Here is a 57,671-nt window from a genome sequence, read left to right as displayed (position 1 = left end):
TTTATGGTTTTTTAACACTTTTGTTAAAGTTTTATTAAAATTTTATTTACCTTAGTGTTTATAAACTATAAAAATATGGTTGCATTTAAGCCGAAAAAAGGTAGGTTATTAATTGCTGAACCAGCAATTTTAAATGATAGCTCTTTTAAAAGAACTATTGTATTACTTACTGAACATAATGAAAAAAGCTCTGTGGGTTTTATTTTAAACAGACCTTTAGACTATGTACTTAGCGATTTAGTTTCTGAAATAGACTGTGACTTTACAGTGTACCAAGGTGGACCTGTAGAACAGGATAATTTATATTTTATCCACAAAGCTCCACATTTACTACCTAACAGTATTGAGGTCGCAAACGGTATTTATTGGGGAGGAAATTTTGACCTGTTAAAAGAGTTATTAAATAATAAACAATTAAAATCTACTGATATTCGTTTCTTTTTAGGTTATTCTGGTTGGGGAGCAAACCAATTGGAAGAGGAACTATTAATGAACTCTTGGTTTATAGCAGAGAATGACTATGAAAATATTTTAACTGCGAACGATAGAGACTTTTGGAAAAACAAGTTACTACAAAGAGGAGGCAAATATAAAATTTGGGCTAACGCTCCTAGCGACATTCAAATGAACTAACCTTAGCTAGTTACTATCGCTAGTTTTAAGCTACTTTTAATTTTATTAGTTATCACTGTTGAAAACTCTTTTTTACGATAATTGGTAACTGGCTGAATTCCTACAATAGCATTGGTTATAAAAACCTCGTCTGCTTTTTGAATTTCAAAAGGAGAAATAGTTGTTTCATCTATTGTGTATTCTCCGTGTTTCTCAATAATTTCAATTACTTTTTTTCTAATAATTCCTTTGATACAGCCTTCAGTTAAGGCAGGAGTTTTTATTGTGTTTCCTTTTACTACAAAGATGTTTCCATTAATAGTTTCAACGACTCCCTTACGCTCATTTAGTAAAATACAGTTATCTAAATCGTTTTCTTCTGCAAAAACGGCTGCTAATGTATTTAACATTCTATTTGTTGTTTTTATTGTTGAAAGCAATCCTGAATAGTTATAAAAATCTTTAAAAACATCCATTCTATAAGTCTCTTTCTCTACATTTTCTATTGGAGTTCCTTCAATAATATAATCTATTTCATTTGTAACGGGTGCATATAAGCCACCATCTTTTCTAAAAACAGTTAATCGTACCCTATAAGTAGAAAATTCAGGTAATTGTTTTGTTACTTTAAGGATTTCTTCTTGTAAAAACTCAAGGGTAAACCTCATAGGTATCTTCATACGAAGCATTCTCATTGATGCCATTAATCTAAAGTAGTGATCTTCTACAAAAACAACTTTACCATTTAATACTTTAATTGTTTCAAAAATAGCATCGCCATACTTAAAAGCCCTATTCTTTGTTGAAATTTGCACTTCGTTATCAGAAACCAAAGTTCCATTAAAGTTTACCATTTCCTAAAATTTTAATTGCAAACTTACAATTTAGGTAAATATTAGCCATAAAAAACTCGACAAAATTGCCGAGTTTTTTTAAATACTTATTAATTATAATATGTTAAGCTCCTATTGTATGTTTTAACTCTTCTATTTGGTTTTGCCAAAGCATTTTTGCTTCCTCTACATCATCTTCATCATCTGCAAAATCTGTAACAATTACAGCAACATCTTTTGTTAATGGGTCTACTTGAATTCTGAATTCAAAATAACTATCATCACCCTCACTTTCAGTCCATTTAAACTTAATACGTTCATCTGCTTTTTTTGTTATTATTTTTGCTTCTTCTTCAGAATCATCCCAAATAAAGGTAATCAGTTTTCCTCGTGAATTAACTCTATCTGCAAACCACTCTTCTAATCCTGCTGGTGTTGCGAAGTATTGATATAACATACTTGGAGATGCATGAATAGGAAACTCTAATTCAAATTTAACTTTGCTCATTTATTTTTTTGTTTGAGTGCCAATATAGATAATTATTTTTTAAAAAAAAATTTAAATGTTTGTTGCTTAAAACCAAAAAGTAATTATATTTGCACCCGCAATCAGGCGAGGTAGCTCAGTTGGTTAGAGCGCAGGATTCATAACCCTGAGGTCGGCAGTTCAAATCTGCTCCTCGCTACAAAACCCAAATCTTTTGATTTGGGTTTTTTTGTATTTATACTTTACTGTACATTTTAAAATGAACACCTACCTTTTGCACCTTAAACTTCTCACCTATAATTACGAAATCTAAATTTTCATAAAACCCTACTGCTTCTTCTCTTGCATTACACCACAGAACGTCTATGCTTTTAGTTTTTAAAATGCTTTTTGCCTCTTCTAGTAGTAACTTTCCTACCCCCATACCTCTAACTTCTGGCAAAGTAGCCATTCCTCTTAATTGATATTGCAATCCTTTAATAGCTTCTGTTTTATTTTGAATAAAAGAAGCTACACCTACCAACTTAGTTTTGTAAAAAGCTCCTAAATGAAATGTACTTCCATACTCATCTTCTTTAAACTTATAAGGTAAATCTATATTATTACGCAAAACCGTTAATCTAATATTATAAGTTTCTTGAGCTGATATATTTTTTATTTTTATCATCTAAAATTTCTTTAATCCAAAAATACAGAATGAATATAAAATTTAACCTCATTAGTAAAGAAGATATTCTTATTATCCTTCCTCTTTTACATAAAGTTAACACCACAACACCACATGATATTTTAAAAAACAGAGTGATAGAAATGGTAGCATACCCTAACTACGAATGTATAGGTGTTTATGACAACAACAAGCTTATAGGTATTTGCGGGCTTTGGTATAGTACTAGGCACTATATTGGTAAAAGTGTAGAGCCAGATCATGTAGTTATACATGAAACTTATAGAGGTAAAAGTGTTGGTAAACAGCTTTTCAAGTGGATATACAATTACACTAAATCTAAAGGGTGCGAGGCAGTTGAATTAAACACGTACACTGCTAATAGGAAGTCTCATAAATTTTATTACAACGAAGGTTTTGAAATCTATGGTTTCCATTTTTTAAAAGTTTTACGAGATGATAAAAACTTTTATTAAAGCTACAAAAATTACAATTTCTTATTTTTTAAAAGTATTATTCTTTTTATTCTATTATTCATTAAATTCTAAATATCTTTGTAATACTTAAGAGACGTCTTAAGTTCTTTTTCATAGCAATTTTCCCACTCAATATTTTGAGTGGGTTCTTTTTTATAATTTATACTACAATTTTATTTTTCTCTATTTTTAATAATTTTGCTCACATGTATAAAGTTTTCATAGATACATTATTCTTAATATTCTCTTTCTTTTTTATCAGAAAAGGTTCAAGTTTTCTTATAAATAGATCAAGAAACTTCCATAAAAAATATAAAACAACTCTAGCTGATAAAGACAAATTATTTAATTTTTTCCAATTCTTTTTCTATATCCTTTCATGGGGCACTATTATTTTAATCTTTATTATTTGGGTCAAGTTTCTTTATTCTTAATAATCTATAAATTTTAAACACAGTATAATCGATATTCTATTTATTACTTATTAACCCTCAACATGAACTATCTTTTATTTTAAAAGATAGTTCACTTAAAAGTTTGAGTATAAAAACAAAAAGAGGCTACATGTAGCCTCTTTTTGTCAAAAAAAAATGAAATATATTATGCTGTTGCAGCTAACTTAATTCTAGATTTGTATTCTGTAGGAGTGCAATTGTATTTTTGTTTAAATATCTTACAAAAGTAACTTCTACTAGAAAATCCTACAGAATAAACTATTTGTGATATGTTTAAATCACTATTTTTTATTAATTCTTCTGATTTTTTTACTCTTTCTGTCCTTATAAAATCATTCACAGTTGTATTATGCATTAATTTAAATCCTTCTTGAAGCTTTGAGGAAGTTACTCCTGTTTTTTTACATAAATCTTCTATAGTAGTTGCTCTTTCTGGATAATTTTTTATGTACGTAGAAATTTCTTTTATCTCTTGCATTTCTCTTAACGTTAAACTCCCTGTAGGTTGTTTAGAATTCTTCAAATCTCTTTTGTACTGTTGTATTTCTAGAGCTAAAACCATATGTACTATACCTTCAATTAGTAAACTACGCATTACCCCATCTTCTTTTATCTTCGTTACTTGCTCTATTTTTTCTGCTATTTTTAAATTATGAGAACTAATAAAAACATTATTTTCTTTTTTATTTTTCACAAAAGTTTCAAACAACTCTTGATGAACTGTATTTTTTTTAACTGAAGCTGTTAATTCGTAAGCTGTTATAAGAGTAACAATTACATTTGTTTCTTTTTTAAAGTAAATGGTATTTTTAGACGATGTTATGTTTGACATAAAACCTATCTGAAACGGCTCTAATGTTGTTTTTTTGTTTTTCTTAGTAAACTGATGCGCTATTTTACCTTTACTACAATAAGCTATATTTACTGCTTTACTAATATTTGTATTTATATTTAGGGCTATATCTTCATTAAAAGTAACATTAAACTCTAAATATGAAATGTTATTTTTTAGTAAAACACCTCTCACTTCACCATAACCAATTTCATTATCAAAGGTTAAGCAATGCTCTTTGAAACATTTTTTATATGAAGCTGATAATTGCTCTTTTAATTGACCAAACGTTTTTACTATTGAACTGCTATTTATGTGAAGTGTTTTCATGTCTACTCTTTTTAGGTTAATAAATTAGTTTTTCTTTATTCTAACATTTTTTCTTTTTTGGTGTTTTTGCTTGTGAAGCTAAGTTTTGTAAATATTCTGTTTTAGCTACTATCTTACCTACTTTAGCATTTAACCCTTGCTTATCATATACTCTAGTCTTCATTATATTTCGTTATTAATTACATTACAAAAATGCAACCAATACACGCATTCTTCGTTACATAATTTTTGCTTTGTTTTATATAATTTTTAGAAACAATTAAAACACGTGTAATTATTGATGTTTAGATTGTTTTTAACAAAAAAAGATCTCTATGTAGAGATCTTTTTTTATCATTATTTATAATTTATTATCGTTTACAGTTTGCACTCCACGACTTCCCATCTTTGGCCATCTTTATATTTAAAGAACTTTCATCTATTACAATAAGACTAGCCTCATCCCAATCTAACTCAAACTTATTTTCACCTTTTTCTATTTCTAAACCACTAATTGATGGTATGTCGTCAGAAAAAATAAAATTGTATGTATCTCCTGTTTTAGCTACTGTAACACTTCCATTTTCTGCCGAAATTGAGTTTTCTCCATTATCATAAGAAACACTTCCTTCATATGTACCTACAAATAAATCATTATCTTTTGGATCATCACTTTCACTACATGCTGTAACTGTTAATAAAACTACTCCTAAAATGCTTAATAATTTGATTAAATTCTTCATGTTTTTCTTGTTTTTAAATTATACTACAAAGATGCAGTGTATCTAAAAACCGTGTGTTATATAATTTTTACTTTGTGTTATATAATCTTTAGAATTCATTAAAAACTTAAACTATGCTGGTAAATATATTGTAAACACAGCACCACTACCCTTTATTCCTGTAGCTTGAATATACCCTTGATGTTTTAATACAATTTTTTTACAAATAGCTAATCCTATACCTGTTCCAGAATATTCATGCTTTAGATGTAAACGTTGGAACATTTCAAAGATTTTATCTCTCATATTATTGTCAAAACCTATACCATTATCTATTACTTTAATTAAATAATATGCTTGATGATTTTTTACGAAAGGCTCATCAATATCAATAGCTTCAATTTTTTTAGAAGTTATGGTTACTTTTAGATCCTTTTCTTTATTACGATACTTAATTGCATTAGATATTAAATTGTTAAATAACTGATTTAACTGAAACTCTATCCCTTTTACAGCAGGCAATTCTGTATACTCTAAAACAGCATTAGCTTCTTCTATAGTTAATGACAAGTCATCTATTACATCTTGTAGTACATTATTTAAATTTACTAATGACAAATCGTCTTCTTTTCTATTTATTCTAGAAAAAGACAATAAATTATTTATTAATGTACGCATTCTTAAACTAGCGCTATTAGCCCTTTCAATATACTGTTTGTTTTTTTCTGATAACTCATCATCATTTGTGAGCCTTGACAGGTACATTTGTACTTTTCTTAATGGTTCTTGTAAATCATGACTTGCAATACGATTAAAAGATTCTAACTCTACGTTTTGATGTACTAATTCAGTATTTTTTTGTTGCAACTGCAATTCTGTTTCTACCTGTTTAGTTACATCTTGAATTATCCCAATCATCGTTATTTTATTGTCATGTTCATTAAATGCACCGTTTGTATACAAATGTTTTATTACATTTTCTTTCGTTATTACTCTAAAAATAAATTCAACCGCCTGCTCTTTTTGATAAGCTTCGTTTATATTCTTATCATAAAGCTCTAAATCATCTGGATGTACAAACTCCCTAAACTTTACAGAAGAAGAAGCGAACTCTTGTGGTTTATATCCTAAAATCCTATAAACATTATCTGACAAAATAGTATGGTCTACTTTCATAAACCATATATAACTCCCCATCTCAGCTATTTTCTCTGCTTCTTTTAATAAATCGTTACTTAATTTTAATTCATGATTTAATTTAGATAAGTCTTTCTCATATTTTCTTGATTTTGATATATCTGATATAATCACTTTTATATCATCTTGAGAAGGGAAAAAACGTCTTAAATATGTTATTTTTTCTTCATCTACATCAATTTCAGAAACTTCTTCTATTGATTTCTGTAAGGAAAAGGAATCTATTAATTTTTGTAATTCTCCTGATACTTTTAACTCAGGATAAACTTCAGTAACCAGCCTACCCAACAGTTCTTTACTATTGTAACCATATATTTCTTTCGCACTACTTGCATATTCAATTTTAAAGTCTATTACCTCTTTATTATTATCATAAACAGGAGTATAAACTCTAACTATATCAGTAGAAGCATTTAAAATACTTTTTAAAAGTGAGTTTGTTTTAAAGTACAACTTACGACTCACAAACAATCTATATAAAGAAAATAATAATAAAAGCAATGCAAAAGCAGACGATATAACCATCATTCTAATAACTGATTCATTCTTCTCTTCACGATAAGTTACTAGTTTAGAAATATCTTCTTTCTGTTGTTCTAAAATATGTTTTTTTATAGAGTCTATTTTATGTAAAGAAGAGTTTATTCCTAAAATTTTCTTCTTTTTTATACTATTTCTTAAAGAACTAAAGGTAGTATCTAACTCTACTAAATTACCAAATAGTTTATTTTGTTCTTCCGCTATTTTATTAATACGCTCTAACTGTTTAGGCTTATTTCTAAAATCAAATAACAAACCTTGAATACTTATATATATATCGTTATTTATAGTATACCATTTATCTGGGTCTAATTTTCTTCTTAAAATAGCCGCTTCTAAATGCTCGGTTTGCATTAATTTATATTTTTTTGAAAGCTCCTCTAGCTTTATATATTCATCATAATTAATTTTTGAAGAGTCTGTAGCATTTTGAAAGTCTTGAAAAAAAACATAAGACACTATAAAGACTACAAGTAACTTACCTATAGCTATAGATGAAGTAACAACATAAGCTTTATTTGATTGAGTAAAACTATTTTCAAACATAGCTAAATTCTTAATAAAAAGTTATCTTTATTTAAATTTGAAGTTTGGTACTGCCAATTAATTTGCAGTACTTTTTTTATAACTTTCTTTAATTCTTTAAAAGATGTAGGTTTGTTTATGTATATATTAGCTCCATTAACAAACGCCTCTTCAATATCTTCTTCTGAAGAAGATGTTGAGTATATAGCTACTATTATACTTTGTAATTTTGGAGTTTTACGAATATCTATTAAGCATTCCATACCATTTTTAATAGGCATATTCAAGTCTAAAAAAATTAAATTTGGAAGCTCTTTACAATCATTACACAAATAACTCATTAAATCTTGTCCATGGTTAAATGTTTTTAGCTCTGAGGCAATATTTATCTCCTCAATAGCATCTTCAAAAAACATACGATCATCTATATCATCGTCTGTTAAAATAATTTTTAATTTATCTTTAGCCATAATTAACTAATACCTGATTATTGGTTACGTTTTTCCACTATACGTTTAAAAGTAGAAGTGGTAAGTCCAGTTACTTTTTTAAACTGCCCTGACAAATGAGCGACACTACTATAGTTTAATCTATAGGCTATTTCAGTTAATGTTAAATTACTATTTAACAATAATTCTTTAACTACATCTACTTTTCTTAAAATTATGTAGTTTTCTATTGAGGTGTGGTTTGATTCAGAAAACAAGTTAGATAAATAAGCATACGAATAATTTAACTTATCAGACAAATAATCAGAAGCATTCACCCTTGCTGCTGCTTCATCTTTCAACATCTCATCAATAATTATTTTTATTCGCTGAACAACATCTAACTTTTCATCGTTAGTAATATCTATTTTAAAAGGAGCTAATAATTCTTTTATTTTTTCTTTTTCATTTAAAGAAAGTTCCTTTTCAAAAACTACTTCTTGAGAGCTTGTTACATAAAAGGGCAAGCTTAACTCTTTTAAATGATACGTTAAAAAAGATTTTAAAGCTGTGTTAGCATCAAATTTTAAATAAATTTTCATGTCAATTTACATTATTAAATACTACTCTTCCCTCCAAACAATCAAAAGTAGTTTTTTTTAAACTTTTACAAAGCCTCTTAAATGATTATTTTACTTTTATTTTTTAATGTAAAGTTAAAATGAACTTAAAAAACAATTTAAATTAATAAAGTATCTACTAAAAAACACTTAACATAATATTATATAAGCTCTTTTTTTTTCTTTTTGAGTTAAAAAAAAACTATACTTTCCTCAACTTTGTACATAATTATTTTATAAAGATTAGACAGATGAAAAAAAATGATTTAGTAGATAAAAATGCTATTGAAAGAATTCAGTCTATCCTAATAAACACCCCAACATGCATGTTAATTAGTTCGTTAAGTAAACCAAACCCTTCGGTTTGCCCTATGACTGTTAAAACAATTGACAATGATGGAGCTTTGTGGTTTTTATCAGATAAAGAATCTGAACACTATAAAAACATTGAAAAAGATAATGACTTACTCTTAACTTTTACTAATAACACAGACAAACAATATTTATCAATCAGAGGTAAGGGCATTCATTACGAATCAAAAGGAATTATAGATAAGTTACTCTCACAACAAGACTTAAAAAATAATAACCTTCACACCATTACTATCCTTAAAGTTATTATAAACAATGCATACTACTGGGATATAAATTTGAAAAAATCTGTAACCATTTAAAAAGTTTTTATAATTATCACAAATAAAAAAAGCAGTTCGTTGTGAACTGCTTTTTTAGGATGGATTATTTGTAAAATGTATATTAACTATTTAATTCATCAGCTAATTTATCAAAAGCATTCTCTACATCATCATAAGCTTTCTCAAACCCTTTTTTCACATCATCCCAAGTATCTTCAGAACTATTCTTTAATTTTTCCATGCTTGCTTTGAGTTTTGTTCTTTTATTTTTTAAAGAAGCTAACAATTCTTGACGCTCTTTCTTTACACTTTCACTTGCATCATTATAACTATCACTTACATTTTTCTCTAATTTATCAATCTCAGCATCTAATTTATCTATTCCTTTGTTAATTGATTTTGTTACCTCACTTTTCTTTTCAAAAGTATAATCACCTAGGTCAGAAAAACTCTCTTCAATTTCATCTATTCCTTCTTCTACGCTCGCTTCCACTTCATCCATTTTTTCTTTTACCTGTTCTTTTTTTTCTTTTTTGTTTTCACAAGAAACCATTACAACTGCTGTTAATAATGTTGCTAAAATTAATTTTGATATTTTCATAATTATTCAGTTTAAATTTATACCTACTCTCTTAAAGGGTTTTCGGCTTACTCCCTAAAATTATTTTCTAATTATCTAACACATTCATCATATCAGTTTTTTCTTTAATTCTCAAAGCTTTATCTGCATTAACAACAATAGGAACCTGTAACAAACTAGGTTTGCTATTTATTAATTTCAACCAGTCTGTCTCATCAAAGCTCGTTACATCTCCTACATTCTCAGCATTTGAGTGCTTAGGTGAAAACAACTCTCCTAATGTTACATTTAACATAGCAGCTATTTCTAACCATATTGTATCTGAAATTTTTTCTTTACAAATATTTATAATCTGTAGCTTTTTATCTACGGCAGAAGCATAAGCTAACATTTCTTTACTAAAACTGGATTCACAGGAGTAAATAAATAATAATTGCCTTTTATGTTTTGCTAACACAGTCATTAATTTAGTTTATTAATTTATTACAAAATTAGTTTCATATGGTTTTATAAATTAACTTAAATAGATTAATATTTAACTCATATAAGTTAATCTTGTTCTTTTTGATTCTATACTTTTGAATGTAACTTTAATACTCATACACTATGAATAACAATTCTAAACATGAAATAAATAAAATTGAATATTATAAAAACAAAGGATACACTGCTAGTTATCATCTTATTAATAATAAATTAATTGACGTAGATACTAAAAAAGAATATACCGTTAAAGACGTTACTATTGATGAAGAGTATAGGTATGAAGGTTATTCTAACCCTGCTGATTTAAGTATTCTTTATATATTAACAATGCACGACGGAACAAAAGGCACTATTTTAGCTGCTTATGGCCCAAGTGCTAATATTGAATTAACTTCTTTTTTAAATAAGTGTTCTTCTAAAAAAAATACTTAACTCATTATCTGACACTTATAAAAAGTGTGCTTTTTTTTCATTTTTTTTTACAAAAAAGTCTTTGTAAATAACAAAAGCAGTATTATATTTGCAACCGCTTTACTGCGGGAGTAGCTCAGTTGGTAGAGCGTCAGCCTTCCAAGCTGAATGTCGCCAGTTCGAACCTGGTCTCCCGCTCAAATTTTTACATAATTGTAAGAAATTACAAAAAGTCTTTACCGCGGGAGTAGCTCAGTTGGTAGAGCGTCAGCCTTCCAAGCTGAATGTCGCCAGTTCGAACCTGGTCTCCCGCTCAAATTCTACATAATTGTAAGAAATTACAAAAGTCTTTACCGCGGGAGTAGCTCAGTTGGTAGAGCGTCAGCCTTCCAAGCTGAATGTCGCCAGTTCGAACCTGGTCTCCCGCTCAAAAAAAACCGAAACTAATGTTTCGGTTTTTTTTATTTATTTAGCTTATCTCCAAATAAAAACAATCCTAGAATAATTACTCCCATAATACCAACCATTATTGTATGATTTGTTATCACACCTGGTCGCAACACTAATGTTATCAAATATCCACCAATAGCACCTCCTAAATGAGCGGAATGACCGATATTACCTACTTGTTTTTTCATTCCGTAAATAGAATACAATAAATATCCTACACCAAAAACATATCCTGGAATTGGTATTGGTATTGGCAACATAACCAACTCCATACTTGGATATAACATTATAGAAGAAAATATTACTCCAGACACAGCTCCTGATGCACCAACCGCACTATAATAAGGCATTTTTTTATGTTGATACAACGAATACATACTTCCCGATATTAAACTTACAAAATAGATTAAAATAAAATTGAATGTACCAAAACTTGAGTCAACTACTTTTCCAAATAAATACAAAGCATACATATTAAATCCTAAATGCAACCAATCTACATGCAAAAAACCTGAAGTTAACATTCGTATTTTCTCTCCCCCTAATATTCTTTGAACTTGAAATTTATAACGATCAAAAAAAGCTGCATCACTAAATCCTTTTAAAGATACCAACACATTAGCTACAATTAGTATAATAATAATTTGACTCATAATTTATATTTATCCACAAACATAAACAAAAGTTAACAAAACAAATCATTCAGTAATTAATACGATATTTGTCAAAAATATCATTTAATGAAACTATTCTTATTTATTATTGTTTATCCACTAATATGGATGCTATCAATTTTACCCATGAGATTATTATATATAATTTCTGACTTTTTCCGTCTTATTATATTCAACCTTATTGGATACCGTAAAAAAGTGGTTGTAGAAAATCTAAAAAAAGCTTTTCCAGATAAAAGCGACAAGGAAATAAAAAACATTGCAAGAAAGTTTTACAAACACTTTGTCGATTTAATTTTTGAAAGCATTAAGTCTTTTACCATTAGTAAAAAAGAAATACATAAACGCTACAAATACAAAAACCCTGAACTAGTAAACAAACTAACTAAAGAAGGTAAAAGCATTGCTTTAGTAGGAGCACATCAAGCTAACTGGGAATGGTCTTTTGGACTTCCTTTAGTTTTGGACGGAGAAGTTTTTGGTGCCTATACAAGGCTTGCCAACAAATACTTTGAAAAAGCTGTAAAAACTTCAAGAACTAAATTCGGAATTATTGGTTTAAAAACTTCTGAAACTGTCAAAGGAATTCACAAAAATTACAAAAATAACACACAAGGAATATACATATTATTAAGCGATCAATCTCCTCAAATACACAAAACTCATTATTGGGCTAAATTCTTAGGTATTAAGGTTCCAGTACATACTGGAGCTGAAATACTTTCAAAAAAATATAACTTTGCTGTAGTCAACTATGTTGCAAAAAAAGTTAAGAGAGGTTATTTTGAAGTTGAATTTGAACTGATAACAGAAAATCCAAAAGATTTCGAAAACTATCAAATAACAGACAAGTATTTAGAAATTACCGAAAAAAATATCAAAGCACAACCAGAGTTTTATTTATGGACACACAAACGCTTTAAACATAAAGACAAATACGCGCAATGGCTAGAAAACAGAAAAGCTTCTCAATAAACTGAGAGGCTTTTTTATTCAACACTAATTTTAAAAGTAAATTTAAAACACAAAAAAACCTTCTCAAATTGAGAAGGTTTTTGGGTGAAAGACCGGGTTCGAACCGGCGACCTCCGGAACCACAATCCGGCGCTCTAACCAGCTGAGCTACAATCACCATGTAACTTGCGGGTGCAAATATACATTCTTTTTACATTGTGGCAAAACTTTTTTTTAAATTAATTTACTTAAATTTTCTACTGCCACGTAACGTTCTGATGTAAAGCCTTCTGCAAAATCAACTCCTATTAATCTACCCAAATCTCTTGCCCTATACTCTATACTATCGGTAAAGTTTTTACTAGTTATAGGCGTTTCTGGCTCATTACTTTTCGGATCAAAAAACTGTGATGAATACGCCATAACTGAACTTATTTTTTTGTCCATAAAACCAGTAACATCTACCACAAAGTCAGGTTCAATATTTTTCCATTGTATATAGTGATAAACTTGTTTCGGTCTCCATTTTTCTTGTTGAGCTCCATCTAACTCAGTTACTATTTTAAGCAAACCACTTAAAAAACAAGCATCAGACACTAACTGACTTCCTTTAGAATGATCAATATGGCGATCATCAATAGCATTACACAACACTATTTCTGGTTGATACTTACGTATCATTTTTATAACCTCTAGTTGATGTTCTTTATCATTTTTAAAAAAACCATCTGCAAAACCTAGGTTTTCTCGTATTGATACTCCTAAAATATCAGCGGCTATTGATGCTTCTTTATCACGCAATTCGGCAGAACCTCTTGTTCCTAACTCTCCACGAGTTAAATCAACTATCCCAACTTTTTTTCCTTCTGAAATTTCTTTAGTTAAGGTCGCTGCACATCCTAATTCAACATCGTCAGGGTGCGCTCCAAAAGCTAATATATCTAGTTTCATTTATTGTATTGTTTTATATAGTACTTCCTTTAAAATAATTATAGCTAATTTACTAAATGAAGTTTACACTTTAACTGTTTTCCATTTTCCTTTTTTAAACATCCAAATACCAACAACAGCTATTAAAATTTCTGCTAAAGTTATTGCTAAAAAGACTCCTATAGGACCAAAATCTAACGTAATAGCCATTATGTATGCAAACGGTAATTGAAATAACCAGAAGCACACAAAGTTGATATAGGTTGGTGTTTTGGTATCTCCTGAACCATTAAAAGATTGAATTACAACCATTCCATAAGCATATGCTATGTATCCAGCTGCCATAATTTGCAAACACAAAGCTCCATTTTCAACAACTTCAGTCTTTTCAGAAAACCATCCTAAAAAAGTTGGAGCAAAGAATATATAAATCAATGAGACTGCTCCCATAAAAATTGCACAATATTTACTCGTTATCCAAACAGACTTCTCTGCTCTCTCAGGTTGTTCTGCTCCTAAATTTTGACCTACCAATGTTGCTGCTGCATTACTCATTCCCCAAGCAGGCATCAAGGTAAACATCATTATTCGAATGGCAATTGTATATCCTGCTAGCACTTCACTACCAAATTCGGACATAATTCGCATTAAAAATACCCAACTTGAAGTTCCGATAATAAACTGCCCTATTCCTCCTAATGATACTTTTATTAAGTTTATCATTACAGAAACTCTAACCACTAAATCTTTAAACGCTATTTTTATTTTACCTGCTCCAAAAAACAATACTCCTAATTGCGCTATAACTGCCGTCCCTCTTCCAATCGTTGTTGCAATAGCCGCTCCCTCTACTCCATATGCAGGTATTGGACCTAACCCAAAAATAAAAATAGGGTCAAGTATAATATTTAATCCGTTTGATAAAATCAACGTCCACATTGCAATGGATGCATTTCCCGCTCCTCTAAAAACAGCATTGATTAAAAACAATAACATTACTGTTATGTTTCCACCCAATAATACACGAGTATATCCGTAACCTTCAGCAATTAAATCAGGCTCGCCTCCCATAAGTGCTAATATTTCCTTCGGATATACAATTCCAACAATACTAATAAGGATAGAAATAAAAACTCCTAAAAATATAACTTGCACTGCTGTTTGATTTACTCCTTCTAAATCCTTCTCCCCTGTTCTTCTAGCGACTAAAGCTGTTGCTGCCATACTTAACCCTATGGCTACAGCATACACTAACGTAAGTACAGACTCTGTTAACCCTACAGTAGCTACAGCATTTACGCTTACTCTAGATACATAAATAATATCTACCAAGGCAAAAATAGATTCCATCAGCATTTCCAAAATCATCGGAATTGCTAATACAAAAATTGCTTTACCAATACTTCCTGTCGTAAAATCTTGCTGTCTTCCTAAAACAGCATCTTTAAAAAGTGAGAATATAGTTTGTTTTGATGTTTGATTGTTTTCAGTCATTATAAAGTTTTATAAATACATAAAATTGTCTTAAAAGAAATAAGACATAACTATTTGTTGCTCAAGCAACACAACTATTTGAGGTGACTTATACAATCATAATGGTACAAATATGCGAAAATAATTTTAATTAATTTCAATATCTTCGTGCTATGATTAAGGTTGCCATTATAGGAGGCGGTAATGTAGCTACACATTTAGCCAATGCTTTTAGTAAAACAAACGAAGTATCGTTAGTACAAATGTATGCTCGAAGTATAGAGCAAATAGAGCATTTAAAAGAAGTTACTCCTATTACAAATAGTATAGAACTTTTAACAGAAGCCGATGTGTATATCATTGCGGTTTCTGATGATGCTATTGATGATGTTTCTCGTAAAATTGAACAAAAAAACGGCTTAGTTGTACACACTTCTGGTAGTGTAGCTATGCAATCGTTACAAAACAGTGGACGCAAGGGTATTTTTTATCTATTACAAAGCTTTTCTAAAGACAAAGATGTAAACTTTGATGAAATTCCTTTTTGTTTAGAAGCTGAAAACGAAGAAGATTTGCAGTTATTAGAGACCCTTGCTAAATCTATTGGAAAAAAGGTATATCGAATCAACTCGGAGCAACGTAAACGATTACATGTTGCTGCCGTTTTTGTAAACAATTTCACTAATCACATGTATAAAATTGGCGCTGATATTTGCAACGAATATCAAGTTCCTTTTGAAGTATTACTACCTCTAATTCGGGAAACAGCTCAAAAAATAACCGAATTGAGTCCTAAGGCAGCACAAACAGGTCCTGCCAAAAGAAATGACCAAAAAACTATTCAAAACCATTTAGCATTATTAAATGCTGAACAACAAGAAATTTATAAACTTATTACAAAATCAATCCAACAAAATGGAAAAGAGTTATAAAGAATACTTACCTCAAATAGATACCTTTATTTTTGATGTAGACGGAGTATTAACTAACGGAATCGTAACCGTTTTTCCTGACGGACAGCTTGTACGTCAAATGAATATTAAAGATGGATACGCCTTAAAAGCAGCTGTAAAAGCTGGTTATAAGGTTTGTATTATCTCTGGTGGAAAAAACGAAGGAGTGCGTACACGTTTAGAAGGCTTAGGTATTACCGATATTTATTTAGGAGCTCATGATAAGATTCAACAGTTTAATGAATTGGTTAAAAAATACAAACTAAACCCAGAAAATATAGTATACATGGGAGATGACATCCCTGATTACCCTGTAATGAAACTCGTTGGTATGCCCTCTTGCCCTAACGATGCTGCTCGTGAAATACAACAAATTTCAAGATACATTTCTGATAAAACTGGAGGTAATGGTTGTGCTAGAGATATTATAGAACAAGTATTACGTGTACAAGGAAAATGGGATAGTAACTTTGATGCACAATACGATTAATTAATTGGAATACTTTTTGAGAATTAAAATACTATTAAAACTTTTAAATTATGAAAAAAATATTTTTTGCTTTATTATTTACATCCGTTAGCTTATCGATGAGCGCACAAACTATTTTCGGAAAATGGGAAAATCGTGACGAAGAAACCAATAAAGTTGACTCTGTAATAGAAGTATATAAAAAAGATGGAAAGGCTTACGCCAAAATTATTGAGATCACAGACAAAAATCGTCAAGAAGCTGTTTGTGATAAGTGTAGTGGAAAGCGTAAAAACAATCCTATTTTAGGAATGAATATTTTAACAGGTCTAAAAAAAGATGGTGATGAATGGAGTGGTGGAAAAATTTTAGATCCTAAAAACGGAAAAGAATATAAATGTTATATTAAACTTGAAAACGACAACAAGTTAAAGATTAGAGGCTACATAGGTTTTGCTGCCTTTGGTAGAACCGCTTACTGGTACCGAAAAAACTAAGTCTTAAAAACATTCAAAAGCATCATTTTTTTATGATGCTTTTTTTATAAAAAAATAAAAGACTTTAGTGTCTTTTATAAAGAAAACTAATATCTTTGTAACATATTATTTTATATGTTTTCAAAATCTTGTGAATACGGTTTAAGAGCAACTATTTTTGTTGCAGAACAATCTAGCTTAGATAATAAAGTTGGTGTAAAAACTATTGCTGCCGCTATTGATTCTCCTGAAGCTTTCACAGGGAAAATATTACAAATTTTAACAAAAAATAATATCATTGATTCTATTAAAGGTCCTTATGGCGGATTTGTAATTAATAAAGCTGACCTTAAAAAAATTCGCTTAAGCGATGTGGTTCGTGTATTAGATGGTGATAGTATTTATACGGGTTGCGGATTGGGTTTAAAACAATGCGACGATAGCTCTCCCTGCCCTCTTCACTTTAAATTTGTAGAGATTAGAGATAACTTGAGAAAAATGTTAGAAGGAAACACCCTACATGATGTATTATATACCAACGACAAGAAAAATACTTTTTGGCTAAAACGAGAATAAAAAAATTTAGAATAATAAAAGATAAAAAGGTCTTTTTATAATTTATAAACATTAAATAAAAACAAAATGAAGATAAATAACAACACAACAATAGCAGACATAGTTGCAAATAACTATAAAACAGCTACAATTTTTAAACTATACGGAATTGATTTTTGCTGCAACGGTAACAGAACTATTCAAGAGGTTGCTAAAAAAAAGAACATTGCTCCTGATATATTAATCAATAAACTAACTCGCATTGATAAAGGTTCTAAATCTACTAACGATTATCAAAGCTGGTCCTTAGATTTTTTGTGTGATTATATCTACCAAAATCACCATACCTATGTGGAAAAACAAATTCCTGAAATTTTAGAATATTTAACCAAACTAGCTAAAGTACATGGTAACAACCATCCTGAGCTACACGAGGTTTTGCAACTCTTTAAAGAAAGTGCAGGAGAACTTACTACCCATATGAAAAAAGAGGAACTTATTTTATTTCCTTTTATAAAAAAGTTAGTTGAAGCGAGTAACTCAAATACTCCCTTTTCTCCTCCTCCATTTGGTACGGTAGAAAATCCTATAAATATGATGCATACTGAACATGATAATGAAGGTAGTAGATTTAGAACAATTGCAAAACTTACCAATAATTACACTCCCCCTGAAGACGCTTGTAACACTTACAAAGTTGCTTTAGCAATGCTACAAGAGTTTGAAGAAGACTTACACAAACACATTCATTTAGAAAACAATATTCTATTTAAAAAAGCAATCAAATTAGAAAATCAATTAAATTAAATAACTAATAATGAGAAAAATTTGGACTGGATTTATTGCAGTAGTGGTATTATCATTTATTGCATTAATATGGGTAGGTACAGAAATTTATCAAACCCAACCCCCTATACCTGAAACAGTAAAAGTTAACGGAAGTAATGAAACTATATACACTAAAAAAGACATACAAGATGGACAAAATGTTTGGGAATCTATTGGAGGTATGGAAGTCGGATCTATTTGGGGTCATGGGAGTTATGTAGCTCCAGACTGGACAGCTGATTGGATTCACAAAGAAGCTGTTTACTTATTAAACTACTGGGCTAAAAAAGACTTTAATACCAACTATGATGCTTTAGATGAAGAAAACAAAGCTGCTTTAAAAGCTCGTTTGGTAAAAGATATTAGAACCAACACCTTTAATGAAAAAGACCAATCAATAACAATTTCTAAAGAGCGAAAAGAAGCCATTGAAGCAAACGCTGCGTATTATGCAAGCATTTTTTCAGAAGGTCATGAACAATATGCCATTCCAGAAGGAGCATTAACAGATACTGATAAACTAGCTAAGCTTAATGCCTTTTTATTCTGGACTTCTTGGGCTGCCAGTACAGAAAGACCCAATCAAGACTATACCTATACTTCTAACTGGCCTCATGAACCGTTAATTAACAATACAATTACTCCCGATTCACAACTCTGGTCAGGGTTCTCAATAATTTTATTGTTACTATTTATTGGAGTGTTGACCTATTACTACATTCGAAATCATGAAAAAGGAGAAGTAGTAACAAACCCAAACAACGATCCTTTATTAGACTTAAAGTTAGTCAGCTCTCAAAAAGCAGTATTAAAATACTTTTTAGTCATCTCACTTCTTATTGTATTACAAGTTGTATTGGGTATTGTTACTGTGCACTATACGGTAGAGGGTCAAGCTTTCTTTGGTTTTAATTTATCAGAATATCTTCCGTATTCTATCTCTAGAACCTGGCATACACAACTTGCTGTATTTTGGATTGCCGCTACATGGTTAGCAACAGGATTATTCTTAGCTCCAATTATTAGTGGTAAAGAAATGAAGTACCAAGTTTTCGGAATCAATTTCTTGTTTATCGCCTTGTTAATTATTGTTTTGGGTTCTATGTTGGGAGAATGGTTAGGTGTGCACCAATTTTTGGATTTAACTACTAACTTCTTCTTTGGTCACCAAGGATATGAATACATGGATTTAGGTAGATTCTGGCAAATATTCTTAGGTATTGGTTTAATATTATGGGTAGTTATGGTTGGTAGACACGTACTGTATGGTATCCGTAAAAAAGACGACTCAAAACATTTACTTTCTATCCTATTAATAGCTGTAGCTGCTATTGGTATGTTCTTTTTCTCAGGATTAATGTATGGAGAAAACAGTTCTCTCCCTGTAATTAATTATTGGAGATGGTGGCTCGTACATCTATGGGTAGAAGGATTCTTTGAGGTATTTGCTACGGTGATTATTGCCTATATTTTCTCTCGTATGAAAATTATTTCTACCAAAACAGCAGGAAAAACAGCGATAGCCTCAGCTACCATTTTCTTAGCAGGTGGTATCATTGGTACCTTACATCACTTATATTATTCAGGAACTCCAGTACAAGCCATTGCCTTAGGAGCTACGTTTAGTGCTTTAGAAGTGGTTCCATTAACCTTAATGGGCTTTGAAATTAGAGAAAACTGGAATTTATTGAAAAAGAATGCTTGGATTCAACGTTACAAATGGCCTATCTTTTTCTTTATTGCTGTTGCCTTTTGGAACATGGTAGGTGCTGGTGTTTTCGGGTTCTTAATCAACCCTCCTATTGCTCTATATTACATTCAAGGATTAAACACAACTGCTGTACACGCACATACCGCACTATTTGGAGTATATGGAATGTTAGGTATGGGCTTTATTTTAATCTGCCTACGCTTGTATTCAAACATTGCTTGGAACGAAAAGCTCGTAAAAAATGCATTTTGGTTTTTAAATGGTGGGTTAGTTTTAATGGTTGTGTTAAGCTTACTACCTGTTGGTATAATTCAAGCTTACACTTCTATTACCAAAGGATATTCTTTTGCCAGAGATCCTGAATTATTATACAATCCAACAGTACAAACTTTAAAATGGATGCGAATGATAGGAGATATTGTATTCTCTTTAGGTATTGTATGTTTCTGCTGGTTTGTGGTAAGAACAACGATTAATGCAATAAAACAAAAATCGTAACCCCTCCTTATTTTTATAAAAAGTCTGTTTAGACCACATCTATACAGACTTTTTTTTATTATCCTATTTTTAGCGAGGTCATACTTAAAGAACCCGCTAATAGTTTATCATTAAAAAGCTGAATTTCTTCATTTTTTTGTTGCAATCCTAAACTATAAATTAACGGTAAATAATGATCTGGTGTTGGTATTGCAAGCTGAAAAGCTTTTGACTGTTTTGTATAATCAATCAAAGGTTGATAATTTCCTTCTAATAAATATGTGTTAACCGTTTCTCTTGCTTCAATAGCCCAATCATATCCGTAATTATCCTTATCAAAATTTTTCCAGTCAACCATTCGTAAATTATGAACAATGTTTCCACTACCAATAATCAATACACCTTTCTGTCTTAACGATGTTAGCTGTTTGGCTAATTCAAAATGATAGTTAGCATTTTTGGTATAATCAATACTCAATTGAATTACGGGTATATCAGCCTTCGGAAATAAATGTTTTAATACGGTCCAAGCACCATGGTCTAACCCCCAATGCTCATCTAATTCTACAAAATTAGGATGTAACAATTGTTTGGTTTCTTTTGCTAGTTCAGGACTTCCGATTGCTGGATATTGCTGTTCAAATAACTCTTGAGGAAAACCACTAAAATCATGAATTGTTTTAGGCTTTTCCATTGCTGTTACTTTTGTTCCTTTGGTAAACCAATGTGCCGAAACACAAATGATTGCCTTTGGCTTTGGAAGTGTTTTTGAAACATGTTGAAAACCTCTCGTAAACTCGTTTTCTTCAATCGCGTTCATAGGGCTACCATGTCCTAAAAACAATACTGGCATTGTTTGAGAAACAGGTAAACTATCTGATAACTTTTTTAAACCTCTTAATGTTCCCATACTCAAATTTACTGATGCTAACCCTAATAACTGTAAAAACGTCGTTCGTTTCATAAGGGATTCTTGTTTAACTCTATTTAAAAAACATACCCCAAACATTGGTTTGAGGTATACATACAATCTTAGCTGGGTTTTAAAAAACCAAATCAACTACCAAATCAAACTCGTCGTAAATTGCTTTATCTTTTAAATCATCAAAAAAGCTTGTAGAACCGTATTTTACATCATACTTTGCTCTATCTACTTTTAACGATGCTGTTACCTTTCCTCCATATACAGAAATTTGAAAAGTAACAGGATTTGTTTTATTCTTAATTGTTAGGTCAGCTGTTACTTCGTACGAATTCTTTCCTTTAGCTTTTACCTTAGTAAAAACTAATTTTGCTGTTGGATGATTATTCACACCAAAAAAATCGTCTGATTTTAAATGCCCTTCTAATTTCTTTTGGTACTCTCCAGATAAATCTGTCACAGCTATAGAAGTCATATCTATTGTAAACTCCCCTCCTACTAACTTCTCTTTTTCAAAGTTTAATACTCCTGATTGTAAACTAACCGTTCCTTCGTGAGAACCTGTTACTTTATAACCTTTCCATACCACTTTACTTTCTTTGGTATTTACTTTTTTTACTTCTTTTATAATGGTAGTAAACGATAGTGTTGCAAATGCAATGAATACGAACACTAAAGGATTTTTTAAATTTTTCATTGTTTATGGTTTTTATAATTATAAGATTAAATCTGCGTATTGTTTAGAATTTACTTTTATATCTTCAAACTTCGGATTGTCATTAGCTCCGTAAAACACGTGTAATGGCAACATTTCTAATCCGCAATACTGAAACGAAACAGTCACTGATTTTAATAACTCTTCTAAAGACACAAAATTGTTATAGGTTTCTTCAGTACCTCCTGTAGATACTGATAAACGGATTTTTTTTCCTTTTAACTTATCTCCTTCAGGTCCAAAAGCCCAACCATACGTTAATACCTCATCCATCCACTTTTTAAATAAAAATGGCGTGTTGAACCAATGCAACGGAAATTGAATAATAATACTATCATAATTCAATAATAACTCTTGCTCTTTTGCTACATCAATATTTAAATCTGGATACTCTTTATATAATTGATGAATGGATACTTTATCCTCATGCTGTTGTAGCTCATCTATCCAAGTTTTGTTAACTCTTGACTCCTCAATATTTGGGTGTGTTACAATTACTAAGTGTTTCATTCTTTTATGTTTACTTATTTTTATATCACAAAAGTATGTATATTTGCTATACAAAAGTAACTACTATACTTTAGTATACCAGTATACAAAAGTATACCAAACCCAAAAAAACATGGAAGCAGTTGTTCAAATGGAAGAGCTAAAAAGATGCTCTGTTCAATATGTATTAGCATTAAGAGACACTTTAAATGTAATAAGCGGAAAGTGGAAACTATCTATCATTGGTAGCTTGTTATATGGTAAAATGCGCTTTAAAGAATTGCAACGAAATATTGGAAAAATTTCTCCAAGGATGTTATCTAAAGAATTGAAAGATTTGGAAGCTAACGGAATTATTAAGCGTACTATTTACGATACCACTCCTGTTACGGTTGAATATGAATTAACAGAATCTGGAATGCGATTACATACTGCTTTAGATGTGATGGTTAAATGGGGAATTGAGCATAGAGAATTAACTTTAAAGTAAGTTGACACTTCTTTATTATTCCACCCAACATTACATAACGTCATTACGAACGAAATGCTGCAAAGTGACGTAATCTCATGAATAAGAGCAACTCATAACTTTGAGACCTCTCACATCTGTTCGAGGTGATAATAATCAACAAACAGATTGCTTCGTCATACCTCCTCGCAATAACGATAGTTTAAAAACAGGTTACTTCCTCCCTACTCTTTATTATTACAATAAAAAACACTTCGGAAATCCACATTTTTTTCTGCATATATCACCTTTTAAATCATTATTCCAACAAGTAATTTTGCATATATAAAATCATGAATTATGGAAGAAGTAGTTTTTAAAGCCTTATTAACTGATACTAAATTTAATAGAATAGATAATTTTATTCAAGAAGTAATTAACACTAACAAAAATAACGGAGCTACCTACGAGTCAGTAAGAGAGTCTATTATAAAATTGGTTTTATACCGATTTATTAAAATAGACACTAACGCTTCTAACGACTGTATTCTACGAGAGAATAATTTTTATCAAGCTCGTGAACTTGGTAGTGTGAGTTCCTGGTTAGAAAAAAGACGTACTTACGAGTATTCTTAATAAAGTTACTTACACACACTAAAGTCAAATTGGATAACAACCTAATCCAGTAAATCAAAAACGGTCATTTCGAACGGATACTGAGCGAAGTCGAAGTGGAAAGTGACGTAATGCATTGAATTTGAGTTAATCACAAACATACACTTTCATTTTGTCTTGATACAAAACGAAACAAAAAATCAAGACTTATTTTTCCTTTTTTGAATTCTACGTTGTATTCCGTATTCGAATCCAGACCGTAAACTCTTTGGATTCTCTTATACTCCATAACCTTGAATTCTAGCAAAATAAAAATAGGTCGGTTTTTACTCATAAGCCTTCTTTACTTTACAATGACAATAATAAAACGTCATTACGAACGGACACTAAGCGAAGTCGAAGTGGAAAGTGACGTAATCTCTTGAATGGTAGTTACTCATAACTTTAAGACCTCTCAACTTACTTCGTAAGCTATCTTCGTTTAAAATATATTTTGAACTCGATAATGTTCGAGGTGACGGTACCCGAGAAAAAGATTGCTTCGTCCTTCACTCCTCACAATGACGGTTATAAAATGTCCTTAGAAAACAAACCGAAAATTACACCACAAGAAACGTCAAAAATGAAAAGCTGTTTGAGCGACAGCGAGTTCTTTTCATTTAGTTTCGAGGATGATAATTTTCGAGTGAAGGTTTCGAAAGACTAGATTTTTTGGTTCTTTTTCATCAATGGAAAAAGAATAACAATAAGAAAAAATACAAGTAACTCACAACCTTAAGATTTCTCAGTCGTAACCTCCTTCGAAATGACCGTTATCAAGAAACTCCCCTCCTTTTGTTATTGCTTGTAAAAAACTCTTACGTCTTCTGCTTGTAATTTTAATAAGTCGTCTTTCACTCTAACTCTTATTAAATGCATTCCTTTTGAAAGGTTTTCAGATATTTTAAGCCTCCATAGGTGTTTACTTTTTGTAGTTGGTTTGGGCATTTTAGATAGTTTTTGTCCTTTATACCTTCCTAATTCTTGAAGTAAATAAAATCTTTTTAACTCTGGTGCTACTCCTTGATAATACTCCATAGATTGCCATGTTGTACCATCAAAAGAAACCTCAACTTTTGTAGATTCTCCTCCTGCAAACACATTCGCATATACATAAGGTTCATTTAAAATGTTCATTTCTGTATCCCATTCTTTGTTCTCTGGAACCCAAATATACATTTGCTTTTCTATAGGTGCTCCTGAAACCTTATAACTAAGATGATAATCTTTATCTTCTGTTTCTAAGAACCAATATCCTTTTGGGGTACCATCATACATCATCGCAAATGGAACTCCATGAATATCGTGCGCTCCTTGCCACCAAGCACCACAAACCGCTCCTCCTACTAACTGATGAACTGCTGGTTTCTGATTTCTTTGAAAGTAGCTATGGTATTGTGTATGTGTATGCCCCGCAGCAATCAATACTTTGTCAAAAGGATTCATTAATGATATGAATTCTTCCTTATTACTTGTATACTCCAAAGGGATATGCGTAAAAACTTTTATCGAGTTATACTTGGTTGCAAACTTCTTAGTAATGTGAGACACAAATGTTAATTGATCTTCATCAAACTTACCTATATACTCACGATTATTTATTGGGAAATTGTTGTTGAGCACCAAAAACAGGTTGTTTCCGTATTCAAAAGCATAGTACGAAGGTCCAAACGAAGCTTCGAAAGTTTTGTCTCTATTAGAAAGTTCTTGTTCTCCAAAGTTTAAATCGTGATTCCCTATTACATAAAACACAGGTACTCCAACCAACCCTAATGATTCTGATAGAGGTTTAAATATGTTAAGATTATCAAACGAAAGATCTCCTAATGGAATTATTAAGTCTGGTTTGTTTTTTACTAATTCTTCTGTTACCAACTTATTAACATGATGAATATCATCAATTACATCTGATTGAGGATCTCCTAACAACGCTATTTTCACCTTGTCTTTTTCCTTATTAATATATAACGGAAAATCAAATGATTTTTTATTGGTTAACTCTTGAAATAGATAGTAAAACTTCAAATTATTTTGTGGGGTACGTGGTGAAACGTACCCCTTTGGTTTGATAATAAATAGTGGATTATTCTCTAAAGTCTTTATTTTATAAATCCCTTTAGTATTTGTTGCTACAACATCTTTTCCATTGCTTACAAGTATCCCTTTAAGGGCTTTATCTCCACTGTCATAAATTCCATTTTGATTCTTATCATGATAAATTCTTCCTGAAACTTTAGGCAATTGTCCTAAAGCTACTTGTACTATAAGTACTAATAAACCGAAAAAAAATCTTGATCTATTCATTAGTTTTTACCTTTAAGATTTCTAGAACCTTCCCTAAAAGATCGCTATTTTCATAAACCCCTTGTAATTTATCTGATTGTGGACCGTATGCAAACAAAGGCACCATTGCTCCTGTATGATCGTGAGTTGTAAAGTCTCCTTCAATCATATGGTTTTCTACATTTCCTTGTGGAATAGAAAACCCTGAAGTTTCATGATCTGCTGTAACAATTACTAAGGTATTTTTATTAGCATCTGCAAATTTTATCGCTTCAGTTACCGCCTTGTCAAAATCAATTCCTTCTGCTATAATTCCATGGGTATCGTTAAAATGTCCATAACTATCTATTTGAGCTCCTTCTACCATTAATAAAAATGGTTCTTTTTTCGACTTTAAAAAAGACAAACTACGTTGAGTTGCCTTTGCTAAAAAATTACCTCTTCCTTGCTTGATTCCTGGCATACCTCCTTCTGCTGTAAAAACTCCTACTTTTTCTTCATCGTTAGCAATTTCTTCAATAGTATTTTTAATACTGAAGGGCATCGTTTGTTTATTTAAGAAGTGTTTTGCTCCACCACCTATAAACAATGAAATCTCACTTTTTTCAAGATCTCTTGCTATTTGTTGCATATGTGATCTATCTTTTTGATGTGCATAAAAAGCCGAAGGTGTTGCTCCTGTAATTTCATCAGTAGTAATTAAGCCAATATTATAATTGTGTTCTACTAATAACTCACTGATGTTTTTTACAGGTTTGCCATCTGGTCCTACACCAATTGCTCTATTGTATGTTTTGGTTCCTGTTGCTATAGCTGTACCTCCTGCAGCAGAATCTGTTGTAAAATCGTCTGAAGATTGTGTTTTTAAAAACCCAACACTTCTTAATTGAGTTAATGTTAAATTTCCACCATTTGCTAAAGCTGCTGCTGAAATTTGAGATACTCCATTTCCATCACCAATTAATAAGATGATATTTTCTACTTTTTTGTTTTTTTGATCGTAGGCGAATGTAGGTTTGTAAACTTCTGATTTTTCTTTATTAAAACTTACTCTTTTTGATAAGCTTTTTAGGTATTTAGTAGCTTCAAAAGGTTGATCGGTATTTATGAAATCAACTTTTAAATCTGTAAAAACTTTCCAAGCTGACTCTGAATCTGGCGCTCCCCAAAAACGAAAAGGCTTGTTTAAATTGTGTGCTGTTTCAATTACTTTTTTTACTCTTTTAAGATCATCTGCAACCATTCTTCCTTTTCCGTTCCATACAGAATAGTTTTTATAATCAACACTAATTAACCCAACCTTATTCCAAGCTTCTTGGTTTAAAATCTTAGTTAATTTTTGATGGTCGAATTGTATATAATCCGGATAGTCTACATAATCTTTGACCTGTGGTTTTCCACCTGAAATAACAAACTGTATATTTTCATTTTTAGTTAAATCAGGATACTTCTTTAATATTTTTACTAAATGATTTAACGTACTGTAAGGTTCTGATTTTACATCTATTAACAACTGTATTTTGTGTGTAAGTTGAAGATCATTCTTTAAAGCAGTTCTTAAAGGATCTAAATAAAGCGACTCTATAGTGTGTTTGCTGATAATCTCAGCTGTTTCGTGTGCTACAAATAGGGTATTATCTTTGAATATTACATCTATTTCTAAAGAATGAACTCCCGCTGCATAGGCTTTCCAAAAAGGAACAGATTGTTTATAATCGTTGTGAGAATGTACTTTATAAGTAGGGTTTGAGGTTTGTGCTTGTATAGCTCCTACCCCTAGTATTAGGTATAAAAATATCTTTTGAATAAATTTCATTTTATGCATTTATAAAAAAGATGCCGCCTCAACGACATCTTTTCGTTAAACTTAAATTAAACTAAAAAAATGACTAAAATTACCATCCTATGTTTTGCTTGATTCCTGAAGAGATAATTGCTTCATTAGGAATTGGCCATACATGCATATAACTAGGGTCAAAATTTCTTGCTTGCCACACTTGTTCAACAGTGTAGTCTGAATCTGGGTTTGATCTATCTGTGTGAATTCTACCATATAAAGGTTTACTATATACTTCAGCAGCATCTCCCCAACGTACTAAATCGTAGTGTCTGTTAGCAAACTCACCAGCAAACTCAACTCGTCTTTCGTGCTTTATATCTTCTAATGTAGCATTGGTAACTGAAGCTAATCCTGCTCTTTCTCTTACGCTGTTTAAATCAGCATCTCCGTTTCCTCCTTGTTGTATTAATGCTTCCGACTTCATTAATAAAATCTCTGCATAACGCAGTATTGGAGTATTATATAGTGTTGTTGGTGAGTTACCGTTGGAATTTATATAAGCTCCTACAGGATTTTCAAATGTATACTCATACATGTATTTGTTGAACTGAAACCCTGATAGTGAGTTTTCTGATTGGTATCTTTTTGTTTCTCCAAAAAATTCAAACTCGTCTCCAAATTTTAAGATGGTTACTTCTCTTCTTGCATCGTTAGGTTCAAATTCGTTATACAAGCTTTCTGTTGGTGTATAATATCCCCAACCGTTATATTGCCCCCAGCCTTTATTTTCTAACATTACACCTGGTAAAATACTTCCGCCTTCAACACCTGAATTAGCAGACCAAATATATTCACTCGTCCAGTTATTAAGATGACTGTGTAACAACCTGAAATCTTTTTTAGGGTTATCTGTATCAATAAGTGCTCTACCCGATCCTGAATTTGTTACTGCATCACAATAAGTTACCACATCAGCATATTTAGAACTGTCGTATTGTGCCCAATACAAATAGGTTTTTGCAATGTAAGCTAAGGCTGCATCTTTATGTGCGCGTCCGTAATCACCTTCTCCCATTTCTGTAAAAAGAGGCAATAAGTTTGCCGCTTTTTTTAGGTCTTCAACAACAAATTCATAATTTTCTATGACGCTTTGTGGTCGTTTATAACTTCCTGCTTCATTGTTCATATTATCTTCGGTAACAATAGGGATACCTCCATTTTTATCATTATCTCCATAGGTATGTGCTAACCAGAAATAATGAAACCCTCTCATAAAGTAAGCTTCGCCTAACAAACGATTTTTAGTTGACTGACTAATATTCATTTGCGAAACATTTAAAATAACATCGTTCGCTCTCCTTATTATCTTATAACTTTGAGGATACATCCAAGAGGTATAACCTTCATCTCCAGTTATATTAAAATTTTTCACATTATCTGCTGTAGCATTTAGTCGTCCTGTTACCATATCGTCTGATGCATTGATATACCAAAAGAACCCTCTTCCAAACATATCATCATCTTTCATATAATAATATAAACTGTTTACTGCTTCCAGAGCATCTTGCTCTGTTTTCCAAAAGTTTTCATATGAAGTACTTCCTAATGGATCTAGATTTGTAAAATCATCTGAACAGGAAACAAATCCTACTTGAATACTTACGATGTATGCAATTAGTTTTATATATGTATTTTTCATCTTCTTATTTTTTATTTTGTTATAATGACAATGATATTCCTGCAGAGATAGTTCTTGCTGAAGGATATCTACCTACATCTAATCCCTTACCTCCTACTTCAGGATCCATTCCACTATAGTTTGTGATTGTAAACAGATTTTCTCCTGAAACATAGATTCTTAATGATGATTGACTTAATACAGAACTCATTTTACTTGTTGGTACTGTATAACCAAGTGTTACGTTTTTAAGTCGTAAGTAAGAAGCGTCTTCTAAATACCAACTAGATGTAGTTCCATAAGTTTGATTATTATCTTGTGTTGATAATCTTGGAATATTTGTGTTTGTATTTTCAGGAGTCCAAGCGTTTAATACACCATTATCTAAATTATATCCTTGTTGAGAAGCATTGAAAGCTGTAAACTTATATGCATTAAATACTTTAACACCTCCTACTCCTTGGAAATTCATATTTAAATCAAATCCTTTATAATCTAAATTTAATCCTAAGTTATAGGTTACTTCTGGTAAATAACTATCCATAAAAACACGGTCGTTATTATCTATTTTACCATCGTTGTTAGTGTCTTGAAACTTAAAATCTCCCGGTACTGCGTTGGGCTGTATTAATTGCCCATCTTTACTATGTGCATTGATTTCTTCTTGTGATTGGAAAATTCCTAAGTAAGGCACTAAGTAAGTTGAGTATAATTCTTTTCCTACTACAGATCTGTATGGGTATAATGTGCTTCTAACATTATCTGAGTGTGCTATATAATCAATTCCACTACTGTTATACCCATTAAGGTTCTTTAATTCATTATCAAGAAAACTAGCGTTTGCACTAATACTATAATTTAAGTCTCCTACATAATCTTTATACGAAACTGCAAATTCATATCCTGTGTTTTTAACTTCTCCTCCATTTACATCAGCAGCCGACGTTCCTTGGTGAATATCTTCTAGTCCAGGAATAATCATTCCTTTTGTGGTTTTCTCAAAATAATCAGCAACAATAGAAAGTCGGTTGTTGAATAAATTCATATCAATTCCAAAGTCTAAAGATTCTGAAATTTCCCATTTAAGGTTAGGGTTTGATTGTCTTCCTACATACGTACCTTTATCGTCTAAAGAACCATCTGCTCCTAAAATAACATTTGTGGTGTTTAAAGGAACATCAAAAGAGTAATACCCTACAGAGTTTATATTTCCTATTTGTCCCCAAGATGCTCTTACTTTTAAATTATTAATAGCTTCAATATTAAAGAAATCTTCTCCTGATATTTTCCATGCTGCTGAAGCTGATGGAAAATAATCTGCCTGATTTTCTTTAGCTAAACGTGAGGTTTCATCTCTACGAATACTTCCTGATAAGAAATACTTACCTTTATAGTTATATAGCACCCTTCCTATCGCAGAAGTTAAAGCATCCTCGTACACATCTGTCTCTGGAGTTCTAATTACTGATGCATTAGACATGAATTGATTGAAAGGTTCTTCACTACTAAATCCTTCTCCTTGCTGGAAATAGTATTCGTAATCGGTAAACTGTGACGAGTAAACAGCGGTAAGATCTAAATTATGATTTCCAAAACTCTTTTTATAGCTTAATTGATTATCCCATACCCAACGCTTGTTATCAGAATAGCTCTGATATAAATAGTTGTTTAAGTTCGTTCTACCTAACTCAGGAATTCTAGGAGAGAATTTTTTATATTTTGTATCTGTAGTACTATAACTATAACTCGTTTTAAACTTTAATCCGTCCGTAATATCATAGTTAAGATATACATTCGCGTTTAAGTAATTAACAGGATTACTAATATCTGGACGTAACAACAAGGCTACAGGATTATATACGTCTCCGTAAGCTCCTGCATAATTTGATAAATTTTCTGGTACTACTCCACTAAAATTTCCGTTTGCATCACGTATTGGTGCTGATGACGGCATGTATAATGCATTTACAATACTACCTGAGTAAGAACTTGTTGAGTTTGTACCTACTGCTTCACTTCTTGAATAATACACATTTTCACCTATAGTAATATTATCTGTAAGGTGTATGTCTGTTTTTACTCTAAAAGAAAAACGTTCTGAATAGGTATTTAGTAATAATCCTTCTTTTTTATGATAACCAAAAGAGGTCATATAATTCATCTTATCAGTAGCACCACTTATATTCATATTGGTATTGTACATAGCTCCTGATCTAAAAATAGCATCCATCCAGTTAGTACGTGTTACTTGACCCCATGGATTTTGTTCTGCATCGTGAGCAGACTGTCTTGGAGCACCTGCATTATCTGCCGCCATATTGTATACATCTGCTTGTTGCTTTGCATTTAAAGGCGTAGGTAATTTAGCTGCTGATTGCACACCGCTATAAAAGTCAAAACTAATTCTTGGTTTTCCTTTTTTCCCTTTTTTAGTTTCAATTACAATAACACCAGAAGCTGCTTGTGCTCCGTATATTGCAGCAGCTGCTGCATCTTTTAAAATAGATACCGATGCGATGTCATTAGGATTAATTGCTGGCCCGTAATACGGTACACCATCTACAACTGTAAGAGGTTCTTCATTCGCAAAAGAACCGTACCCTCTAATTACTACTTTACCGTCTTCAGATGGATCTCCTCCTTGTTGTAAAACAGTTACACCAGATACACTTCCTTGTAAAAAATCATTTAACGTAGATACTGGCCTACTAGACATAGATTCTATGTTTTCTACTGTTGAAATTGCTGAAGTAAGATCTCCTTTTTTTGCACTACCATAACCAATTAGTACTACCTCATCTAAAACGCTCGACTCTTCATTAAGTGCTATTGAAAACTCTTGGCTTCCCGAAAAAGGAAGTTCTAGTGTTTGAAACCCTATAAAAGAAACTACTAAGGTTCCTTGATCTTTATTTACACTTAGCGTAAACTTACCATCAAAATCGGTAGCTGCTCCATTCTTACTTTGCTCTTTAATAAGAACAGTTGCTCCGGGAATGGGTTCTCCGTCTGTTTTAGACACAACGGTACCTTTTAAAATAGTTTGTGCTACCGTTCCGGAGACTACCCCGAAACATAATAACAATATAAATAAATAGTGTTTTTTCATTTGATAATTTAGGTTTTGATTCTGAGACGAATCTATTTCAAGATGCTTTTTAAAGAGGGTCAAATGGTTTCAAAAAGGAGTACTTATATTTCAAAAAGCCTCATAAAAACACCTTAATTCTTACACTTTTGTTTCAGTAACCTTCTGCTAACATTAACCTAATCTGAAGCTAACTTTTATACTACTACTTTTTGTTCTTTGTAAGCTTTAGGACTCATATTAAAATGCTTTTTAAATTGCCTGCTAAAGTATTTTGGATTGGCAAAACCACACTCAAAACTAATTTCTGAAATGTTTAAAACATTTTTACCTAATAAGTGTTGTGCTTTTTGAAGTCTTAGGCTAATTAGCACTTCTGAAGGAGATTGTTTGAGTATTTCTTTAAAAACACGGTAGCATTTTACTTTAGATATTTCTAATTTTTCTTGAAGACTTTCAATATTAAAAGTATGATCGTGCAAGCATTCATGCATATAAGTAAGTGCCTTTTTTACTAGTTTTTCGTTTGGTGATAGTAATTGCTCGTCTTTATGATTCTCAATCCAACCGATGTGACTTTCTGTTTCAAATAGTTTTTTTCTGCTGCTTAGTAAGTTGGTTAGCTTTGCTTGCAAAAAAGTTTTACTTACTGGAAGCTGAATGGTAACATCTATTCCTAATTTAGTAACTTCTTCCATTTGAAAGTATCCAATTTCTTCTGATAGGTATAATATAGGACAGTTAGATAGTTTTATATTTTCTTTACGGTTTTCTAAGAACTGTACTACTTTATTTGTAAGTTTTACATCATAAAAAACTATAGTATCTACATTGAGACTTGAAAGTGCTGAAAATAATTTATCTACATTGTTTTCAAATATTAAATGATAAGTTTCTTCTCCCAATAATGATTGTAATATCCCATAGTTCATTTCACTAGTCAATACCAACACTTTGTGCTTGCCTTGTGGGAGCTCATTTATCATCCCTATATGATTCCACTGTATCATTGAGGCTTTTTCTGAGGTTGTTTTGTGAAAGGGTACTTCTACTTTTATTGAAATAATTCCTTCTTCAGAATTATTTATATCCAACTTTCCATTTAATTCTAATAGTAAATCTTTCGCTGCTTTAAAATAAGGACTATAGCGTTGTAAACTTTTTATATTATTAACTAAAATACCACTATCAGAATTTACTTTTAGTATTAGTTTGTTTTCTTTTTCGATATAGGTTATTTGTATGTTACTACCTTGATTACTATACTTTATAAAGTCATTGAAAATATATTTATAAAAAAGTTTAAAACGAAGTAAATCAATAGTTATCCACTTGTCTTCTACTTGGGTTTGATAGTTAAGATTTATTCCTGATTGTAGTAATTTTCGTTCTAAATTTTGAGTTAAATGATGTAAGAATGTATTGATTTTTATTACCGATTTTTCTGTAGTGTTTATTCGGTTTACTTGTTCTAAAAAATCCCACTCCGTTAATACATCTATCATGGTTTTCGCTTGACTAACTAATTTTGTTTGTATTTCATTTGGAATGTTATTTTGCTGACTATATTGTAGCATTTGCATTAATGGCTTTTTAAACTCTGCCAATACAAACGTTTTAAATTTATCTATTTCAAAATCTTCGTTTTTTAATTTGTGATGTAAAGCCAGTACTTCTTCTTTTTGTTTGATAATTTTTCGGTTTTGATCTTCGAGCTTTACATTAGCTTTTATTAAGTCTTTCTTCTGCTTATTAATTATAGCTGTTCGTTCATTAATTTTTTGTTTAAGTTTTTCTTGGTAAATTTTATCTTTACGAACTTTATACCCTAAACCTAAAATGAGTATAATTACCCCTCCTGATGCTAAACTCCATGCAAACCAAGAGGTTTTATAAAAGGGTGGGGCTATTACTATTTTTATAGAAAATATATTTGTTTTAGAAGCACTTAAACTATTTTTCACTTCTAAAACATATTCTCCAGGTGGTATTTTCTTATATAAAATAGGGGTTGTTCTATACACTCTCCAATCTTTATCAAAGCCTTTCAACTTATATAAAATTAAATTTTCATGATTTTTTCGGTAGGATACAGGAGTTATACCTAGGCTGATATTATTTTCTGAAAATGTTTTTTCTACTACACTATTATTATTTTCTACCCCATCTATTTCTACAACTAATTGAGGGAGATTCTTATTAAACTCTATTAATTCAGGAGCGAAGTAATTAACTCCATTAATACCACCAAAATACAACACCCCCTTGTTATCTTTATAATAAGCTCCTTCTGAAAACTCTGGAGCTTGCCATCCTTCTTCTGGATGTAAGACATTTACTTTATAGTTTTTTCTATTTATTGAAGCAAGACCTTTAGTTGTACTCACCCATATGTGTTTTCCTTTAAGAATTACACTGTAAACCATATGGCTTGGTAAGTTTTCTTTCTCTGAAATAGTTTTTACTACTCCTTTTTTACGATCAAAAACTGTTACTCCCCCCAAAGTTGCTATCCAATACAACCCTGTTTCTTCATCTTTATCAATACTATATGCACTATTACCTGTTAAACCATTTTCTGTAGTAAGGTGATGTTTTTCTCCATTATTCCTATTAAATAGGATCATTCCATTATTTTCTGTTGCTAAAGCCAGTTCTTCACCATTAACAAAAACGTCTCGAATATGATATGCTTTTAAAAACTCGCTTCCTTCAACATTTTCAAACTTATTTTTTTTTGTGTTGAACACTGCAATTCCTCCCCAACAAGCAAACCAAATTCTACCATCATTAGTTTCTGTCATTGCATAAATCCTATTTGCTGGTAGTAAAGGATTCTCTTTTGCTGCGTAATAAGACACTTTTGTTTTATTTATGTGAATTAGTCCTGCATAAGTACCAACCCAAATAGAACCGTCTGTAGCTGTATATAAACTACGTATTCTTTCCCAATCTTTATTTTCTTTTGCTTTCTCTAATCGTTTTTTAATAAAACATTTGTCTGATTTACTATAGTTATATAATCCTTTGGTATAATAACCTAACCAAAGATTATTATCGTTGTCCATTGTTATAGCTCTTACAGTTTCATTAGGCAAATGCCTATATTCTACAGGATGGGGAGCAATAGTGTTTATATGTTCAGACCCAACGTAAGCCATACTTAATCCTCCATCTTTATGACCTAACCAGATGTTACCAAAGCTGTCTTCATAAATTTTTTCAATTTCATTTCCTGTAAAACTGTAAGGGTTATATAAATCGTAGGTATAGTGCTCTATTTTTGTTTCGTGAATATCTACCTGATTATTTCTTATTACATAAAGCCCACTTTTTCTTGTTGCATACCATATATTTCCTTTTCTGTCTTGATAAGATTCATTAATAATTACTTCAGGAAACTTGTTAAGTAATAATTGATCATTAATTAGTTGTTTGTTTGTTTTTACTTGTGTTTCGTTTACCTTCAGGAAACTCATTCCATCAAACTCTAAATATTGTCCGCTTTTAGTTTCTACTACAAGGTTATTTTTCTTTGATAGCTTTAGGTTTACAGGCGTTTCAGAAAAATAAAAGTTTTGGAAGGCTGATTGATTTACGAATCTACTTACGGTATTATTATCTGTTAAACACCAAATTGTTTTAAATCCATCTATTTGCAGACTATAAATTACATTTCCTGCAAGAGAAGTTGAGTCGTTATTTATATGTTTAAAAACTTTAAAATCTTTACCATCATAACGATTAAGTCCATCCCAAGTGGCAATCCATAGTCGTCCTTTAACATCACTTATAATATCATTTACTGAGTTATTGGAGAGTCCATCTTTTGTAGTTAATGTTTTAAATTTTAACGATTGACTAAGACTTGTAGTAACAATTAAAAAAAAGAAAAAAAACAACCTCATACCAAACAATTTCATCTTTTATAACCGACAAAACTACTTTAGAGAAAACACAGATTAACCATAGCAAAATTAAGTTTTGATTACCTAAATGTTAATATTCCAACCTTCCATATAACTAAGGTTTATTAACTAATTATAAATTATATTAATACTAAATTTTAGCCCTTTTTTATATAAATATAAAAAAGGGAAAGCCTTACTTATTTTACGGTTTTTAAAAAGTTTAAAGAGTACTAATATCCTATTTTTAAGAAATTTAAAACAACTAATTATGTTACAACACATTTCAACCTTAGGATTGACATTAACAAAAAAAGAACAAAAACTTGTTCTAGGTGGTGCATTACCAACATGTAGAGTGTGCTTTGATTATTGTAAATCTCAAAACTTTCAGACTAAAGAAGAGTTTAGTGCTTGTTTTTATGATTGCAAACAAGAGCTTTGTTAAATTTTAAAAGCGGACTTTCGTCCGCTTTTCTTTTATCTACATCTTTTTAAAATACTTTTCTTATAAGTTTTTTATGTACTCGTAAGGTAGTACTAAATTTGATAATTGTATTAGTGGTAACTGAGCTTCGGTTACTTCAGAGAATACTGACAAGTCAAATGAAAAATAGGCTTCTATTGTTGTTGGTTTTTTATCTTCATACCATTTTTCTAGTGCTTTTGCTAACTGACATACAAAAGGTGTATCAAAAGTAATTTCTTCTGAACATCCCTCAGTCGGTATTGTATAGTCTTCTGGAATTTTAAAAGAAAAAGGTGTGTATAATAACACTGGTAATTGAACTGGTGGTAAATCACTTTTAGCTGTTTCTTGTAAATAGTAATTCCAATAACTTGTTACCTTAATTGTTTGTTGATGTAATTGATCGTACGTAAAGAATGTTTTAAAGAATGTTGCCAAATGTTCTGACAAAGACATACTGCTTCCATTCTCATCTAAGATTTTAGCTATATTAATTTTAGTATTATTACTTAACAACGGTATTAGTTTATTAGAAAATCTAATTAAAGGAGTTCTGTAAATAAACTTAGGATTTGTAGGGTTGTCTTCCACCAATCCTTCATTTCTAATTACTGCAATTCCTGCCCATGTATTTTGGAACTGTAATACATTTAGTCCGTTTACCTCAACTGTTCTATTTGGTATTTCAAAAGAACAAGGATATCCTAAATACTCCTTTACCTTGGCTTTAGGGTCTTTTACGTACCAATACGAATTTTCAATTGGTGCTCCAGATTCATCCGTTGCTTGTACTCTTGTATAATTATTTATGTTAATTAATGGAGCACTAGGAATCTCCGCCAGCTTAAATTCATTCATAAACAACTGCTTGTCTATTTCAGACATATCTTGAGGAAGCACTATACTTAATACCAAACGCTTACACTCTTCACCTCCTTGGCAATCACAAGTAGTAGTAAAATGTGGATCTTCTTTTTGTTGTATGATAAAATTATAAGCACTTGTAGTTTCTGTATCCCCCACTTGAGAAGCTTTATAAAGCATTGCTTTTTTATTATGTTCATCCCAAGCTAATGATAAATTATTAGTTAACTGCACCATAGCTTGCATTGCATAAAATGCTTTGTCAAGATTTGGATCAGTCTCATCAGATGTAGGAGATATTAGGGTTAAATATTTAGTCATATCATTTAATACTGATGACCATACATTTACCATTTGAGCCATATCGTTGAATAAATTTCGTGTACTACTACGTTTAGCTTGTAGGTTATTATACTGACTATCAAAAGTATTAAACCTAACATCAGAATAAATTTGGTCTTGTGCTGCTTGATCTTCAGAATAAGTGTACGTGAAATTCCATTCTGAAGCTTTCTCTAGAACTTCTTTCGTTGTATCACCTACTACTGACACTGCTTTACCTTCTTGAGTTGTTAACGTTGGTGGTTTTGGATAATTACGAAGAACTATAGGAATATCTACAGTACCTAAAGACTGCTGTAATGGAGATTTATCAAAATCAGGTTCTACTGTTTCAGCTAAATTAACAGGCACTATAAATGTTAACCATTTTGATGCTTGATATCCTTTTACATCTGGCACATCTGTAATATCAAATTCAACATGAGTAATTTGATAATCCATTCCTAGAGGCACTGTCGTAAACTCTTTTGTGTTTTTAGTAGAAAAGATAAAAGATATATCAGATGTTTTTTCTCCATCTTCGTAATCTAACTGTATTTTGGCATTAGAAATTGAATACAGTTTACTATCTCCTTCTGTATTATTAATAATACTTGGTGTACCGTACAAACGAGGAGCTATCTGATTTTGACCTTCTCTTGCTATTCCTGATTCGGCAGTAACTTCCATTTGTACCACTGCATTAACAGAATAAGTATTTCCTAACTGAATAAGTAGTTGTTGTTTAAACTTTTCTTGAGCATTTAATTTTCTTGTTTCATTTACTTCTGGTGCTGTAAGAATTGGCTCTACCTTAGTTGAAATAGTTTCTGCCAGTAATGATTTAGCTTTGGTTATGGCTTCAAGGTAAGATGTAGCATCACTATTTAAAGATTTTAAAAACTCTTTTTCTTCTTCAGATTTTAATTCGTCTACCAAAAATGCTGGCACTGCATATTCTGAACTTAAGAAAAGGTCAATTGCATCTAAACATTGTTTTCCCCAAATATCCATATCTACATCCGTAAAGTTCTTTACTGTACCTTTTTCACAATCTAGCCCTTTACCTGTTACATAAGAACATATTGGAACATCCTTTTTAGATACTAAGCTAGTGGAAATTGGTAAAGGCGCATAAAAAGATGCATTTAATAAACTATAAGTATAGATCTGTATCTTATATGTGGTAAACTCTTCTTGGGTAAGAACTCCTTGTAACGCTTCATCAAAACTAGCTTTACTCATATATATAGTTCCTACTAACGGAGTAATCTTATCTACTACAGAACTAGGAACTCCTAGATTTGATAGTTTAGAAATTGAATCGTTTGTAAGTTCATAAGAACCTGCTGGCTCAACATTCCAATAAATACCATTGCCTGGTTTTAGTCCCATTCTTACAATGTAAATAGCTTCATTTTTCTGACTTCCAACCAACTCTTTATCTATACCTGTAGCTATTTTAAGTACGTATTCATTTTCTTGATAGAATGTTTTTTCAAAATTGACCGCAAATTTTGTTAATGAATGATTTTGAACTTTCTCACCTGTACTATTTTCTTGTTCAAGATTAGGAACATAAGTATTTGGCTGAACAACTGTATTGGTTGAAGTAACCGATGAACTATCTTTAAAATCGTTGTTAACAAAAGAAAGATCTCTTTCCATACGTAATGCTACTGTTAACTCAAAAATAGAAGCTGTTTCCAAGTTTTCTATTGCAACTGGTTGTTTTATTGAACTCATTGTTGGAGCTGTAGGAACCGATTGACAGTAAGCAATAGCATATAAATAAGCGTAAATTTCTTTTACAAAATTATTGATTGGTGCTAAGTCTACATCAGTTTCAATTCCTGGTAGCAATGAAGTGCTTAATGAAAGTGTAACCGTATTTTGATCTTCTACATAAGGATTAAATTGATTAATTTGATAGTATATGTTGGTATATACAGCTAAATCGTGTAATGCATTTTTTTGATACTCTGGTGCATCTGGATTATTAGGGTCAGATACGCAAGGTTTACCATCTGTATTTAGGTATCGTGTAACATCAAAAGAGAAATTTAATAACAATTCTCGGTCTGTATCATTTTCTAAGGTTACATCATAAGTGATAAACAAACTTGGCCATTGCGAGAACCCTTTTAATTCATCAAGGTATCCCACTTGCACTGGTGGATTATTAAGAGGTGATTTTGTATTCAACTCTGGATTACTAAACGGTGTTACCGTTTCATTACCGTAATAATCAACCCAATCAAAATGTATTTGTAATGTGTTACCTATACCTCTATATGGATTGTCTTCTTTTTGAGGGAATCCTACCGGGTAAGAATTATTAGGGTTATCAACCGCATACTGTGCTATAGGAATTACTTGATTATAAGTCCAAAGTGAATTAGTATTCTCCTCGTTTTGATCTTTATCATTCGATGGACCTGAAGGTAAGCCTACAATACTTTTGTTAAAATATCTGTTAGCAACTACTTGGTAGCTTAATAAATTGTATAAGTTATTCAAATAGGTTTCTGCATATCCAGCATCACTTGGATTATCTGGAGGAGTTCCCGGATTTGTTCTACTTAACTCAAAACCTGCTGTACCTTGTTGTATTGATGATACTTTATGAACTACCTGATCAACTATAGCAAATGTTGTATTGACATTAAAAACAGCTGCATCTTTAATTATAAAAGATAATGTATCAACATCAATAAAATAATAATTAGCAATGCTCTGCATCGTATTACCTGGTGTACCTTCTCCTGTTGTTATTTTATAAGTAACTGTAGGTATTTCTACCAATTGCCACACAGGTAAACTATCCCAATTGTCAATACTTGGATTAAGGCTCTTAACATCATCTGGATTTACATTAAAATATTCTGCTATGGCTGTTAAGTTATTAGACGGTGTATCTGATGAAAGACCAACCTCATATTGCAATCCGTCCAATACAATTGGTTTTGCTGAGGTATTAAGTTTCACATCTGTTTCATTAAGGTTAGCGAGCTCGCTAATTAATATATTGTATTGATATGAAATGCTTTGTAGCGTTTCATTTGCTGAAGTCGTTGTATAGCTTAAATCTTTTTGGGCTTTAGATTCTGCATAAACGATAGAAGACGATGTATCAATTTTGTCTCCCGTTATAGCACAGTTCATAAAATCTTTAAGAATATTATTATATGAATTGCTATAAGTAACCAATAATGATATTGTTCCATTTCCTGAACTATCAAAAATAGTATCAGGGAAACCAGTATTTCCTTCAATTTCGTTGTATAATAAATAGTATCCTCCAGATCTTGTAATACTACACTCCCATAACAGTTTTACAAAATCGTATAATGAATTTAAAACTCCATTAGGCTTTTCAGCTTCTTCTATTTCAAGACTTTTTTGTAATGATTTTAATTGTACTGGATTTGTTTCTGTTGATAAATTAGATTGAACTATAAATGTTTTCATATTTAGATTTCCAACAGAAAGTAATCCATCACTTCCTTCATACAACCACTGTATATCCTCAATTACTCCTTGATTATTAGAAGAAGAATTAGGGTCTAAAACTCTTAATAATCTTTCTAAAACCTGTGTTCCTGATTCATTCGCTCCTATTAACTCATAAGTAAATGCACTTGTACCCGGAGCAGTATCGTCAGCCTGCTTTTTAATGTCTATTTCTAAAAGTGTAGACCATCCATAATACTCAGAGTTTTTATAATCCATTGCTCCAGTTGTGGCATTATACGTTCCTATTTGAATATCCATAGCTGAGCCAGCTCTTTTAGGTATGGCTATCTGTTGTAAAAGACCTGATGGAAAATTCCAAATTAGTGGAGATATTTCAGTTTGTCCTCCTAAACTACCATAAGGAAGGTTTACCTCTCCTGAGGTACTCCATTGCGTAACTGTTTGAAATGTATATTGAACAGGAATTAAACTATAAGGCTTCATAGCTGCCAGGTTTAAAATATCTGGCTCAATACCTGTTTGTTGAGCATAAGTAACCACAGTAGCTATTTGTGATATGTCTTCTGGGGTTAACTGTATTGGTAGTGTCGCTTTTTTAGGATCTCCTGAAGGAACTTCTCCGTTAAATTGCAACCAATTTAATGTAGTGTTGATTAAATTAATCGTAAACCCTTCTTTAACGTCACTTGGTATTTCAAATTGTTGTCCTGTTAATCTATATAATGCACAATCATCACCTGTACATGGAGAGTTTGCATTGAGTGTTAAACCTGGTAAGGTAGTTGGCAACCTCATTCCATGAAGTTGATATCTCGACACCATACCTGATAACTGTGTATATGATTGTTTTGCTTTGAAATAATCTAATATACTTTGTACATCTAAGCATCTTAATTCTGGTATGTTTGCTGTACTGTAATTATCAGAATCATAAAATAAATTATTGATTTGTTGGTTATGATAACTTGTTCCTAAAACCTCAGAGGTTGTGTTATACTTTTGAGCTATTTTACCTAAGGTTTCTGCATCATCTGGATTACTAAAAGTAGCAGTTGTATGAACGAAAGGTTGAATTAATAATACCCCTAATGGTTGTACTTGCAATGATTGAACTTCTGCATCATCAGCAAGATTATTTACTGTTACTGTATTATCAGGAGTACTTAGTTTTTTTGCTATACCTGTTAAAGTATCTCCAGGTACAATTTCATAAGTAATATTATCATAAACAAATGAATTACCTGATATAAATAGTCCTGGAACAGATTGGTTTTGTAGTAATAAGTCTGAAACTGAAATATTATTAAATATAGTACTAGCTATATTAGTAAAGGTATCTTCACTTTTTGCTGTATAATTTGCAGCAGCAATAATCAAGTTTGCTTCCGTAGTTAAAAGTGTATTTTTCTGAAAGCTTGAATCATTCGCTAAATCTGCTACGGTAGTTTGCAATCCTGTAGCTACCTCGTTAATAGTATCAGTTGCTTTTACCGTATAAGTCTTGGCATCATACATAATTTCTTGAACCTGTAATAATCCTGGGATAGCTGCATTTTGTGTAATCAGTAATGCTGTTTCTAGGGCGTATTTAGCTCCGATAGAAACAAAATTGTCACCATCAAGAATAGTGTACATTACTCCAGTAATTTGAATATCAATTCCACCATGTAAAGGATGAGATTGATTGGCCTTAGAAAGGTTACTTACCTCAACAGCATTGGTTGTTCCATCAGAAGTGCTTATACTATTAGCCCAGTTTGCCATGGCATTTAGACTGTTACCTTTAGATAATGGATATGTGTAATTTTTTAATGCATCTTCTGCGTACCCTATAAGTTGTTTTCCTATAAGTACAAAGTAGTCTTCAAATACAAATGTTGATAAAGAATGTTCTACTGAGGTGCTTTTTTTCAGGGCTGCGTTCGTGTTTTCTTCAGATACTTTTACAGCTAATTCATTAAACCACTTTTTAACTTCAGATAAATACGCATCTGTTGCCATATTATATGTGCTAAAATCAACATCAACTCCTGCATCTGGAACAGATAATTCTAAATCGAAAAACATTGGGAATACGGCTGCTGTTTCAGGTTTTGAACTTTCTGTAACGTTTTGAATGTTCACTGCTTCAAATGTATCTTCAAGGAATGATAATAGTTTATTTGTAGGAATTGGTAATGGCGTATCTTCATTTGACAACAGAGCTAGTAATAACTGTAAATCGGCCGCAGAAACTGCTAATTCGTCTGCCGTAGCTCTCGTACTTTCTGTAGCTGTTTCATCTGCATAGTTTTGTATTAACCATCTAAAAAAGTCTTGACTTAAATATTCAAACGATGAAGTAACTGTACTATCTGGGTTTTCTGCATCAGGAGCATCAATCCAAAGTGAAGTGACATACTGAGCTGTTTGACTCTTTAAATCCCCATTTTCTGATCCAGCAACAGTTAAATGTGGAATAAAATAGATATTTAGTGTAGGTGACTTCTCTTCTGTACTTACCATTAATTTAGAGCTGTAATGCATGTCTTTGATCGGTAACTCCGATAATTGGCTTGATTTTGCTGCATATACCAAAGCTCTGTCATCAACAGAATCTGAAAGTTGTCTGTTCCATGGAGCCATACTTGTTTGATCTGTACCAATGGTAAGATCTGTTCGTATTTCTGCCTTGAAGCTAAAGTTAATTTTAATAGAGAATAATCCTAAATTTATTTTTGCTGAAACTTGTACATCTACTGAAGCTACAATAGCCAGAGGCATTTTGTTATAAGCTTCTAAAGTTGCTTGTGCATATACTTTTACTGTTATATTTACAGATGCCGAAATAATTCCAAAATCTAAAGAACCATATAATTTACCAATTAACCCAAGAGTTCCTTGTAACCAATAGTAATAAGAAGTTTCGACTTCTGTCTTATTATTCTCTTGAAGAGTTCCTTGATATGGATGATATGTAGCAATTACCCCTTCTAAAATACCAAAAATTGTAATGCTAAATCCAGCTTTTAATACTCCGTAATTAATACTATAACCAACACCTACCTGTAAACCTATTCCAAAAACAATTACTGGATTAAAATTACCATAATTAGTTTGTGGTACTTTTTTGGTAGTAGCACTGCTCAGTTTTCCGAAGTAAAAACCTCCTGATCCCATTGCTGGAATTCCTGGTGGTACAATAGCCTGTAAGGTAAAAGATCTTGAAAAGTCAAGTTTATACGGAAATCCTATATCTACCATAAAATCACCATTGGTATAAATGGCTAATGCAATAGAAGGAAGTGTAATATTAACTGCTCCGAACTGCAAATATCTCAAGGCGTCTGGTAGTGTAAGTGCTATTTGGTATACTCCTACTCCATCTGAGATTTTTTTATACATAATCTCAAAATCTAAGCCTGCAAAAATTTTAGCTTTATCACCTGCCATGGCAATTCGTAAACCATATAAGTTAGGGTCATTGAATACGGCTTGCATTTCTAATGTCCAAACTGGTTTTTCTTTGGTACCAACATTAAGGATTCCAAAATCGGTACCTATTAACCAATTGGAGTTTTCATTAAATGAAAGTAACGAATTTCCTGAACCAGGACCAATAGGTACTTTGCCTTTTTCTGGAGTTTCAAATGCTTTTTCCATAGCATCTGTAACTTCTTTTATTGATTGGTATTGAGCTGCATTATTTAGCTCAACATGTTGCCCCATAGCTAATAAACGTAGCTCAAAATATTGCGTTCCTTGTCCAGGAACCTCTGGCATATTTTTTACATCTTGTCCTTTTTCTTTATTAAAGACATTACTGTCGTTAACAGCTGGTACTACTGAACTACCATCAAATGCTATTTGAACACCTTGTGCATTTTTTGTTAGCTTAATACCATTGATTGTTATGAATATTAAATCAAGACTTTTTGGTAATTTATAATCTACTACTACCTCCTTAGTATCTAAATTATAAGTAACCTTAAATCCATCTAAACTTATTTTATTGAGAATATCCCAAGGAGCATCTAATTCAAAGTTAGGATCGAATAGCATTTTCATAAATGAGGTAAGTAACGATCCTACACTCCAATTTTTAATCTCAAAAATGATCGTTCTACTTTCTCCTGCAACATTATATTTCGCTATAAATCCTTCCCATTCAATCATTAATAATTGGTCATCACCATCAAAATTATAACCAATTTTAACTTCAGCATTAAAGTATTCAAGTAAAACACTTCCCATTACACCGCCAGAATATTGCTTTCCTGCTGCTTTGGTTTCATCATATTTTAAGGCTAACGCCGCTGCAATATCAATTTTCTGATTAATAATAGGGAAAGTAAACTTCCACTCCACACTCGTTTTAACTTCATAAGAGCCTTTTTCTGCTCCATTTGGAATATCTGCGGTTAAATCAAAACTAGTAATTGACAAATCTGCTGGTAAAAAACTAGTAGGCAACTCAAAGCCCACTTTTTTAAACAAACCGTCCATCAATTGTCCTAAGTTTAACTTGTCACCTGCAGGCATGTTTATACTTAAATCCCACCCTCCATCTTCTGTTGAAGAATTATAATTTACTGCTGATTGTAATCTTAAATCTCCTATAGAGAAAAGACCACTAATAGCAGCTGTATATACATTTGAACCTGTTCCTGTTACTGGAGAAGTAGAGGTAAGTTGTAATGCTGCATCAGTTAATGATATATTGGTAATAAGGTTCATTTCAATATCTCCTGATGCAAAAAATGCATAGTATTTACTATTGATATCCATATCAATACCAAACCCTGTAAATACTACACTTACCAAACTTTCTGGTATTTTTATAAAACCGCCTGTTATGGCTGCTAATAAATCATTAATTGAAACGGTTCCATCAAAAGCTGCTGATAAAGTAAGATCAGAAGTAATTTCTACATCAAAACCTCCTTTGAATATGGTTGGAAAAAAATTTACTCTTGATGTGAAAAAAATACTCTGAGCATTGATTGTTCCTGGTCCTAATATCCACCAATTTACATCAAACTCTTCAACCGAAAAATTATCAAAGAGGTTCCATGTACCAACTGACCCCACTTGTGCTGAAACACTATTTATTTGTACCCCATTAGTAAAGTTTAAGGAAGTTGTAAACCCTTTGAATGCAATACTATTTAAATACTGTTGCAATGTTGGAGGAATATTACTAAACCAATTATTACCAGCCATTAATGAGAACATATTTAATGGCGTAAGTGGTTTTTGAGGATCTGACGATATTGCAATATCAAAAGCTGATGATTTTGGAGCAACTGAAGTAGTGAAATCCATTTGAATATCTGTCCCAAGATGCAACTGTAATTGAAAAAATAAAGAAGGTGTTTGACTTATTTCTGTTGTTGATTCTGAATCTTCTTCTAAAACATCCTCTACAGATTCTATCTTGAAACCTACAGCAGGGTTACTTACTTCTAAAAACAAAAGAGATACAGGAGTAGCATTTATAGGTACAATAAGATTCATATCTGGATATAAATACTCCTTATTATCTACTTTTGATGGATCTAACATCCCTGTTAAAGGAAGTTTTGTACTTACCGACCATGATGTTAAAAAATCAACAACATCAGCTAACCAATCTGTAAGAGTTATCATAGCAGAGAAATTCTGCCCTTCAACTAAAGGGATGTCTGAATTTTGCCATTTAAAATTATCCTTTTGTTCTGTACTAAACATAAAAGATGGTGAAGTATAAGGTAACCCATCAAAAACACCTCCTGTCATATATTCCCAACTAGTCTTAAAAGTCCAATCACTTAATGCGATTTGTATAGTAAACTGAGCTTCTCCTTTCTCATCAACAACAACCTTTAAAATAACATCTGTATTAGTTTTTTCTACATTTAAAATGTTTGCTTTAGCATTACTTATGGTCAATGTATTCCCTGCTGGATCTGGAATAGATGTTTCTGACGTATCTATCAATAAAAAAGTTCCTTCAGCTAACTGATATCCTTTAGACAATAACTCATCTAAGTTTTCTGGAGGTGTTAATTGAGAAGCAGAAAAAGTAGCAGCATTAATAGTGATATTTCCATTATTAGCAGCTGCCTGATCTCTAAAAGTGGTTGTTAAATTATAAAGACTCATAATACGAGGTGTATATATTGTTATATATCTATAATTAAAGGAAGATGATCGCTGGTACTTCTTATATGACCATAATTTGACCATCCTTTAAACTGGCTAAGGCCTCCAATAGTTCCAGGTGCTATCCCTCCATTTCCTCCCGGACCATTAGGAGGAAGAGGTAACGCTACAGGTAATCCAGCATTTGGTGCTCCAATTGGTATTTGACTCATATTTGTAGCATATACATAATGACCTGCAGGAGCTCCTCCAGGAGTTGGCATCACCCTATTATAAGGGCTTCCAGTAACCCTATTAATTATGGTTATGTTTGCTGCGGGTCCCCCTGCTGCAGCTCCATATCGAGTTAAAATATTGTCAATACTATCATAGCCTTGAAAATTAGGATTACTTCCAACGTATTCATATCCAGGATATCCATTCGTAAACCAAGGTTTTGCTTTATTACTAGTTTTTATATGTGTAAAAACATACCCTTTATCTGGCCATCCGTTATTAGCTGTTGGATTTATGGCTCTAGTATATCCTGCACCTGCAGGTAAAAAACTAATGAGGTTATTATAGGCTATAGGCTCAAAGTAAGCATTGAAAATATTAACATTAAAATCTCCTACAATAATTCCTACTTCGTCTGCATTTAGATCATTTGTTATTTCTCTTACGTTGGAAAGCTGATTTGTACCATTTGCTGCTGCTACATTATTAGGAGGTGCATGATATGACAATAATTTTATAGTTCTATTATTAGCTGCCTCCCAAAATGTTGTTAAATATGGTGGTCGATTTCCAACTCCAGGAAATTGTAATCTATTCGGAGGCATTGCATTATCTGTAAAAAGCCATTGCCCTGCTAACCTATTAGAATTTATTCCTGCATTGATATTACCTCCAGGAACAGCTACTGCAGGTAAACAATTGTTCCAAGGAGCTGCGTAGGTCGCTAGATTTGGCGCTCCAATATTAGCTATAGAATCTGACGAATTTCCTCCACCTTGCCAACCCCACGGACCACTAAAATTAAGATTAGCACTGTTATAGTAGACAGATATTCCTTCTGAAACACCTCCTACACCAAGAATCAGAGGAGGCACTAGCATCCAGTTTACCCCAAGTGCAGCTCTAATTCTATTTAATAAATCCAAAGCTCCTTGGCTACCTCCTGCTGTCACAAGAGTTCCTTCAGCTCCTCCTCCAGTAGAAGTCTCTACTATTACCAGAATATCTGGAGGATGGGCGACAATAGTATCCATAATATATTGTCTTCTATTTACAGATGCTGCTTGACCTGACAAAGAGCTTCCACGTTGCCTTTTTCTACTTGGGTTATTTATTTTATTAATACCAAACTGCTGTATATTCCAATAGAGTACTCTTGCCATAGCTTAAGGTTTTGTTTTGTTATATGCTGCATACCATCCTAAACTTTTGGCAGTAGCTCCTGGGTTTGGGTTACCAAAAAGTAAAAAATTGGTACTTCCTCCTGGTGGTAGTTTGAGAATTCCTAAAAACTTCAATGCTATTTTACTCAATGTCATTAAATATGATTGTTGAGCTTCTACATATTCTAATTTTAAAGTATCAATAGATAATTTTAAAACTCCTTGTAGACTAAGAAGTTTAGCATTACTGCTGGTTCCTGGGAGTTTTATTCCTACAAATGCGTTATAGGAAGTATCGGTCGCTTTATTCCCTGGGCTCCATGCAATCAGTAAACTAGCATTAAAATCTAATGACGCCGCTAATTCACCGGGAGTTCCCATATTTAAGGTCATTTCTAGTCCATACCAATTTTCTGAAAGCCCAGTAGTATTGATTCCTGGCAAACTTAAATTAAGATATCCTAAACTAGAAGGTTTGGTATCCTTATCTCCACTAACAAGGTTATTGATTTGTAGTGCAAAGTTAGGGTATAAACTTAGCTGCCTAGTCGTACTAAGATCTGAGTTAAATACTATTTTTGAAGCATCAAAAGCGTAATCTACTACTGTTGGTGTACTGATATCAAAAGCCATATCAATATATAAGTTGCTATAACTTAAACCATCTATAATATCTGTATCTGTACCATTACCAAAAGAAAAAGCGTCCATGATAATTGTTTTTTCTTTAGTTTCATTTGTTGCAGGTATGGTTGTTTGCATTACTGCATAGTTTAAATACCCCCACATAGCAAAACTAGATTCTATATAAGTTGCTTTTGGATCGGTTGTTAATGTATTAAACTGAATTTTGGTAATTTCTACATTTTTAAGAAGGTTGCTATCAAAATAAAATAAGTTATCATCCATATTTTCAAACACATACACTGGTGTACCATCATGATCTTGATAAGTTCCATCAAGCACTACTGTATTTAGAGTTTTAGAACCGTATTTATTATTCGTTCCTATAACGGTATCAGAAAATAAATTGTTCATCGTTAATTGCACCTTGCTTTGGAAGAACTTGATTGCTGTATTTTCAAAAAGCACCTGTAATTGAAGTACCTTAAAATCATAAGTAGCTCCCGCTAAAGGAGGTACAGGCTTATTAGTATTTAACCCTTGTAATAATTGTTGCTGATAAGCTGTGTCTAGATAATTAATGAGTCCGAATAGAGAACTCTTTTTTTGCATTTGAATTTCACCGTCAGCATTTACTTTATTGACTTCTATTCCAAAATGATGTGCATTAAATCTAGTCAAATCAATACCAGAGATCAATCCTTTTAATTGTTGAGGAAACTCTTGTAAATCAATATCGGCTTTGAGTACCAATATTCCGTTCCAATCTTTATTGTTTATAATATTATGGAACTTTTCATACAGAATTGCCTGATTACTTTCTGGGTGTTCTAAACCATATTGATAAGCTTTTTCAGCATCTTCTATATAACTCTGTATCCATGATGAAATAGCTATTAACTGTTGATAAGCATTGGCTGGATCTTCAACTCCTTCTGTATTGAAAGTATTGGGTTGAGTCCAAGTTTTTGGATCTTTAACTCTATCTAATAAAGTTCCTTTGCAAAATTTAAAAATAACTACATTATTATAATCAGCATAAGTATTTGTTGTTCCTACATTAATATCAAACGGCCAATCTTCAATTGACATTTTGTTATTAAATATAGCCTCTGATGTAGTCTGCCCCCCTTGTTCTCCACTTTTAGAAAATAATGCTCCCAAATGATTGTTTTGAGTCGCTACTAAAAACTGCTGATTGGTTAAAAAAGCACTCTGTAATGTAGTGGATAGATTTACAAAGCTCATCTGGTACTGGGCTGGGTCAGTTGGTGTCTGGTTTTCAGGATACAAATATTCAGGTGTAGCCCCCTGATGAATATCATTTTGCCCTAAGTTGAGTAAACTCCAAGCTCCATTATTATTTACATTTGCTATTAATCCTTGCGGAGTTGTAGAACTTGTATAACTACCATCTACGTTACTCAAAAGTCTTTTTCTTTTGCTTACACTTTTTGATGCTCTTTGCGTAGTTAATTGTGCTGCAATAAGTGTTTTTCTTTCTTTACTAAGTACTTCAGATTCAAAACTAGTTAAATTATCGTTTCCTGGTTTTTGAGAATCTGCTTCTACTGCCAAGTATGGAACAATAGGAACATAAAAATTTTGTTGAGGCATATCTACACTAGGTTCATAAAAGCCTAGTAAATTAGATTTACCCGTAATAACTTGGCTTACTCCATGATCTTTAGCAAATAAAGAAGCGCCTTCAGGCTGAGAAACATATTGTATATTCTCAGCTACATCAGATATAATATTACACCATCCTGTTAAATATTTATTTTCTAAAGTTGGACTATTGGTTCTTGGGTTTACCAGTGAAAGTTCTTGTGCAGGAAAATTTGGAGCGTAAGCTGGTTGTTTACTTTTAAAACGTAATACATCTCCAACAGGAGTTCCATCTTTAATGGAATAAGGTGTAAAAGAGATCGTTTCTGTTCCTGACAACCCTGGTAGAAAGTCAAATTGTCCATTTTCATCTACTTGATCTGATTCTGGGTCTAGAAAAAAATCACCTTCAGGTTGTAAGTAAAACCGTTCTGTTTCATTAATATCTCTAGGAGAAATAAGTAATAAGGAACTATTAGGTAATGGAGTTAAATTGTTAGACGGATTCGTGTTTTCAATTAAACTGACTTTTGGCCATAAAGTAATAGAGTGCCCCGTATTTATTGAAAAAAAGCTAGGTAAATAGCAAGGTGTCGATTTTCCTGAAGTACTATTAAAAATGCTTCCTGTAAACGCAAAATAGGTATTTAACCCTTTTTTATTTCCTATATCTAAAGGATCAATAGCCGCTTGAGTCATCGCATACTCTGCATCAGATTGAGGTTTAAAAATAGGATAACTATATTTTTCAATACTCTTGTCTGTTGGTTCTGTATGGTAATAACAAGTTTCTGAATAAAAGGCCTTAAAATCACTTTCTAAATTAAATCCTAGTGGAAAACTAAATGCACCACAATTATATTGAGTAAATGCTATAGCTATGTCTTTATTAAGCAACGTATCACTTCCAAATTCTTTACTGTTAAAAGATATATTGGGACTGTTTAAATCGTAACTTAATTTTATTTGTGTAGCTGCACCTTCTGGAATGAAAGATACTTCTGTATTATTTCTAATCGATAATGTTGCAAAACCATTTCCCATGGTGTAATTAAAAGTTTGGCTAACCTTAATTACATTCTGAGAATTTACATAATAATTAATTGCAACAACATTTTCATTAGTTGGTTTTGAATTTACATCTAACAACCAAGCAGTAGTAATATTATTTGAAAAGTTTTCTCTATACTTTTGTAAATAAGTTCTTACTTCGTTTATATATTTAGTAATACCGTCATCATCAGGAGCTTTTTCAGCAAAAAGAAAATAAACAGAAAGATTTTTTGCTTTTGATAAAGTAAGTGTAGATTCTTTATAAGTTGAATCTTCTGGTAGTACTATAGCAGACCATTCATTAAGTTCTGGTGTTACGTTAATATACAATAACGGATCTCCAGAATCCACATTACTAAATAAAGTACCCTCAGTATCTTGTAGAGTTGAACCCATAGCATTAGAATAATATGTGTGTAAAATAACTTGGTAGTGCAATAAAGTATGAGTATCAAAACTGAGGAATTGAAAACACCCCTTAAAAAAGCATCGTGATACACTATAAACTAATCATCCTTAGGACATAAAATAGATACAATTACTATTACATCGTAAGGTGATAAATTGGATACAATCAGTTGACTCCCTTTAAAATCAGCGACAGCTATAAGCTGCTGTCTAATCTTTAAAATATGAATACCATTAAACGAGGTACTGTCATTAAATTTTACATTATTAGTATCTCCTGTGTTAACAACAGTAGCTTGCTGAGCTTTACTAATATTATTAATATAACAAATACATTGAGACCCGTTATTGGTATCTAATACAGCATATTCATTCTTTAAAAGCACAATTGTATCCAGTTTGGATTTTGTAATACTTTGAGAAAATGCTGCATTACTCGCTAATACAAAAAAAGCAAGGATTGTACATACTATATACAATCCTTTTTTTTTTATTAACCTTGTGTAGTTTGTGCCTGAATTTCTGCAGTTGCATCATTCTGAGCATTAGTAATATTAGAAACGGTTACTTGCGAACCTGCAAAATCTCCATTACACACCACACTATAAGATGGTGAATTTGGCGGAATATTAAATAATCCATTAGCTGGTTTCGTAGCTCCATTATCATAACAAGTAACACCTGTAGGTGCACCTGCTATTGTAAATGTTAGTGTATTAGCTCTACTAGAATTTGTAATAGTAAGAGTAGATTGTGAACCATTCGCTGTATTCCAAGTTGCGAATTGACCTGAATCTATAGCTGCTGAACCTTGTTGGTTAATTACTGGGTTTTGTGTTGCAGTAGTTGCCATAATTTAAAAGTTTAATTAGTTAGTGGTAACGAAGTTAAACTCTTATTTCTCTTTTTCATTTAAAAAAACTATGAGCGTAATAATACAAAGTATTAATGACTATAATTTTGATACAAGTGTTTTTTACCTATCCATACAAAAAACACAACACACTGAAATAAAGGTGATTAAAATAAAAAATCTTATAATAATTTAAAAACTCATTTTATTATATAAAGTATGAGAATACCTTACTTATTTTATGGTTTTTTACATAGTTTCCTTCTATTAACTTTTTATTTTTAGATTCTAAAAACTGGAAATATGATTAAAAACATTTTGAACTTAGGTTCTATCTTAAACAAAAATGAACAACAATTTATCAATGGAGGCGGTGATGATCCTGTAAAAGATTTATGCATTCCCGCCCCTAAAGAAGCTACTACTTGTCTGATGCCTATTAATGATGAGTGCTGTGGTTTATGGGCTTAAAACTAAAAGCTATAAAAACTGTTTTTGAACAGTTTTTATAGCTTTCTAAAATTAAGCTTTAGATAAAAAGTCTTCTTAAATTTAAAAAAATCTTGGTTTTTTATAAGTATCTTCTCTTAATTTAAAATCGAATAATAGTAAAAACTCGTGCGACCCTGAACTAAATTCTCCTAAGTTAGATATAGTATGATCATACGCATAACCTATTTGTAGATTTTTCTTTATTTTAAAATTAACTATTCCACTCCATGAATCATCTAACCTATGAGATACTCCAAATTCCACTTTATTATTCCACAATAGATTTAATGATAAGTCCAATGACAAAGGTGTCGAATCTGCGTACTTAACTAATGTTGATGGTTTTAACTGAAAGTTATTCTTTAAATCCACCACATACCCTGCTGTTAAAAAACTGTGCATCTTTTCGGATGCTTTGGTTATTTTTCCATTAGACCTTTCAAAATGCAATGTTTCTAGTAAATTAGGTATAGAAATTCCTACATAAAATTTTTCTTGGTAATAAAACGCTCCCACTCCAAAATTTGGATGTGTTTTATTACTGTTCTGATTAAACTTAGGGTCATTAGATTCTACTTGATTTAACGTTAACAGTCCTATTTGTTGAAAAGTTGCTCCTCCTTTTAACCCAAAAGCTAACTTGGCTTTTTCTGATGTGTTTATAGTAAAAGAAAAATCGGCATAAGCATGTGTTTCACTTACGGGACCTATTTTATCATGAAGTAAAGATAACCCCAACCCTACTTTTCTACTTACAGAACTATGTACAAATCCACTAAATGTCTTTGGAGCTCCACTAACACCTATCCATTGTGACCGTGCCAATAGCCCTAAACTTATTCCTTCTTTACTGCCTGCATAGGCAGGATTAATAACTGCCATATTATAAATATATTGAGTGTATTGAGGATCTTGCTGAGCTAAACCTTTACTACTTATGTTTATTAATAAAATGAGTAGTATTACATATGCTTTCTTTTTCATATAGCTACTTATTTAAATACAGCCAACCTTGGTAAGGCTTTGTTTTTCCGTCATTAAAATCTATTACATACCAATAAGTTGCAGCTGGCATGACTTCTGTATCTCCAGTTAATGTTAATTTACCTTGTGACTTTCCATTCCACCAAACTGGATTCAACTCATTATTATTGCTATAATTATATACTACATTTCCATACCTATTGTATATTTTCATCTTAAATTTAGGGTATTTCTCTGCTAAATCGGGGATTACAAATTCATCATTAACTCCATCACCATCTGGAGAGAAAGAATTTGAAACAGAAAAGTCTATAACAGGGTCAATAGTTCCTCTTTTCTTTTCACATGCTAATGTAAAAACACCATAACCAGAAACTTTAGCAGTTATACTTTTACTAGAAACATCTATACTAATACCTTCTCTTTCCTTTATCCACTCTTCTCCATTCCACCGTACTATTATTATTTTACTTGGGTCTGAGTAAATATCTTCTGGCGTGGTCACATCACTCCATGTTAGAGTTAATGCTACCAACTCGTTGTTTGATTTATTTTGAACTTCCCAGAACTCATTCATATCTATTAAACCAATATCTTCTTCTTTTTTATCGAAATTAATGTTTGCCTTTTCCCAATTAAAACAGACATAAAATTTTGTAGTTGGATCTGAAGGAGCAGAAATAGTTACCGTTCTTGGTATAAAAGTTTTTGACTTATAGTCTCCTACAGGAAAAGTAAAACTTTCGTTTCCTATTTTTTGTGCTTTATTATTCACATAGCTTTTATTACTTATCCCCATGTTCGTTGCTCCATTTAAATAAGTAACTATCCCATTTTCTTCAACTTTCAAAATACCGTTTTCAAAAAATGTAGTTCCTACTATTTCTATTTCTTTACCTAAATTAAAAACTAATCCCTCTAATTCATTATTGAATTCTACAAACATAAAACTAGAAGTTCCCTTACCTGAAATAGTTTGATTATCATTACCGACAAAACTTGTAAACCCAGTTATTTTGTTATTAGAAAACTTAAACTTTCCATTATTTGTAAAGTTTTTAAACAAGTACAAATCACCATCATTTGTAATTGCTCCATAATCATTTATAAGTACATCTTCATGAATACTTACCAATGTATTTTCAGAAACATAAAGAGATCCAATACTTGTTACTTGAGCTTTAACAGCCATAACAAAGCACATAATTATTGATGATATTATTTTTTCTTTCATAATTATCAACTTATTATAAAGAAGTACTATCAATTTTATACCAATAGTAATTGGTTCCATCAAAACCACATTGTATTGTTATAGAAGAGTTAATTCCTAACAAGGATATACCTAATGAACTTAATCCAGACCCTTTTATAGAGCCACCTCCTATTATATTTAAATTTAAAGCTACTGAAAGTCCTATTAATAAGCCATTACCTGCTCTGTTTACAATCACCAATTTATTTCCTAGGTTACTACTATTGGGAGTTGGTATTGTTATATCTTCACCTAACCCGAGATTTAGTAATCCTGTTTGTTCAATAATTACTGTACCATCTGAATTAGTAATAGTTGTGGTGCTGGTAGGGTTCTTAACAACTCTTATACTATTTAATCTTGCTAAGTAAGAATTAATGTTTGCGATATTTGTTTGATTTGTTGTTGCTAAAGTATTATTTCCTGCTACATTTCCTGCTAAAGAAGAAGCTCCTATATCTACAGTTCCTCCGTTTACTAAACTAATGGTATTCCCACTTAAACTTAAATCTTGCGTGTCTGAATTTACAACACTCCATGTTATTCCATCACTAGTTTTATATAATATTCCTGAAGCTGTATCCGTATAAACTTGACCAGCAACACCTGTAACTGTTCCATTAGGGTTTCCCACCCCTGATAAAGTAGTATCCTGTCCCGCAGCTCCGGTATCTCCTTTTAAAGAGAGGATAAAGTCGGCTTCAGTTCCGCTGTTTCCAGCATCCAACCAAACTTGATAGGCTGATTTTCCGTCTGCCCCATTGGTTCCATTCGTTCCCGCAGCTCCAGTGTCTCCTTTTAAAGAGAGGATAAAGTCGGTTTCAGTTCCACTGTTTCCAGCATCCAACCAAACTTGATACGCAGATTTTCCGTCTACTCCATTCGTTCCCGCAGCTCCAGTGTTTCCTTTTAATGAAGTGATAAAGTCGGCTTCGGTACCACTGTTTCCAGCATCTAACCAAACTTGATACGCAGATTTCCCGTCTACTCCATTCGTTCCCGCAGCTCCGGTATCTCCTTTTAAAGAGAGG

Annotated in this window: 44 protein-coding genes, 5 tRNA genes and 1 pseudogene; 19 read left to right on the top strand and 31 right to left on the bottom strand. The window is 31.7% G+C overall.

Going from position 1 to position 57,671, the window contains the following annotated elements:
- The first annotated feature begins 75 nt into the window (after nucleotides 1-75).
- The gene (locus tag MHM83_RS14990; RefSeq protein ID WP_073181203.1) at nucleotides 76-633 is read left to right on the top strand and encodes a YqgE/AlgH family protein; all 558 of its coding nucleotides are present in this window, start codon (nucleotides 76-78) and stop codon (nucleotides 631-633) included.
- A gap of 2 nt (nucleotides 634-635) precedes the next feature.
- Here MHM83_RS14990 and MHM83_RS14985 read toward each other — a convergent pair whose 3' ends face one another.
- Nucleotides 636-1,466 (bottom strand): aminotransferase class IV, encoded by an 831-nt coding sequence (locus tag MHM83_RS14985; RefSeq protein ID WP_167713533.1) that lies wholly within the window; start codon nucleotides 1,464-1,466, stop codon nucleotides 636-638.
- Nucleotides 1,467-1,569: 103 nt separating this feature from the next.
- Complete coding sequence (locus tag MHM83_RS14980; RefSeq protein ID WP_047789233.1) at nucleotides 1,570-1,953, bottom strand: START-like domain-containing protein; 384 nt, start codon at nucleotides 1,951-1,953, stop codon at nucleotides 1,570-1,572.
- A gap of 104 nt (nucleotides 1,954-2,057) precedes the next feature.
- Here MHM83_RS14980 and MHM83_RS14975 point away from each other — a divergent pair.
- Nucleotides 2,058-2,131, top strand: a tRNA-Met gene (locus tag MHM83_RS14975).
- A gap of 36 nt (nucleotides 2,132-2,167) precedes the next feature.
- Here the strand turns inward: MHM83_RS14975 and MHM83_RS14970 are convergent.
- A complete protein-coding gene (locus tag MHM83_RS14970) occupies nucleotides 2,168-2,599 on the bottom strand; it encodes a GNAT family N-acetyltransferase (RefSeq protein ID WP_239180623.1) in 432 nt (143 codons plus the stop codon).
- Between the two features lie 29 nt (nucleotides 2,600-2,628).
- On the opposite strand from MHM83_RS14970, the gene MHM83_RS14965 reads away from it, so the two are divergent.
- On the top strand, nucleotides 2,629-3,075 hold the full coding sequence (locus tag MHM83_RS14965) for a GNAT family N-acetyltransferase (protein ID WP_047789235.1): 447 nt from the start codon (nucleotides 2,629-2,631) through the stop codon (nucleotides 3,073-3,075).
- Nucleotides 3,076-3,675: 600 nt separating this feature from the next.
- Here the strand turns inward: MHM83_RS14965 and MHM83_RS14960 are convergent.
- The 6 genes from MHM83_RS14960 to MHM83_RS14940 form a co-directional block, all read right to left on the bottom strand.
- Nucleotides 3,676-4,692 carry a helix-turn-helix domain-containing protein gene (locus MHM83_RS14960; RefSeq protein ID WP_047789236.1) on the bottom strand — a complete coding sequence of 339 codons (1,017 nt, stop codon included), beginning with the start codon at nucleotides 4,690-4,692 and terminating at the stop codon, nucleotides 3,676-3,678.
- A gap of 40 nt (nucleotides 4,693-4,732) precedes the next feature.
- A complete protein-coding gene (locus MHM83_RS16185) occupies nucleotides 4,733-4,855 on the bottom strand; it encodes a hypothetical protein (RefSeq protein ID WP_255724871.1) in 123 nt (40 codons plus the stop codon).
- A 187-nt stretch (nucleotides 4,856-5,042) separates the two neighbouring features.
- Nucleotides 5,043-5,414 carry a hypothetical protein gene (locus MHM83_RS14955; RefSeq protein ID WP_047789237.1) on the bottom strand — a complete coding sequence of 124 codons (372 nt, stop codon included), beginning with the start codon at nucleotides 5,412-5,414 and terminating at the stop codon, nucleotides 5,043-5,045.
- A 111-nt stretch (nucleotides 5,415-5,525) separates the two neighbouring features.
- On the bottom strand, nucleotides 5,526-7,676 hold the full coding sequence (locus MHM83_RS14950; RefSeq protein WP_239180621.1) for a sensor histidine kinase: 2,151 nt from the start codon (nucleotides 7,674-7,676) through the stop codon (nucleotides 5,526-5,528).
- 2 nt (nucleotides 7,677-7,678) lie between these two features.
- Nucleotides 7,679-8,125, bottom strand: a complete 447-nt coding sequence (locus MHM83_RS14945) for a response regulator (RefSeq protein ID WP_047789238.1) — start codon at nucleotides 8,123-8,125, stop codon at nucleotides 7,679-7,681.
- A gap of 17 nt (nucleotides 8,126-8,142) precedes the next feature.
- Entirely contained in the window at nucleotides 8,143-8,685 is a 543-nt protein-coding gene (locus tag MHM83_RS14940) for a helix-turn-helix domain-containing protein (protein WP_239180619.1), read from the bottom strand.
- Nucleotides 8,686-8,954: 269 nt separating this feature from the next.
- Between MHM83_RS14940 and MHM83_RS14935 the strand changes: the two genes are divergently transcribed.
- A complete protein-coding gene (locus MHM83_RS14935; RefSeq protein ID WP_159492434.1) occupies nucleotides 8,955-9,377 on the top strand; it encodes a pyridoxamine 5'-phosphate oxidase family protein in 423 nt (140 codons plus the stop codon).
- A gap of 82 nt (nucleotides 9,378-9,459) precedes the next feature.
- Here MHM83_RS14935 and MHM83_RS14930 read toward each other — a convergent pair whose 3' ends face one another.
- Both MHM83_RS14930 and MHM83_RS14925 read right to left on the bottom strand, forming a co-directional pair.
- Complete coding sequence (locus tag MHM83_RS14930; RefSeq protein ID WP_159492436.1) at nucleotides 9,460-9,939, bottom strand: hypothetical protein; 480 nt, start codon at nucleotides 9,937-9,939, stop codon at nucleotides 9,460-9,462.
- Nucleotides 9,940-10,006: 67 nt separating this feature from the next.
- Nucleotides 10,007-10,381 carry an arsenate reductase family protein gene (locus MHM83_RS14925; protein WP_047789241.1) on the bottom strand — a complete coding sequence of 125 codons (375 nt, stop codon included), beginning with the start codon at nucleotides 10,379-10,381 and terminating at the stop codon, nucleotides 10,007-10,009.
- Nucleotides 10,382-10,524: 143 nt separating this feature from the next.
- On the opposite strand from MHM83_RS14925, the gene MHM83_RS14920 reads away from it, so the two are divergent.
- The 4 genes from MHM83_RS14920 to MHM83_RS14905 all read left to right on the top strand — a co-directional run bounded on the left by MHM83_RS14920 (nucleotide 10,525) and on the right by MHM83_RS14905 (nucleotide 11,243).
- Entirely contained in the window at nucleotides 10,525-10,836 is a 312-nt protein-coding gene (locus MHM83_RS14920; protein WP_047789242.1) for a hypothetical protein, read from the top strand.
- Nucleotides 10,837-10,940: 104 nt separating this feature from the next.
- Nucleotides 10,941-11,013, top strand: a tRNA-Gly gene (locus MHM83_RS14915).
- Between the two features lie 43 nt (nucleotides 11,014-11,056).
- Nucleotides 11,057-11,129 (top strand) — tRNA-Gly (locus MHM83_RS14910).
- A 41-nt stretch (nucleotides 11,130-11,170) separates the two neighbouring features.
- A tRNA-Gly gene (locus MHM83_RS14905) sits at nucleotides 11,171-11,243 on the top strand.
- Between the two features lie 33 nt (nucleotides 11,244-11,276).
- On the opposite strand, the gene MHM83_RS14900 is transcribed toward MHM83_RS14905, so the two are convergent.
- Nucleotides 11,277-11,918: a rhomboid family intramembrane serine protease gene (locus MHM83_RS14900; protein WP_239180617.1), complete on the bottom strand. Its 642-nt coding sequence runs from the start codon at nucleotides 11,916-11,918 to the stop codon at nucleotides 11,277-11,279.
- 87 nt (nucleotides 11,919-12,005) lie between these two features.
- Between MHM83_RS14900 and MHM83_RS14895 the strand changes: the two genes are divergently transcribed.
- Complete coding sequence (locus MHM83_RS14895; RefSeq protein WP_239180615.1) at nucleotides 12,006-12,914, top strand: lysophospholipid acyltransferase family protein; 909 nt, start codon at nucleotides 12,006-12,008, stop codon at nucleotides 12,912-12,914.
- A gap of 82 nt (nucleotides 12,915-12,996) precedes the next feature.
- On the opposite strand, the gene MHM83_RS14890 is transcribed toward MHM83_RS14895, so the two are convergent.
- From MHM83_RS14890 to MHM83_RS14880, 3 genes are all read right to left on the bottom strand, one after another.
- Nucleotides 12,997-13,072, bottom strand: a tRNA-His gene (locus MHM83_RS14890).
- A 55-nt stretch (nucleotides 13,073-13,127) separates the two neighbouring features.
- Complete coding sequence (gene bshB1, locus MHM83_RS14885; protein ID WP_239180613.1) at nucleotides 13,128-13,844, bottom strand: bacillithiol biosynthesis deacetylase BshB1; 717 nt, start codon at nucleotides 13,842-13,844, stop codon at nucleotides 13,128-13,130.
- Nucleotides 13,845-13,907: 63 nt separating this feature from the next.
- Entirely contained in the window at nucleotides 13,908-15,317 is a 1,410-nt protein-coding gene (locus tag MHM83_RS14880; RefSeq protein ID WP_159492446.1) for an MATE family efflux transporter, read from the bottom strand.
- Nucleotides 15,318-15,469: 152 nt separating this feature from the next.
- Between MHM83_RS14880 and MHM83_RS14875 the strand changes: the two genes are divergently transcribed.
- The 6 genes from MHM83_RS14875 (at nucleotide 15,470) to MHM83_RS14850 (ending at nucleotide 20,786) form a co-directional block, all read left to right on the top strand.
- Nucleotides 15,470-16,228, top strand: a complete 759-nt coding sequence (locus MHM83_RS14875) for a Rossmann-like and DUF2520 domain-containing protein (protein WP_239180611.1) — start codon at nucleotides 15,470-15,472, stop codon at nucleotides 16,226-16,228.
- Nucleotides 16,212-16,739 (top strand): KdsC family phosphatase, encoded by a 528-nt coding sequence (locus MHM83_RS14870; RefSeq protein WP_047789248.1) that lies wholly within the window; start codon nucleotides 16,212-16,214, stop codon nucleotides 16,737-16,739. The genes MHM83_RS14875 and MHM83_RS14870 overlap by 17 nt, the downstream gene beginning before the upstream one ends.
- A gap of 50 nt (nucleotides 16,740-16,789) precedes the next feature.
- Nucleotides 16,790-17,215, top strand: coding sequence for a DUF2147 domain-containing protein (locus tag MHM83_RS14865; protein ID WP_239180609.1), 426 nt, complete (start codon nucleotides 16,790-16,792; stop codon nucleotides 17,213-17,215).
- Nucleotides 17,216-17,329: 114 nt separating this feature from the next.
- Entirely contained in the window at nucleotides 17,330-17,770 is a 441-nt protein-coding gene (locus tag MHM83_RS14860) for an RrF2 family transcriptional regulator (RefSeq protein ID WP_047789250.1), read from the top strand.
- Nucleotides 17,771-17,836: 66 nt separating this feature from the next.
- The gene (gene ric / locus MHM83_RS14855; protein ID WP_239180607.1) at nucleotides 17,837-18,556 is read left to right on the top strand and encodes an iron-sulfur cluster repair di-iron protein; all 720 of its coding nucleotides are present in this window, start codon (nucleotides 17,837-17,839) and stop codon (nucleotides 18,554-18,556) included.
- 10 nt (nucleotides 18,557-18,566) lie between these two features.
- On the top strand, nucleotides 18,567-20,786 hold the full coding sequence (locus tag MHM83_RS14850; RefSeq protein ID WP_239180605.1) for a nitric-oxide reductase large subunit: 2,220 nt from the start codon (nucleotides 18,567-18,569) through the stop codon (nucleotides 20,784-20,786).
- Between the two features lie 58 nt (nucleotides 20,787-20,844).
- On the opposite strand, the gene ygiD is transcribed toward MHM83_RS14850, so the two are convergent.
- The 3 genes from ygiD to MHM83_RS14835 all read right to left on the bottom strand — a co-directional run bounded on the left by ygiD (nucleotide 20,845) and on the right by MHM83_RS14835 (nucleotide 22,912).
- Nucleotides 20,845-21,675 (bottom strand): 4,5-DOPA dioxygenase extradiol, encoded by an 831-nt coding sequence (gene ygiD, locus MHM83_RS14845; protein ID WP_239180771.1) that lies wholly within the window; start codon nucleotides 21,673-21,675, stop codon nucleotides 20,845-20,847.
- A gap of 133 nt (nucleotides 21,676-21,808) precedes the next feature.
- Nucleotides 21,809-22,384, bottom strand: a complete 576-nt coding sequence (locus MHM83_RS14840; protein WP_239180603.1) for a YceI family protein — start codon at nucleotides 22,382-22,384, stop codon at nucleotides 21,809-21,811.
- An 18-nt stretch (nucleotides 22,385-22,402) separates the two neighbouring features.
- Nucleotides 22,403-22,912: an NAD(P)H-dependent oxidoreductase gene (locus MHM83_RS14835; protein WP_239180601.1), complete on the bottom strand. Its 510-nt coding sequence runs from the start codon at nucleotides 22,910-22,912 to the stop codon at nucleotides 22,403-22,405.
- A 112-nt stretch (nucleotides 22,913-23,024) separates the two neighbouring features.
- Here MHM83_RS14835 and MHM83_RS14830 point away from each other — a divergent pair, with 112 nt between their 5' ends.
- Nucleotides 23,025-23,381, top strand: a complete 357-nt coding sequence (locus MHM83_RS14830; protein ID WP_125344477.1) for a winged helix-turn-helix transcriptional regulator — start codon at nucleotides 23,025-23,027, stop codon at nucleotides 23,379-23,381.
- Between the two features lie 318 nt (nucleotides 23,382-23,699).
- The gene (locus MHM83_RS14825; protein ID WP_159495380.1) at nucleotides 23,700-23,975 is read left to right on the top strand and encodes a hypothetical protein; all 276 of its coding nucleotides are present in this window, start codon (nucleotides 23,700-23,702) and stop codon (nucleotides 23,973-23,975) included.
- Nucleotides 23,976-24,791: 816 nt separating this feature from the next.
- On the opposite strand, the gene MHM83_RS14820 is transcribed toward MHM83_RS14825, so the two are convergent.
- From MHM83_RS14820 to MHM83_RS14800, 5 genes are all read right to left on the bottom strand, one after another.
- The gene (locus tag MHM83_RS14820) at nucleotides 24,792-26,297 is read right to left on the bottom strand and encodes a calcineurin-like phosphoesterase C-terminal domain-containing protein (protein ID WP_239180599.1); all 1,506 of its coding nucleotides are present in this window, start codon (nucleotides 26,295-26,297) and stop codon (nucleotides 24,792-24,794) included.
- Nucleotides 26,290-28,092 carry an alkaline phosphatase gene (locus MHM83_RS14815; protein ID WP_239180597.1) on the bottom strand — a complete coding sequence of 601 codons (1,803 nt, stop codon included), beginning with the start codon at nucleotides 28,090-28,092 and terminating at the stop codon, nucleotides 26,290-26,292. The genes MHM83_RS14820 and MHM83_RS14815 overlap by 8 nt, the downstream gene beginning before the upstream one ends.
- A 79-nt stretch (nucleotides 28,093-28,171) precedes the next feature.
- Nucleotides 28,172-29,755 carry a RagB/SusD family nutrient uptake outer membrane protein gene (locus tag MHM83_RS14810; protein WP_239180595.1) on the bottom strand — a complete coding sequence of 528 codons (1,584 nt, stop codon included), beginning with the start codon at nucleotides 29,753-29,755 and terminating at the stop codon, nucleotides 28,172-28,174.
- A 19-nt stretch (nucleotides 29,756-29,774) separates the two neighbouring features.
- A complete protein-coding gene (locus MHM83_RS14805) occupies nucleotides 29,775-32,843 on the bottom strand; it encodes a SusC/RagA family TonB-linked outer membrane protein (RefSeq protein ID WP_239180593.1) in 3,069 nt (1,022 codons plus the stop codon).
- Between the two features lie 176 nt (nucleotides 32,844-33,019).
- Nucleotides 33,020-36,730, bottom strand: a complete 3,711-nt coding sequence (locus tag MHM83_RS14800; protein ID WP_239180591.1) for a two-component regulator propeller domain-containing protein — start codon at nucleotides 36,728-36,730, stop codon at nucleotides 33,020-33,022.
- A 271-nt stretch (nucleotides 36,731-37,001) separates the two neighbouring features.
- On the opposite strand from MHM83_RS14800, the gene MHM83_RS14795 reads away from it, so the two are divergent.
- Nucleotides 37,002-37,178, top strand: a complete 177-nt coding sequence (locus tag MHM83_RS14795) for a hypothetical protein (RefSeq protein ID WP_159432126.1) — start codon at nucleotides 37,002-37,004, stop codon at nucleotides 37,176-37,178.
- 60 nt (nucleotides 37,179-37,238) lie between these two features.
- Here the strand turns inward: MHM83_RS14795 and MHM83_RS14790 are convergent, their stop codons facing one another.
- From MHM83_RS14790 to MHM83_RS14770, 5 genes are all read right to left on the bottom strand, one after another.
- A complete protein-coding gene (locus MHM83_RS14790; protein WP_239180589.1) occupies nucleotides 37,239-47,984 on the bottom strand; it encodes a LysM peptidoglycan-binding domain-containing protein in 10,746 nt (3,581 codons plus the stop codon).
- A 20-nt stretch (nucleotides 47,985-48,004) separates the two neighbouring features.
- The gene (locus tag MHM83_RS14785; protein ID WP_159495378.1) at nucleotides 48,005-49,363 is read right to left on the bottom strand and encodes an endonuclease/exonuclease/phosphatase family protein; all 1,359 of its coding nucleotides are present in this window, start codon (nucleotides 49,361-49,363) and stop codon (nucleotides 48,005-48,007) included.
- A 3-nt stretch (nucleotides 49,364-49,366) separates the two neighbouring features.
- Entirely contained in the window at nucleotides 49,367-53,044 is a 3,678-nt protein-coding gene (locus tag MHM83_RS14780; RefSeq protein ID WP_239180587.1) for a hypothetical protein, read from the bottom strand.
- A 110-nt stretch (nucleotides 53,045-53,154) separates the two neighbouring features.
- Nucleotides 53,155-53,535: a hypothetical protein gene (locus tag MHM83_RS14775; RefSeq protein WP_125064387.1), complete on the bottom strand. Its 381-nt coding sequence runs from the start codon at nucleotides 53,533-53,535 to the stop codon at nucleotides 53,155-53,157.
- Between the two features lie 14 nt (nucleotides 53,536-53,549).
- On the bottom strand, nucleotides 53,550-53,909 hold the full coding sequence (locus MHM83_RS14770; RefSeq protein ID WP_173360739.1) for a hypothetical protein: 360 nt from the start codon (nucleotides 53,907-53,909) through the stop codon (nucleotides 53,550-53,552).
- A 303-nt stretch (nucleotides 53,910-54,212) separates the two neighbouring features.
- On the opposite strand from MHM83_RS14770, the gene MHM83_RS14765 reads away from it, so the two are divergent.
- Nucleotides 54,213-54,380 (top strand): hypothetical protein, encoded by a 168-nt coding sequence (locus MHM83_RS14765; protein WP_159432127.1) that lies wholly within the window; start codon nucleotides 54,213-54,215, stop codon nucleotides 54,378-54,380.
- 81 nt (nucleotides 54,381-54,461) lie between these two features.
- Here the strand turns inward: MHM83_RS14765 and MHM83_RS14760 are convergent, their stop codons facing one another.
- The 3 genes and pseudogenes from MHM83_RS14760 to MHM83_RS14750 form a co-directional block, all read right to left on the bottom strand.
- On the bottom strand, nucleotides 54,462-55,385 hold the full coding sequence (locus tag MHM83_RS14760; protein WP_073184919.1) for a PorP/SprF family type IX secretion system membrane protein: 924 nt from the start codon (nucleotides 55,383-55,385) through the stop codon (nucleotides 54,462-54,464).
- Nucleotides 55,386-55,389: 4 nt separating this feature from the next.
- Nucleotides 55,390-56,619 carry a gliding motility-associated C-terminal domain-containing protein gene (locus MHM83_RS14755; RefSeq protein ID WP_239180585.1) on the bottom strand — a complete coding sequence of 410 codons (1,230 nt, stop codon included), beginning with the start codon at nucleotides 56,617-56,619 and terminating at the stop codon, nucleotides 55,390-55,392.
- Between the two features lie 13 nt (nucleotides 56,620-56,632).
- A pseudogene (locus tag MHM83_RS14750) lies at nucleotides 56,633-57,671 on the bottom strand (hypothetical protein); the annotation flags it as partial.

The organism is Tenacibaculum sp. Mcav3-52 (assembly GCF_022347665.1).
Lineage (GTDB): Bacteria > Bacteroidota > Bacteroidia > Flavobacteriales > Flavobacteriaceae > Polaribacter > Polaribacter mesophilus.
Note: the sequence above shows the minus strand (reverse complement) of the source record. Positions and strands in the feature narration are given on the sequence as shown.

Excerpts from the sequence above, each read along its gene's own strand:
- MHM83_RS14875 (WP_239180611.1), top strand. The coding sequence starts at position 15,470 with ATGATTAAGGTTGCCATTATAGGAGGCGGTAATGTAGCTACACATTTA.
- MHM83_RS14770 (WP_173360739.1), bottom strand. The coding sequence starts at position 53,909 with ATGGCAACTACTGCAACACAAAACCCAGTAATTAACCAACAAGGTTCA.
- MHM83_RS14835 (WP_239180601.1), bottom strand. The coding sequence starts at position 22,912 with ATGAAACACTTAGTAATTGTAACACACCCAAATATTGAGGAGTCAAGA.
- MHM83_RS14925 (WP_047789241.1), bottom strand. The coding sequence starts at position 10,381 with ATGACTGTGTTAGCAAAACATAAAAGGCAATTATTATTTATTTACTCC.
- MHM83_RS14850 (WP_239180605.1), top strand. The coding sequence starts at position 18,567 with ATGAGAAAAATTTGGACTGGATTTATTGCAGTAGTGGTATTATCATTT.
- MHM83_RS14965 (WP_047789235.1), top strand. The coding sequence starts at position 2,629 with ATGAATATAAAATTTAACCTCATTAGTAAAGAAGATATTCTTATTATC.
- MHM83_RS14755 (WP_239180585.1), bottom strand. The coding sequence starts at position 56,619 with ATGAAAGAAAAAATAATATCATCAATAATTATGTGCTTTGTTATGGCT.
- MHM83_RS14985 (WP_167713533.1), bottom strand. The coding sequence starts at position 1,466 with ATGGTAAACTTTAATGGAACTTTGGTTTCTGATAACGAAGTGCAAATT.
- MHM83_RS14950 (WP_239180621.1), bottom strand. The coding sequence starts at position 7,676 with ATGTTTGAAAATAGTTTTACTCAATCAAATAAAGCTTATGTTGTTACT.
- MHM83_RS14870 (WP_047789248.1), top strand. The coding sequence starts at position 16,212 with ATGGAAAAGAGTTATAAAGAATACTTACCTCAAATAGATACCTTTATT.
- MHM83_RS14955 (WP_047789237.1), bottom strand. The coding sequence starts at position 5,414 with ATGAAGAATTTAATCAAATTATTAAGCATTTTAGGAGTAGTTTTATTA.
- bshB1 (WP_239180613.1), bottom strand. The coding sequence starts at position 13,844 with ATGAAACTAGATATATTAGCTTTTGGAGCGCACCCTGACGATGTTGAA.
- MHM83_RS14805 (WP_239180593.1), bottom strand. The coding sequence starts at position 32,843 with ATGAAAAAACACTATTTATTTATATTGTTATTATGTTTCGGGGTAGTC.
- ric (WP_239180607.1), top strand. The coding sequence starts at position 17,837 with ATGAAGATAAATAACAACACAACAATAGCAGACATAGTTGCAAATAAC.
- MHM83_RS14825 (WP_159495380.1), top strand. The coding sequence starts at position 23,700 with ATGGAAGAAGTAGTTTTTAAAGCCTTATTAACTGATACTAAATTTAAT.
- MHM83_RS14800 (WP_239180591.1), bottom strand. The coding sequence starts at position 36,730 with ATGAGGTTGTTTTTTTTCTTTTTTTTAATTGTTACTACAAGTCTTAGT.
- MHM83_RS14860 (WP_047789250.1), top strand. The coding sequence starts at position 17,330 with ATGTTTTCAAAATCTTGTGAATACGGTTTAAGAGCAACTATTTTTGTT.
- MHM83_RS16185 (WP_255724871.1), bottom strand. The coding sequence starts at position 4,855 with ATGAAGACTAGAGTATATGATAAGCAAGGGTTAAATGCTAAAGTAGGT.
- MHM83_RS14880 (WP_159492446.1), bottom strand. The coding sequence starts at position 15,317 with ATGACTGAAAACAATCAAACATCAAAACAAACTATATTCTCACTTTTT.
- MHM83_RS14790 (WP_239180589.1), bottom strand. The coding sequence starts at position 47,984 with ATGAGTCTTTATAATTTAACAACCACTTTTAGAGATCAGGCAGCTGCT.
- MHM83_RS14895 (WP_239180615.1), top strand. The coding sequence starts at position 12,006 with ATGAAACTATTCTTATTTATTATTGTTTATCCACTAATATGGATGCTA.
- MHM83_RS14900 (WP_239180617.1), bottom strand. The coding sequence starts at position 11,918 with ATGAGTCAAATTATTATTATACTAATTGTAGCTAATGTGTTGGTATCT.
- MHM83_RS14830 (WP_125344477.1), top strand. The coding sequence starts at position 23,025 with ATGGAAGCAGTTGTTCAAATGGAAGAGCTAAAAAGATGCTCTGTTCAA.
- MHM83_RS14945 (WP_047789238.1), bottom strand. The coding sequence starts at position 8,125 with ATGGCTAAAGATAAATTAAAAATTATTTTAACAGACGATGATATAGAT.
- MHM83_RS14940 (WP_239180619.1), bottom strand. The coding sequence starts at position 8,685 with ATGAAAATTTATTTAAAATTTGATGCTAACACAGCTTTAAAATCTTTT.
- MHM83_RS14920 (WP_047789242.1), top strand. The coding sequence starts at position 10,525 with ATGAATAACAATTCTAAACATGAAATAAATAAAATTGAATATTATAAA.
- MHM83_RS14865 (WP_239180609.1), top strand. The coding sequence starts at position 16,790 with ATGAAAAAAATATTTTTTGCTTTATTATTTACATCCGTTAGCTTATCG.
- MHM83_RS14810 (WP_239180595.1), bottom strand. The coding sequence starts at position 29,755 with ATGAAAAATACATATATAAAACTAATTGCATACATCGTAAGTATTCAA.
- MHM83_RS14935 (WP_159492434.1), top strand. The coding sequence starts at position 8,955 with ATGAAAAAAAATGATTTAGTAGATAAAAATGCTATTGAAAGAATTCAG.
- MHM83_RS14785 (WP_159495378.1), bottom strand. The coding sequence starts at position 49,363 with ATGGCAAGAGTACTCTATTGGAATATACAGCAGTTTGGTATTAATAAA.
- MHM83_RS14815 (WP_239180597.1), bottom strand. The coding sequence starts at position 28,092 with ATGAAATTTATTCAAAAGATATTTTTATACCTAATACTAGGGGTAGGA.
- MHM83_RS14795 (WP_159432126.1), top strand. The coding sequence starts at position 37,002 with ATGTTACAACACATTTCAACCTTAGGATTGACATTAACAAAAAAAGAA.
- MHM83_RS14980 (WP_047789233.1), bottom strand. The coding sequence starts at position 1,953 with ATGAGCAAAGTTAAATTTGAATTAGAGTTTCCTATTCATGCATCTCCA.
- ygiD (WP_239180771.1), bottom strand. The coding sequence starts at position 21,675 with ATGGGAACATTAAGAGGTTTAAAAAAGTTATCAGATAGTTTACCTGTT.
- MHM83_RS14970 (WP_239180623.1), bottom strand. The coding sequence starts at position 2,599 with ATGATAAAAATAAAAAATATATCAGCTCAAGAAACTTATAATATTAGA.
- MHM83_RS14840 (WP_239180603.1), bottom strand. The coding sequence starts at position 22,384 with ATGAAAAATTTAAAAAATCCTTTAGTGTTCGTATTCATTGCATTTGCA.
- MHM83_RS14820 (WP_239180599.1), bottom strand. The coding sequence starts at position 26,297 with ATGAATAGATCAAGATTTTTTTTCGGTTTATTAGTACTTATAGTACAA.
- MHM83_RS14960 (WP_047789236.1), bottom strand. The coding sequence starts at position 4,692 with ATGAAAACACTTCACATAAATAGCAGTTCAATAGTAAAAACGTTTGGT.
- MHM83_RS14780 (WP_239180587.1), bottom strand. The coding sequence starts at position 53,044 with ATGGGTTCAACTCTACAAGATACTGAGGGTACTTTATTTAGTAATGTG.
- MHM83_RS14765 (WP_159432127.1), top strand. The coding sequence starts at position 54,213 with ATGATTAAAAACATTTTGAACTTAGGTTCTATCTTAAACAAAAATGAA.
- MHM83_RS14990 (WP_073181203.1), top strand. The coding sequence starts at position 76 with ATGGTTGCATTTAAGCCGAAAAAAGGTAGGTTATTAATTGCTGAACCA.
- MHM83_RS14760 (WP_073184919.1), bottom strand. The coding sequence starts at position 55,385 with ATGAAAAAGAAAGCATATGTAATACTACTCATTTTATTAATAAACATA.
- MHM83_RS14930 (WP_159492436.1), bottom strand. The coding sequence starts at position 9,939 with ATGAAAATATCAAAATTAATTTTAGCAACATTATTAACAGCAGTTGTA.